60 protein-coding genes, 1 other RNA gene and 1 pseudogene (2 of these 62 cut by a window edge) are annotated in these 57,671 nt (G+C 41.3%); 37 read left to right on the forward strand and 25 right to left on the reverse strand.

The genetic code is table 11. From position 1 onward, the window contains the following. The 18 genes from ACVBDY_RS13070 to ACVBDY_RS13155 all read left to right on the forward strand — a co-directional run. A protein-coding gene (locus ACVBDY_RS13070; RefSeq protein WP_447175914.1) for a lysophospholipid acyltransferase family protein crosses the window boundary here: on the forward strand, positions 1–318 show its final stretch. 1,494 nt of this gene lie to the left of the window's left edge; the window shows 318 of its 1,812 coding nt (coding positions 1,495–1,812); its start codon lies off the left edge, out of view; its stop codon occupies positions 316–318. A 317-nt stretch (positions 319–635) separates the two neighbouring features. After that, positions 636–1,856: an OprO/OprP family phosphate-selective porin gene (locus ACVBDY_RS13075; protein WP_447175915.1), complete on the forward strand. Its 1,221-nt coding sequence runs from the start codon at positions 636–638 to the stop codon at positions 1,854–1,856. A gap of 215 nt (positions 1,857–2,071) precedes the next feature. Next, positions 2,072–3,244 (forward strand): alpha/beta hydrolase-fold protein, encoded by a 1,173-nt coding sequence (locus ACVBDY_RS13080; protein WP_447175916.1) that lies wholly within the window; start codon positions 2,072–2,074, stop codon positions 3,242–3,244. 687 nt (positions 3,245–3,931) lie between these two features. Further along, entirely contained in the window at positions 3,932–4,741 is an 810-nt protein-coding gene (locus ACVBDY_RS13085) for an SDR family oxidoreductase (RefSeq protein ID WP_447175917.1), read from the forward strand. Beyond that, positions 4,741–5,547 (forward strand): SDR family oxidoreductase, encoded by an 807-nt coding sequence (locus ACVBDY_RS13090; protein WP_447175918.1) that lies wholly within the window; start codon positions 4,741–4,743, stop codon positions 5,545–5,547. Before ACVBDY_RS13085 ends, ACVBDY_RS13090 begins: the two co-directional genes overlap by 1 nt. Positions 5,548–5,615: 68 nt before the next feature. Continuing rightward, the gene (locus tag ACVBDY_RS13095) at positions 5,616–6,518 is read left to right on the forward strand and encodes a helix-turn-helix domain-containing protein (RefSeq protein ID WP_447175919.1); all 903 of its coding nucleotides are present in this window, start codon (positions 5,616–5,618) and stop codon (positions 6,516–6,518) included. 31 nt (positions 6,519–6,549) lie between these two features. Further along, complete coding sequence (locus ACVBDY_RS13100; RefSeq protein WP_447175920.1) at positions 6,550–7,095, forward strand: DNA-3-methyladenine glycosylase I; 546 nt, start codon at positions 6,550–6,552, stop codon at positions 7,093–7,095. Between the two features lie 13 nt (positions 7,096–7,108). Then, positions 7,109–7,441, forward strand: a complete 333-nt coding sequence (locus ACVBDY_RS13105; RefSeq protein WP_447175921.1) for a nuclear transport factor 2 family protein — start codon at positions 7,109–7,111, stop codon at positions 7,439–7,441. A 214-nt stretch (positions 7,442–7,655) separates the two neighbouring features. Further along, entirely contained in the window at positions 7,656–7,832 is a 177-nt protein-coding gene (locus ACVBDY_RS13110) for a nucleoside triphosphate pyrophosphohydrolase family protein (protein WP_447175922.1), read from the forward strand. A 36-nt stretch (positions 7,833–7,868) separates the two neighbouring features. Beyond that, entirely contained in the window at positions 7,869–8,447 is a 579-nt protein-coding gene (locus tag ACVBDY_RS13115) for a TetR/AcrR family transcriptional regulator (protein ID WP_447175923.1), read from the forward strand. 39 nt (positions 8,448–8,486) lie between these two features. Beyond that, complete coding sequence (locus ACVBDY_RS13120; protein ID WP_447175924.1) at positions 8,487–9,113, forward strand: hypothetical protein; 627 nt, start codon at positions 8,487–8,489, stop codon at positions 9,111–9,113. Between the two features lie 159 nt (positions 9,114–9,272). Continuing rightward, a complete protein-coding gene (locus ACVBDY_RS13125) occupies positions 9,273–9,437 on the forward strand; it encodes a hypothetical protein (RefSeq protein ID WP_447175925.1) in 165 nt (54 codons plus the stop codon). Between the two features lie 268 nt (positions 9,438–9,705). Further along, positions 9,706–10,146, forward strand: a complete 441-nt coding sequence (locus tag ACVBDY_RS13130) for an Hsp20/alpha crystallin family protein (RefSeq protein ID WP_447175926.1) — start codon at positions 9,706–9,708, stop codon at positions 10,144–10,146. A 66-nt stretch (positions 10,147–10,212) separates the two neighbouring features. Next, on the forward strand, positions 10,213–10,668 hold the full coding sequence (locus ACVBDY_RS13135; RefSeq protein WP_447175927.1) for a hypothetical protein: 456 nt from the start codon (positions 10,213–10,215) through the stop codon (positions 10,666–10,668). 241 nt (positions 10,669–10,909) lie between these two features. After that, positions 10,910–11,104 carry a hypothetical protein gene (locus tag ACVBDY_RS13140; protein ID WP_447175928.1) on the forward strand — a complete coding sequence of 65 codons (195 nt, stop codon included), beginning with the start codon at positions 10,910–10,912 and terminating at the stop codon, positions 11,102–11,104. Next, positions 11,073–11,168, forward strand: a complete 96-nt coding sequence (locus tag ACVBDY_RS13145; protein ID WP_447175987.1) for a hypothetical protein — start codon at positions 11,073–11,075, stop codon at positions 11,166–11,168. The genes ACVBDY_RS13140 and ACVBDY_RS13145 overlap by 32 nt, the downstream gene beginning before the upstream one ends. 263 nt (positions 11,169–11,431) lie before the next feature. Then, positions 11,432–12,166 carry a sulfite exporter TauE/SafE family protein gene (locus tag ACVBDY_RS13150; protein WP_447175929.1) on the forward strand — a complete coding sequence of 245 codons (735 nt, stop codon included), beginning with the start codon at positions 11,432–11,434 and terminating at the stop codon, positions 12,164–12,166. A gap of 107 nt (positions 12,167–12,273) precedes the next feature. Continuing rightward, a complete protein-coding gene (locus ACVBDY_RS13155; RefSeq protein WP_447175930.1) occupies positions 12,274–12,813 on the forward strand; it encodes a hypothetical protein in 540 nt (179 codons plus the stop codon). 104 nt (positions 12,814–12,917) lie between these two features. On the opposite strand, the gene ACVBDY_RS13160 is transcribed toward ACVBDY_RS13155, so the two are convergent. Genes ACVBDY_RS13160 through ACVBDY_RS13170 form a run of 3 tightly spaced genes read right to left on the reverse strand, consistent with a single transcriptional unit; the run spans position 12,918 to position 15,074 of the window. Beyond that, positions 12,918–13,874 carry a L,D-transpeptidase gene (locus ACVBDY_RS13160; protein WP_447175931.1) on the reverse strand — a complete coding sequence of 319 codons (957 nt, stop codon included), beginning with the start codon at positions 13,872–13,874 and terminating at the stop codon, positions 12,918–12,920. A gap of 25 nt (positions 13,875–13,899) precedes the next feature. After that, the gene (locus tag ACVBDY_RS13165) at positions 13,900–14,676 is read right to left on the reverse strand and encodes an LOG family protein (protein ID WP_447175932.1); all 777 of its coding nucleotides are present in this window, start codon (positions 14,674–14,676) and stop codon (positions 13,900–13,902) included. Between the two features lie 14 nt (positions 14,677–14,690). Then, complete coding sequence (locus ACVBDY_RS13170; RefSeq protein ID WP_447175933.1) at positions 14,691–15,074, reverse strand: hypothetical protein; 384 nt, start codon at positions 15,072–15,074, stop codon at positions 14,691–14,693. Positions 15,075–15,213: 139 nt separating this feature from the next. On the opposite strand from ACVBDY_RS13170, the gene ACVBDY_RS13175 reads away from it, so the two are divergent. From ACVBDY_RS13175 to ACVBDY_RS13185, 3 genes are read left to right on the forward strand one after another with little or no spacing between them, the layout of a single operon-like run. Next, on the forward strand, positions 15,214–15,984 hold the full coding sequence (locus tag ACVBDY_RS13175; protein ID WP_447175934.1) for an MlaE family ABC transporter permease: 771 nt from the start codon (positions 15,214–15,216) through the stop codon (positions 15,982–15,984). Then, positions 15,981–16,763, forward strand: coding sequence for an ABC transporter ATP-binding protein (locus tag ACVBDY_RS13180; protein WP_447175935.1), 783 nt, complete (start codon positions 15,981–15,983; stop codon positions 16,761–16,763). Before ACVBDY_RS13175 ends, ACVBDY_RS13180 begins: the two co-directional genes overlap by 4 nt. 7 nt (positions 16,764–16,770) lie before the next feature. Further along, a complete protein-coding gene (locus ACVBDY_RS13185) occupies positions 16,771–17,754 on the forward strand; it encodes an MlaD family protein (protein WP_447175936.1) in 984 nt (327 codons plus the stop codon). A 389-nt stretch (positions 17,755–18,143) separates the two neighbouring features. Here ACVBDY_RS13185 and ACVBDY_RS13190 read toward each other — a convergent pair whose 3' ends face one another. Beyond that, positions 18,144–18,866 carry a peroxiredoxin gene (locus ACVBDY_RS13190; protein WP_447175937.1) on the reverse strand — a complete coding sequence of 241 codons (723 nt, stop codon included), beginning with the start codon at positions 18,864–18,866 and terminating at the stop codon, positions 18,144–18,146. 215 nt (positions 18,867–19,081) lie between these two features. On the opposite strand from ACVBDY_RS13190, the gene ACVBDY_RS13195 reads away from it, so the two are divergent. Next, positions 19,082–19,918 carry a universal stress protein gene (locus tag ACVBDY_RS13195; RefSeq protein WP_447175938.1) on the forward strand — a complete coding sequence of 279 codons (837 nt, stop codon included), beginning with the start codon at positions 19,082–19,084 and terminating at the stop codon, positions 19,916–19,918. Positions 19,919–20,090: 172 nt separating this feature from the next. On the opposite strand, the gene trxA is transcribed toward ACVBDY_RS13195, so the two are convergent. Then, a complete protein-coding gene (trxA, locus tag ACVBDY_RS13200) occupies positions 20,091–20,387 on the reverse strand; it encodes a thioredoxin (protein WP_447175939.1) in 297 nt (98 codons plus the stop codon). A 313-nt stretch (positions 20,388–20,700) separates the two neighbouring features. Between trxA and ACVBDY_RS13205 the strand changes: the two genes are divergently transcribed. The 4 genes from ACVBDY_RS13205 to ACVBDY_RS13220 all read left to right on the forward strand — a co-directional run bounded on the left by ACVBDY_RS13205 (position 20,701) and on the right by ACVBDY_RS13220 (position 26,228). Further along, complete coding sequence (locus ACVBDY_RS13205) at positions 20,701–21,945, forward strand: PAS domain-containing sensor histidine kinase (RefSeq protein ID WP_447175940.1); 1,245 nt, start codon at positions 20,701–20,703, stop codon at positions 21,943–21,945. Further along, the gene (locus ACVBDY_RS13210) at positions 21,917–22,966 is read left to right on the forward strand and encodes a response regulator (protein WP_447175941.1); all 1,050 of its coding nucleotides are present in this window, start codon (positions 21,917–21,919) and stop codon (positions 22,964–22,966) included. Before ACVBDY_RS13205 ends, ACVBDY_RS13210 begins: the two co-directional genes overlap by 29 nt. 91 nt (positions 22,967–23,057) lie before the next feature. Continuing rightward, entirely contained in the window at positions 23,058–23,900 is an 843-nt protein-coding gene (locus tag ACVBDY_RS13215; protein WP_447175942.1) for a universal stress protein, read from the forward strand. A gap of 603 nt (positions 23,901–24,503) precedes the next feature. Then, the gene (locus ACVBDY_RS13220) at positions 24,504–26,228 is read left to right on the forward strand and encodes an adenosylcobalamin-dependent ribonucleoside-diphosphate reductase (protein ID WP_447175943.1); all 1,725 of its coding nucleotides are present in this window, start codon (positions 24,504–24,506) and stop codon (positions 26,226–26,228) included. Here ACVBDY_RS13220 and ACVBDY_RS13225 read toward each other — a convergent pair. After that, the gene (locus ACVBDY_RS13225) at positions 26,225–26,674 is read right to left on the reverse strand and encodes a DUF2267 domain-containing protein (RefSeq protein ID WP_447175944.1); all 450 of its coding nucleotides are present in this window, start codon (positions 26,672–26,674) and stop codon (positions 26,225–26,227) included. The two genes, ACVBDY_RS13220 and ACVBDY_RS13225, sit on opposite strands and share 4 nt — an antisense overlap. Before the next feature lie 4 nt (positions 26,675–26,678). Then, entirely contained in the window at positions 26,679–27,263 is a 585-nt protein-coding gene (locus ACVBDY_RS13230) for a WG repeat-containing protein (RefSeq protein ID WP_447175945.1), read from the reverse strand. Positions 27,264–27,416: 153 nt separating this feature from the next. On the opposite strand from ACVBDY_RS13230, the gene ACVBDY_RS13235 reads away from it, so the two are divergent. The 7 genes from ACVBDY_RS13235 (at position 27,417) to ACVBDY_RS13265 (ending at position 33,272) form a co-directional block, all read left to right on the forward strand. Next, entirely contained in the window at positions 27,417–28,232 is an 816-nt protein-coding gene (locus ACVBDY_RS13235; protein ID WP_447175946.1) for a universal stress protein, read from the forward strand. 24 nt (positions 28,233–28,256) lie between these two features. Further along, positions 28,257–29,072 carry a universal stress protein gene (locus ACVBDY_RS13240; RefSeq protein ID WP_447175947.1) on the forward strand — a complete coding sequence of 272 codons (816 nt, stop codon included), beginning with the start codon at positions 28,257–28,259 and terminating at the stop codon, positions 29,070–29,072. Between the two features lie 122 nt (positions 29,073–29,194). Next, on the forward strand, positions 29,195–30,034 hold the full coding sequence (locus tag ACVBDY_RS13245) for a universal stress protein (protein ID WP_447175948.1): 840 nt from the start codon (positions 29,195–29,197) through the stop codon (positions 30,032–30,034). A 103-nt stretch (positions 30,035–30,137) separates the two neighbouring features. Beyond that, on the forward strand, positions 30,138–30,533 hold the full coding sequence (locus tag ACVBDY_RS13250; protein WP_447175949.1) for a hypothetical protein: 396 nt from the start codon (positions 30,138–30,140) through the stop codon (positions 30,531–30,533). A 43-nt stretch (positions 30,534–30,576) separates the two neighbouring features. Beyond that, the gene (locus ACVBDY_RS13255; RefSeq protein ID WP_447175988.1) at positions 30,577–31,431 is read left to right on the forward strand and encodes a PDDEXK family nuclease; all 855 of its coding nucleotides are present in this window, start codon (positions 30,577–30,579) and stop codon (positions 31,429–31,431) included. Next, positions 31,428–32,801: an MBL fold metallo-hydrolase RNA specificity domain-containing protein gene (locus ACVBDY_RS13260; RefSeq protein WP_447175950.1), complete on the forward strand. Its 1,374-nt coding sequence runs from the start codon at positions 31,428–31,430 to the stop codon at positions 32,799–32,801. Before ACVBDY_RS13255 ends, ACVBDY_RS13260 begins: the two co-directional genes overlap by 4 nt. An 81-nt stretch (positions 32,802–32,882) precedes the next feature. Further along, positions 32,883–33,272, forward strand: coding sequence for a DUF302 domain-containing protein (locus tag ACVBDY_RS13265; RefSeq protein WP_447175951.1), 390 nt, complete (start codon positions 32,883–32,885; stop codon positions 33,270–33,272). Between the two features lie 38 nt (positions 33,273–33,310). Here the strand turns inward: ACVBDY_RS13265 and pfkA are convergent, their stop codons facing one another. The 7 genes from pfkA to ACVBDY_RS13300 all read right to left on the reverse strand — a co-directional run bounded on the left by pfkA (position 33,311) and on the right by ACVBDY_RS13300 (position 37,957). Continuing rightward, positions 33,311–34,285, reverse strand: coding sequence for a 6-phosphofructokinase (gene pfkA / locus ACVBDY_RS13270; RefSeq protein ID WP_447175952.1), 975 nt, complete (start codon positions 34,283–34,285; stop codon positions 33,311–33,313). Next, positions 34,282–34,500 (reverse strand): hypothetical protein, encoded by a 219-nt coding sequence (locus ACVBDY_RS13275; protein ID WP_447175953.1) that lies wholly within the window; start codon positions 34,498–34,500, stop codon positions 34,282–34,284. The genes pfkA and ACVBDY_RS13275 overlap by 4 nt, the downstream gene beginning before the upstream one ends. Before the next feature lie 118 nt (positions 34,501–34,618). Then, complete coding sequence (locus ACVBDY_RS13280; RefSeq protein ID WP_447175954.1) at positions 34,619–35,041, reverse strand: hypothetical protein; 423 nt, start codon at positions 35,039–35,041, stop codon at positions 34,619–34,621. 12 nt (positions 35,042–35,053) lie between these two features. Next, complete coding sequence (locus ACVBDY_RS13285) at positions 35,054–35,560, reverse strand: DUF2231 domain-containing protein (RefSeq protein ID WP_447175955.1); 507 nt, start codon at positions 35,558–35,560, stop codon at positions 35,054–35,056. 99 nt (positions 35,561–35,659) lie between these two features. Continuing rightward, on the reverse strand, positions 35,660–36,517 hold the full coding sequence (locus ACVBDY_RS13290) for a universal stress protein (protein WP_447175956.1): 858 nt from the start codon (positions 36,515–36,517) through the stop codon (positions 35,660–35,662). A 32-nt stretch (positions 36,518–36,549) separates the two neighbouring features. Next, a complete protein-coding gene (locus tag ACVBDY_RS13295) occupies positions 36,550–36,693 on the reverse strand; it encodes an HPF/RaiA family ribosome-associated protein (RefSeq protein WP_447175989.1) in 144 nt (47 codons plus the stop codon). 565 nt (positions 36,694–37,258) lie between these two features. Next, positions 37,259–37,957, reverse strand: a complete 699-nt coding sequence (locus ACVBDY_RS13300) for a Crp/Fnr family transcriptional regulator (RefSeq protein ID WP_447175957.1) — start codon at positions 37,955–37,957, stop codon at positions 37,259–37,261. A 369-nt stretch (positions 37,958–38,326) separates the two neighbouring features. Here ACVBDY_RS13300 and ACVBDY_RS13305 point away from each other — a divergent pair. From ACVBDY_RS13305 to ACVBDY_RS13315, 3 genes and pseudogenes are all read left to right on the forward strand, one after another. Continuing rightward, positions 38,327–39,193 (forward strand): annotated as a pseudogene (locus ACVBDY_RS13305) (isocitrate/isopropylmalate family dehydrogenase). Positions 39,194–39,357: 164 nt separating this feature from the next. Continuing rightward, positions 39,358–39,675 carry a DUF983 domain-containing protein gene (locus ACVBDY_RS13310; protein WP_447175958.1) on the forward strand — a complete coding sequence of 106 codons (318 nt, stop codon included), beginning with the start codon at positions 39,358–39,360 and terminating at the stop codon, positions 39,673–39,675. A gap of 56 nt (positions 39,676–39,731) precedes the next feature. Beyond that, positions 39,732–41,381, forward strand: coding sequence for a SulP family inorganic anion transporter (locus ACVBDY_RS13315; RefSeq protein ID WP_447175959.1), 1,650 nt, complete (start codon positions 39,732–39,734; stop codon positions 41,379–41,381). A 224-nt stretch (positions 41,382–41,605) separates the two neighbouring features. Here the strand turns inward: ACVBDY_RS13315 and ssrA are convergent. Beyond that, positions 41,606–42,003, reverse strand: a transfer-messenger RNA (tmRNA) gene (gene ssrA, locus ACVBDY_RS13320). A gap of 143 nt (positions 42,004–42,146) precedes the next feature. Here ssrA and ACVBDY_RS13325 point away from each other — a divergent pair. Continuing rightward, entirely contained in the window at positions 42,147–43,352 is a 1,206-nt protein-coding gene (locus ACVBDY_RS13325; protein ID WP_447175960.1) for an NAD(P)-dependent oxidoreductase, read from the forward strand. 17 nt (positions 43,353–43,369) lie between these two features. On the opposite strand, the gene ACVBDY_RS13330 is transcribed toward ACVBDY_RS13325, so the two are convergent. The 10 genes from ACVBDY_RS13330 to ACVBDY_RS13375 all read right to left on the reverse strand — a co-directional run. Next, a complete protein-coding gene (locus tag ACVBDY_RS13330) occupies positions 43,370–44,476 on the reverse strand; it encodes an endonuclease/exonuclease/phosphatase family protein (protein ID WP_447175961.1) in 1,107 nt (368 codons plus the stop codon). Beyond that, on the reverse strand, positions 44,476–44,640 hold the full coding sequence (locus ACVBDY_RS13335; protein WP_447175962.1) for a YqaE/Pmp3 family membrane protein: 165 nt from the start codon (positions 44,638–44,640) through the stop codon (positions 44,476–44,478). The genes ACVBDY_RS13330 and ACVBDY_RS13335 overlap by 1 nt, the downstream gene beginning before the upstream one ends. Positions 44,641–44,740: 100 nt before the next feature. Continuing rightward, positions 44,741–45,559 (reverse strand): 3-deoxy-8-phosphooctulonate synthase, encoded by an 819-nt coding sequence (kdsA, locus tag ACVBDY_RS13340; RefSeq protein ID WP_447175963.1) that lies wholly within the window; start codon positions 45,557–45,559, stop codon positions 44,741–44,743. Between the two features lie 65 nt (positions 45,560–45,624). Then, complete coding sequence (rlmB, locus tag ACVBDY_RS13345) at positions 45,625–46,368, reverse strand: 23S rRNA (guanosine(2251)-2'-O)-methyltransferase RlmB (protein ID WP_447175964.1); 744 nt, start codon at positions 46,366–46,368, stop codon at positions 45,625–45,627. Positions 46,369–46,493: 125 nt separating this feature from the next. Next, positions 46,494–47,237 (reverse strand): hypothetical protein, encoded by a 744-nt coding sequence (locus ACVBDY_RS13350; protein WP_447175965.1) that lies wholly within the window; start codon positions 47,235–47,237, stop codon positions 46,494–46,496. 54 nt (positions 47,238–47,291) lie between these two features. Further along, positions 47,292–48,302 carry a hypothetical protein gene (locus ACVBDY_RS13355; RefSeq protein WP_447175966.1) on the reverse strand — a complete coding sequence of 337 codons (1,011 nt, stop codon included), beginning with the start codon at positions 48,300–48,302 and terminating at the stop codon, positions 47,292–47,294. 12 nt (positions 48,303–48,314) lie between these two features. Continuing rightward, positions 48,315–50,015 (reverse strand): SusD/RagB family nutrient-binding outer membrane lipoprotein, encoded by a 1,701-nt coding sequence (locus ACVBDY_RS13360; RefSeq protein WP_447175967.1) that lies wholly within the window; start codon positions 50,013–50,015, stop codon positions 48,315–48,317. An 11-nt stretch (positions 50,016–50,026) separates the two neighbouring features. Beyond that, entirely contained in the window at positions 50,027–53,254 is a 3,228-nt protein-coding gene (locus ACVBDY_RS13365; protein WP_447175968.1) for a SusC/RagA family TonB-linked outer membrane protein, read from the reverse strand. A gap of 257 nt (positions 53,255–53,511) precedes the next feature. After that, positions 53,512–54,864, reverse strand: coding sequence for a RagB/SusD family nutrient uptake outer membrane protein (locus ACVBDY_RS13370; protein WP_447175969.1), 1,353 nt, complete (start codon positions 54,862–54,864; stop codon positions 53,512–53,514). A gap of 11 nt (positions 54,865–54,875) precedes the next feature. Then, positions 54,876–57,671 carry the 3' portion of a SusC/RagA family TonB-linked outer membrane protein gene (locus ACVBDY_RS13375; protein ID WP_447175970.1) on the reverse strand. 222 nt of this gene lie beyond the right edge of the window, so 2,796 of the gene's 3,018 nt are visible here — the last part of the coding sequence; its start codon lies beyond the right edge, outside the window; it ends in the stop codon at positions 54,876–54,878.

Here is a 57,671-nt window from a genome sequence, read left to right on the forward strand (position 1 = left end):
AAGGAGTTTAAGGTTAAACTTAAGGATGCGGATAAGGATTTTGTTTTTGATGAAACGGAGGCAGACCTGAATAAATTTGACAGAATTATCGATGAAGTTGAACCGGGTAATCTGCGTTTGCCCGTGCTTATCAAAAAGTATATAAAACAAAATGCGAAGGTGGTTGCTTTTAACGTAGATCCTTTGTTTAATAATTCTGTGGATGGCCTGATGTATATACGTATAGCAGACCTTCCGGAAAGTACGGTAAAACCTGTTATGGAAGAATTACAGGAAGAATTGGAACGCAAGTTTATGAATAACGACAACGATAAGTAAAATCATATTTGCCGGTTTACACAGGAGTAAGACCAAGTCTGACGGTATGATGTCCTTTGGTATATTAATACAAAGGCACTAAACTGCTTTCAATTTCATCCTTTGCTTAACTAAAAATTAACTTTTTGGTAAAACAGGTCTCGTTTTATAAAGAATTCTGTATTTTTGGCTTTTTGTTTTTGGAGTGTTTATCATCATTTAATCCATTGTATTTGTGAAGATTAAACACTTTTTTGTTGTCCGATTTTATATCAGAGTATGCATAGTACAGCTCCCTATGAGAATGGAGAATCTTAGCTTAAAATTATATTTTAGGAATGACTGACCATACCTTTTTTCGTTCACATACCTTTTTGGTTATTTGTCTGTTTTTTGCTCTTCATACATCTGCACAACAGGTGGAAAAGGATACTGTCCCCCCTTCTTGGAAAATAGATTACGGTAACAGGGGATTTGAACTGAAATCTTCTGATGATAAGTACTTGCTTCAGATACAGGGTCGTGTGCAATTTCGCTTTGCAACACCCGATGATCAGGATCCTGTTACTTTTGACGATTATAATTCAGGAAATAACAGCCTGTTTGAAGTGAACCGTGCACGTTTGAAGGTAGGAGGAAATGTGTACCAGCCCTGGCTTAAATATTATTGGGAGTACGAAATGCAAAGATCCAATCTTTTGGATTTTAGGGTAATGATAGAGAAATGGGAATGGTTAAAACTTAAGGTAGGGCAATGGAAAGTGGAATATTCGAGGGAGCGCCGTATCAGCAGCGGTGAACAGGGCATGATGGACCGGTCCATTATAAACAGACCTTTTACGGTAGACAGGCAACAGGGGGTAGAGCTTTACGGAAGACTCAAAAATGGTAGAATACTCGATTTTAGTTATTGGGCGGGGATATTTACCGGCACCGGAAGAGGAATCGATAACAATGACGACAGGCATCTTATGTATTTCGGAAGAATACAATGGAACGTATTCGGAGAAGATTTGGGTTTTAAAAGCAGTGATTTTGAATTTCACGATAAGCCCCAGGCTGTTATTGCACTTGCCGGAATTACCAACCGGAGTCCATATACCAGGTTTTCCCAGTCCGGAGGAGGATATTTAAACGGATTTGAAGATGGTGTTGCCAGCCAGTACAGGGTTAATCAATATAACCTGGAGACGGCATTTGTTTATAACGGTTTTAGCTGGCAGTCCGAATGGCACCATAAGGATATTATAGACCGGTTGACCGAAACCAACGATTTGACAACTATGGAAGGGTTTTATCTGCAGGCAGGGTATCTGGCTAATTCAACATTCGAATGGTGGCCGAAACAACTGGAAATTGCAGGCAGATATGCCCGGTTTACACCGGATACGGATTTAGAAGATGATTTTCAGGAAGAAGCGACGCTGGCGTTTAACTGGTTTTTTAAGGAACATAAAAACAAGCTTACCCTGGAGATTAGTCATTTTGATTATGAGGTGGCCAATAATGGTATAGACGATAAAGTCAGGTTCCGGGTGCAATGGGATATTTCTTTTTAATGAAGCACATATATGCTTGATTTCTTTTTCTTATATTAGTCTTTGGATAGAATCTGTCATTTAGAACTCGTTTAAACTTTTTCCATCCTGATAATCATCGGGATCAAAAAAACTGTGACCGGACCAAAAACCTCTATTTTGGCTTCAATCTAAAAAGTTAAAATGAGTTCTTATTGTTAAACCAATATACTGACCCCGATTTGTGATTTGATTTCATGGCCCTATCAGGAAAGATTTATATTACTATCTTATTTCTTATACTTTGGAGCAAAGTTTTACACGCTCAATTAAACCGTATTCCTGTTAATAATGATGAAGCGTTTCTCATAAATTCACAAGAACTTGAGGAAGACCGTAGTATCTGGGTACATTTGCCATCCGGTTACAATTCAACTAATCAAATTTATCCGGTATTATATCTGCTGGATGGGGAGGGCCATTTTAAGAGTGTTTCCGATCTTGTGGATTATCTCTCGGGTTATGATAGAAACAGAATTCCTGAAATAATAGTGGTAGCCATTCCCAATGTTGAGCGCGGAAGAGACCTTACGCCTGTTCATTTGATAAAAGGAAGAGAAAACAACCTGCGGTCCGATGATAATGGCGCACATAAATTTTTACAATTTATACAAAATGAGCTCGTGTCTTACATAGAGGCCAATTACAGGACGGCTCCATATCGTATTTTAGCCGGCCACTCTTTAGCCGGGTTTTTTGGTTTGTATACAAAATTAGCGAGTCCTGATCTGTTCAATTCAACAATTCTTATGAGTCCGGCAATTGATATTGACGGAGGAAACACAAAAATTATTGATGATTTCCGATTGTTTCTGAAAACTTATAAAAATCTCTCTGATAATTTTTTTATTTCCATTGGAAATGAAAATACTCAGGCTGTAGATGCTATGGTTTCGCAACTGGCAATGTTTGCGCCTGAAAGTGTAGATTGGGACTTCAAAAAATATGAAGAAGAAAATCATTTTTCAGTTACTTATAAAAGCATGTATGATGCACTTAAATTTATCTATAAAGATTGGTTCATAGATAATTATGGCACAATCACTATGAGCTATGAGGAGATCCAACAACACTTTGACAAATTATCGAAAGAGTTTGGTTACACCATGATACCCGAAGAGGATTTTATGAATAACTTTGGTTATAGGCAACTCAGATCAAATAACATCGACGAAGCCATTAAAATATTTAAGCAGAACGTAGAAAACTATCCTGATTCATGGAATGTATATGATAGTATGGGAGAGGCATATATGAAAAAGGGAGAAAGACAATTGGCCATAGAAAACTACGAGAAGTCTGTGGATTTGAATGCCGATAATCAAGCCGGTAGAAAAGCACTGAATAAATTGAAAAATGGGGGGAAATAAATAAATCCGAAAATTGTAAAAGGAAAGAATTATTGACTTCTTTTATGCTGGTGGGTCTAAAGGGAAAAAACGGTTCTTCTATTTCAGATTAAAACTTATCATTAACCTTATCTGTTATGAAAGAGCCTCCCCAAAAAAGGGTATGGGGATGTTGCAATATCTGATAGATTCATATAGATAAGGAGTAGTAATGTCAAGTTTGTGAGATAGTCCTTATAAAAGCACTCTTTCCTAAATGAAACCATGCTTTTTTAGAATTTTTACTTCAGGTAAAGATAATTGCAGTTGATATTATAAGCAATTTTAAAACACAAAGTGTATCAAAGCCGCACGAAGGTATGCTAGTCAAATTCAATGTGCAGGTTTTATGCGTTTGGCATGATTATTATGTGCTATTAATCCTATACAATGGCCAAACGTTGTCTGCCTTTTTATCAACCGGATCATGATCGGAAACTACATCAAAAACATCGGGACGTAACTAATTAAGCAATAAGATCTTCTCGTCCATCAATATTAGTATGCCCGTAGGGTTACTGGTGTTTACTTTCTTCGCGGTTTTATACCTCTTTTTAACGAGAAAAATGATATCTTATGTAAATCCGGAAACAATACTTACCAGTTCGGAAACATTTTGGCAGGGGTTTACCCTGACCTTTGTGATATAGAAATTTAAAACTTATCACAATGAAAACTATTTTTATTACAGGGGCATCTTCCGGATTGGGAAAAGCAACGGCACAACTATTTCAGGAAAAGGGTTGGCAGGTCATTGCCACGATGCGAAATCCCCAGAAGGAAACGGAATTGAATACACTCCCTGATGTGTATTTGTATCCGTTAGATGTTACCAATGGGGCACAGGTAACCACTACAATCGGGAAGATACTCAATCAATTTGAAATTGATGTTGTTTTCAACAATGCCGGTTACGGATTAGTGGGCGGATTTGAAGCCTATACACAAGAAGATATCCAACGTCAAATTGAGACCAATCTTATAGGTGTATTAAATGTTGCACAGCCATTTATTACTTACTTCAGAGAAAAGGGAAAGAAAGGACTCCTTTTAACCACGACCTCTGCTGCCGGAATTGCCGCAAATCCCCTTGCCTCCGTTTACAGTGCAACAAAATTTGCGCTGGAGGGCTGGAGCGAAGCCATAAACTATGAATTACAATCCTTTGGTATCCGTTCAAAAACCATTGCCCCCGGTGGAATGGCCACAGATTATGCAGGACGTTCTTTAGCGTATATAGAAAGTGAGGCCTATACGCCGTTATGGAATAAAATGATTGCCGGGTTTGAAAACGGAAGTACCGATGTGCATTTTTCTTCCGCAGAAGATGTAGCCAAAGTAGTATTTGAAGCCGCTACCGATAATAAACCGCAATTGAGATATGTGGCGGCCGGACCGGATGCGCAAAAAATTGCAGAGGATCGTCAAAAATTAGGACAACAAAGCCAGTTTGAACAAATCAGTAAATTGTATCAATAATGAAAACGATCTTCATTACCGGAGCATCGTCAGGATTAGGAAAAACCACGGCAAAATTATTTCAAAAAAAAGGCTGGCAGGTTATCGCTGCGATGCGAAATCCCGAAAAAGAACAGGAACTTACACAGTTGGAGAATGTTTCCGTTTTTAAAATGGACGTGACCGATCTGCGGGAAATTAAATCTGTGGTAGCTAATGTGACCAACGATTACGAAATCGACCTTGTAATGAACAATGCCGGGTACGGCCTTATAGGGCCGTTGGAAGCACTGACTGACGAACAGATATCAAAACAAGTACAAACTAATCTTTTGGGCGTGATAGGCGTAACAAAGGCATTTATTCCTTACTTTAGAACCAGAAGATCAGGTGCCTTTATCAATATAAGCTCCAGTTTTGGTCTTGTTGGTTTTCCTACCTGTTCGGTGTATTCTGCCACCAAATTTGCTGTCGACGGATTTTCGGAAAGTCTGGCCTATGAGCTGGCAGATTTCGGAATAAATGTCAAGATCATAGCTCCCGGGGGAATAAAAACGGATTTTGCTACCCGTTCTATGGATACGGGAGTTCACCCGGCTTACGGGACATTAACGGCAAAAGTAAGTGCCGGGTATAGTCCGGAGCAGTTAGATCGTTATACCCCGGCTATTGATATAGCCCGGGTGGTTTATAAAGCCGCTACGGATGATAAAGATCAATTGCGGTATATAGCCGGAAAGGATTGTATCGCATTATATAATGATCGTTTAAGCCTGGGGACTGAAAAACAGTATCAAAACATTAAAGCAATGTTTGTAAGTGAATGATTTTAGAGCTCAGCGATTTTGATACGATTAAAGTTCAATAGATAAAGGCAACAGAAAAACCAATGATAATGAAACCAATTCTATTTAATTCCATTTCAGCACTACATAAAGCCCTGGAATTACCCAAGCCTATGCACCCCTTGATCAGTCTTGTAGATTACGGGAACATACAGGCAGATGTCACCGAACTCTCCAAAGGAATGGTACTCAATTTTTATAAAGTTTCCTTTAAAAGGAATTTTAAAGGAAAAATCAAATACGGACAGGGATATTATGATTTTGACGAAGGGAACCTCTCTTTTCACGCTCCGGGACAACTGGTAAAAGTCCTGGAAGAAGAAGCGGATTACGCCGGGATAACCCTGTTGTTTCACCCGGATTTTATTCGGGGGTATGCTTTGGCAAATTCGATCAAAGATTATGGTTTTTTCTCTTATGGGTTAACCGAAGCCCTTTATTTATCAGATAAAGAAAGAGAAATGATGGTGCGTATTTTCAATACCATTGAAAATGAATTGCAATCCTCCATCGACAATTTCAGCCAGGATATTATGGTTTCCCAAATAGAACAGTTACTGCATTACAGCAATCGTTTTTATAACCGACAGTTTATTACCCGTAAAACCTTGAATAATGATTTGGTGGTACAAATGGAAAATTACCTGGATGCGTATTTTAATACGGATAAAACACTGGAAAACGGCATCCCGACGGTTAATGATCTGGCAGCACACTTAAAAGTTTCGCCTCGTTACCTGGGGGATATGCTCCGCGCACATACCGGGCAAAGCACACAATCCCATATTCAGCAGAAATTGATGCAAAGGGCGAAATACCTGTTAACGGCCACCGATCTTTCCGTGGCAGAAATTGCCTATCAACTGGGTTTTGAACGTCCGCAGTCTTTTAATAAACTGTTTAAGCAGCAAACGCAGCAAACACCATTGCAGTATAAGAATTCCCTGAATTAGAAATATAAAGTAGACTAAAAAACATAGAATAATGAGTTACTGTTATGTCATAGAAACAATACCGGAGCCCAGAAAAAGCCTTCATAAAAAGTACCATGACAACCATTATGGTTTCCCGATACACGATGATAATGAGCTGTTCGGAAGATTGCTTATGGAAATCAACCAGGCCGGATTGAGTTGGGAAACTATCTTAAAAAAGGAGGAGAATTTTCGAGAGGCATACGACAATTTCGATATCCGAAAGGTGGCCAATTACACCGAAAAAGACCGGGAGCGATTGCTGGGTGATGCCGGGATCATCCGGAATAAACTAAAAGTAAATGCGGCAATTGTCAATGCACAGGCGATTATTGAATTGCAGAAGGAATATGGCTCATTTCAAAAATGGCTGGAACATCATCACCCGAAAACTTTACAGGAATGGATGAAACTCTTCAAGAAAACCTTCAAGTTTACAGGAGGCGAAATCGTCAATGAATTTCTGATGAGTATCGGATACCTGCCGGGAGCACATTCCGAAAATTGTGAAATATATAAACAGGTTCTAAAAGAAAAGCCGATGTGGAACCGATAAAACAATTAATCAAATGGATATAGAAAAATTTATTGCAGATTGGCTGAAGGCCAGTAATGATTTTGATACAGAAAAATATCTTGAAATGTATCATAAAGATGCGGTATTGGATGATCCTTCCGTAGGAAGAAAATTTAAAGGTCACCCGGGAATTGGAAATTACTTTGAAAGCTATTTTATAGGTTATAATACGCAAACCCGATTGATACACCTGGATGTCAAAGATGATAAAGCACACCTGGAAGTGGAGTTTGCCGGGGATTTCCCCGAAGGAAAAATAGGGGGTATTTTTGACTTTACTTTTAAAGACGATAAAATAGCCGCGGTACAGGCAGATTTAATATAATATTGCTTTTAAGATACTTTTTTGAAACATTCGTTTTAAAAAAGTATCTTTGCAATGTCATTACAATAGAAAAGATGAAAAATTTGGATTTTGCTGAATTGAAAGAACGTTTACGATCGTCAGGGAAGCGTATCATAAGCTTGAAAGGAAAAACCATCAAACCGAATGGACGGTAGAAGAAGACACCCTGGCATTCTTAACCGATGCCGGGTTGGTGGGGAGGAATATAATGTCGCAACAGGAACGCTGGCCTAAGGATAATACTGCGGAGGACCTGGAACACAAGTTAGGGGAATGCATCTGGTGGCTCACCATACTGGCCGATCGTGCCGGTATGGATATCGAAGAGGTTACGGAAAGATTTTTAAATAAGACGGAAAAATTATTTTAAAAGTACTTTTTCAGGAATTTATATGAACTAACAGCTATGGCACGAAATGTAGAATTTGACGAAGAATTAGCGATTTCCAGGGCGATGGATGTGTTCTGGAAAAAGGGATACAATGGTACCACAATGCGTGATTTGACCGAAGCTATGGGCATCAACAGCAGTAGCCTGTATAACACTATTGGTGACAAGCACCAACTTTTTATTCGCAGCATTAAACATTATACCGAGTCCAGGATGAAAGCTGCGACTAAAGAGTTGCAGCGTATCAAATCCCCGCTGAAAGCCATAGAAAAATTTATTCACTCTTCTGTGTATACAATTACCAACGAACCCAACAGTTGCCTGGCCATCAAAACGACGTTTGAAGTTGCCACAAGCGATGAGAAAGTGCAGAAGATCATCAAAAGCGATAACGAATTTACTTATAATTTATTGATCGATCTGGTAAATAAAGCGATGGAGAAAAAGGAAATCACGGTAACTCAGGATGCAAAAATGCTGACCGATTATATTATGAACCATTTTACAGGCTGGCACGAATCTTTTATCATCCATCACGATAAAACACGGATTAAGAAAATGGCAAATTTTTTAATCCATGAAATAAGTCAATAATTTTTTTGGTTATTATTTTGAAACAAACATTTTATAATTATGAATGCTTTAAACCTACAAGAGATATACAGGAGCTATTATACGGCGAGTGAACAACCGGAATTGGTCGATATACCCATAGCTACTTATATTTCTATCCTTGGAGAAGGTAGTCCGGGAACCACTGCTTTCTACGAAAAGAAAAAGGCAATCACACATTTTGCAGAAGAACTGCAAAAGAAATATGAAGGAACTGATAAAGCATTTAAAAGTACCACAGTAGAAATTTTCTATTGGTATGATGAAGAGCAAACAGGTTTCGTGGATATCGGGAATTTCTATACAACAGTAGATTTGAACCTACTCCATTACCGAATTGTTATCCGCATTCCGGAATACATTACTGCACAAGTCATTCAAACGGTAGTGCAAGGTTTGCCTGCACATTCATTTGCCGGCAACTTTGAACGTTTTACCTATACCGCGGGAAAATGTGTTCAACTCTTACATTTGGGGCCTTTTGCTGGAGAATTGGAAACACTTCCCGTATTACAACAATTTGCAACGAAGAACGGACTTAGAAAATCCGGGATGCACCACGAGATCCATTTAACCAATTTTGAAAGCGGGCAAAGTCAGGCGCACCTCAAAACAATTTTGCGTGATCCTGTTGTGAAGCATATATAGAATATTTGTTTCAAATTAAGGCAAATCGTTTTTATCCCTCAAAGACGACCATAAAATAAAGGAAAGGATAGAGAAGCTGGCCAAAAGCAAGTTTTATAAACTACGTCCGGATTCGGATAAACTTTTTTATAAAACGGACTTTATGGTGTAGCCGGAATTATGAAGGTGTGTATCATTGCTTTGGAATATGCCGACGGAAAATTCTCTGATCTTATTCCCCAATCGCATATCAATATACAGACGGCGTTGGAACATGCTCTGCAACTATTACCTTTTGAAGAAATAGAATGTTTGGAAGAACATATAAGGTTTCCCGATGATTAGTTATGCGTAATAGTTTTAGTCATAAGAACTCTGATACAAACACCGATGGCCTTAAGGCAACGGATTGGCTCTGATTACCTTCCACTTGCTTTTTGCTTGGTATGATAGCCGGTGCTTTGGGGATGATCCTAATTTGCCGATTTCTCCCTGAAGAGAAATTATATGTAATAGCCTTATTTTTTTACTGTACTGATTTTTATCATTTCAATTCACTTTTTCTAAAACTAATTTAGTGTCATAAATTGTTTAACATCAAAAATTTACAGTTATGTCACTTATCAAGTTTAACAACAGGTTACCATGGTCCGGTTCCGGGTTATCCAGGTTTTTCGACATGGACGATTTTTTCAGGGATGGTTTTTTGGACAAGACTGTCTTAGAACAGCCGGCCTTAAACGTCAGAGAAAAGGAAGGCGAATTCGAAATTGAACTGGCAGCCCCGGGCCTTTCCAAAAAGGATTTCCGGATTACCGTAGAAAACGGCTACCTGAACATCAGTGCCGAAAGGGAAGAATCAAAGGAAGAAAATAAAGACAACTATACCCGAAAGGAGTTTAACTACAATTCTTTTCACCGGTCTTTATTACTGCCCGATAGCGTAAAGGAAGAAGAGGTTAAAGCTACCTACGAAAATGGGATACTCCGGCTTAACCTGGCTAAAAAAGAAGAAACCAAGGTGTCCTCTTCCAGGGCAATAGAGGTTCATTAAAGAAATTTTTGAGAACGGGGAGTTACAAAACTCCCTGTTTTCTTCTAACTTTTAATTAAAGATAAAATGGTCCTGTACACAAACATTAAATACGTGGAATGGAAAAGTGCGGAGGAGATGCACGAAGATGCCAGGCAATGGCTTTCCGAACTTGAGTTTGCGCATACCGAATCGCATTTTCTCGACGAACTGCTCGGTACTTATTTCATAAAATTAAGCACCGAGCAAAACTATGCACAAACCAAAAAACTTGTGGAAAGATTGTCGGAATACAAAAAACAGATTCCCCGTCTTATAAAACAGGTCAGAGATCATCAAAATGAACTGATTGTGCTGTTGGACGGTATAGATCAACCTTATGAAGAAAGGGAAGTAAAGATTGCTCATAGAAAAATACAACAAAAGGCAGAGCAGTTTACCCTTGGTTTCAAGGAACTGAAAAAAGAGATATTTCAAACGGTTTACGATATTATGAGGAAAACCGACGGGAAAAACCTTATCGGCGGAAAGTATAAAAAATAAAGATCCCGAGCTTATTTCCTTTTATTAATAATAGAAAAGTCTGCTCAATGAAAATCCTGTTTTACAGCATCAAGGCTTTTTAAAAGCCTTGATGCTGTAAAATAGATTATTATAATCTTCAGATGGTTTTCACGGAAGAATACCTCACCCCTGATACCGCTGTCCTGGCATTGAATTTCAATACGGTTTCTCTTATACCGGGGACGATGCTTCCCTAATTGTACTGGAAATACAGAAGGAAATGGGCGTTAAGTATATAGCCCTGAGGTCTGCCGGGCATGATCGTGGCAATTGCAAGGCTGCGAGACGTATCGGGTTAGAAGTGGCCGATGTTATCTTCCTTCACACTCCCTTGAATAACACGAAACGAAGCAATAATAATCAACACGGCAAGAGGGACTATAATAAAGACGGAAGACCGGCTGGAGGTTCTTGAAAACAAAACAATCGGCGCATTAGGGATCGATATGAACGAGTGGGAAAAAGAATTCTTTTTTTAAAGACTTCTCGGAAACAGGAATTGAGGATATGATCTTAAAGAAACTGATCGGTATGCCTAATGTCCTGATCACTTCCCATCACGCTTTTCTTACTGCAGAAACATTGACCAATATCGCAGATATGTTTTTTCAAAATTTACATGACTGGCAACACGGGAAAAGTCCGGCAAGCAAAATACCATGATATTTACAGACCAGATGAGCGATATCATTTTATTTGTGTATTCCCGGCATTAGTTTAGCGGTGTATAAAAATAATCATCGTGTTAAGATACCTGCCTTTGTTTATTGTACTTTCCCTGATTGCAGAAATCCTGGGTACCGTAGGGGGATTCGGGTCCTCTGTGTTTTTTGTCCCCATAGCCAATTATTTTCTGGATTTTCAATCCGTACTCGGTATCACCGCTTTGTTTCACCTCGCCAGCAATGTTACCAAAATAGCTTTCTTCAGGAAAGGGATTGATAAGAAACTGGTCATAAACCTGGGGATCCCTGCCGTTATTTTTGTTACCGTCGGAGCCTATGGAAGTAAATTTGTCAATACCGGATTGCTTTCCCTGATCTTAGGAGGTTTTCTCATCGTGTTCAGTGCCCTGTTTTTGCTCATTAAGAAATTACATATAAACCCGACAACTAAAAATGCAATTGCCGGAGGGACACTTTCCGGGCTTAGTGCGGGGCTTTTGGGCACCGGAGGGGCTATAAGAGGAATGACCATGGCCGCATTTAACCTGAACAAGGACCGCTTTATAGCCACTTCGGCAATCATCGATCTGGCCATAGACATGAGCAGGAGCGTGGTCTATTCTCTCAACGGATATGTACGCTGGGAACACCTTTACCTGATCTTCATATTGCTTGTAGTAAGCATTGTGGGAACATATATCGGCAAAAAAATATTAAACCGGTTTTCCCACGATCAGTTCAAGCGTTTAGTCCTCTTTCTGATATTGATAATAGGGATAGTTACGATAGTATCGAATGTCTTGGTGGTATAATTCGTACTATTCTTTCTCGATTCAACCGTGGTTTTGCCGGTCCGCAAGTGCATCGTGCAGGTGGATGGAGGTTACAAATACGCAGGAAGGGTTTCCTGATACGCGGGATGCAGACCCAGGCACGGGGGTTCAATTTCGAACCCCCGTGCTTTTTTATTGTCGTGCAGCAGAACAAAATCATTGTACAGGAACACAAGGTTGTTATGCGGGAGAAGGGTTTACAAGTGCCGCACTTTGAAACGGTCTTGATAAGAAACAGACTTGTTATGCGGCGAAACAAAACCATTGTGAGGGAGAACAAGGTTGTTGTGCGGAAGAAGGGTTTACAGATACCGCACTTTAAAACGGTTTCGATAAGGAACAAACTTGTTATGTGGCGAAACAAGACCATTGTGCGGGGGAACAAGGTCGTTGTGCGGGAGAAGGGTTTACAGGTGCCGCGCTTTAAAACGGTTCTGATAAGGAACAAACTTGTTATGCGGCAAGGCAAGACCACTGTGCGGGAGAACAAAGCCGTTATGCAGGAGAAGGGTTTACAAGTACCGCACTTTGAAACGGTTTTGGTAAGGAATAAACTTGTTATACGGCAAAACAAGGTCGTTACAAAGCGGAAGAAACCCATATCTGTGTATCATAGATATCTGTAAGGACCGGGCAGCGGTTAATAATGGAATCTTTAGTCCGGTGGTTTCGTTATATCGAAACTCACCTTAGTTAAAATGAATAGGGTTTATATAATCCTTTCCTGTCATTATTTTTGGGTTTGCCTTGTTTTTTCATTCCCTGTTTCCGGATTTTGCCCTTTCCCGTAAATATTTTTTAATGTTATTCTTTCCCCGTTTTCATCTACAATATTTAAATCGTACCGAATGGTAATACGGGTACCGATGGGGGCATGGTAATAGATATACCACATATCGTCCTCCCTGGTACCTATACAGCCGTTGGAATAAGCTTTTCCCAGGGTTTCCGGATTGGTTGTGGGGTGGATCATCTGCCCGTTACGCACTCCGTTTATTTCGGTCTCTATCCATGGTATTCGGGGCATTACCGTAGTTTTGCCATCATCCCTTTTGGTCAGGTAGAATCGCTTTCCGTTAACCGGGTTATAAAATACGGGATCTCTCGCATGCCTTACTATGGTTCCTTTACCACTTGCGGTCTGCAGGTTGGTGATGCGATTTCCCATGGCGAGGTATCTTTTGGTGTTTTGCCCCACCCGTACCGGAAATGTGTACAGCAATGCCGAGTCTTGATAAATCCGAAGTTTGTATTCGGGAATATTGATGTCGATACGTGTATTCTCAAAGCTGTTTAACAGCCGGGTTACAGCCGTGGAATCCGGGATCATAAGGGAATCACCGGCTCGTAAAACGACCATCTTTTTTTGATCATACACAAAAGAATTCTTGGCTATTTGACGATAATAGTCCGTATTGGCCAGGGTATCTATGACCCATGGATTTGTGCGTACCAGCAAGTGCTCGGTAAGTGGATAGCTGATTCCCAGATTTTGCCCAGATACCAGCGAATCCATAAAATCAAAATAATCTGCTACGGGAATATCACGGGAAATATATATCCATTTTTCCGCCGGGGTCCTTTTAACGGAATCGTTTGTAACGTCCGTTGTTCCCTGTGGAAAATACGAGGCCCCGCCAGGAAAGGTAGAAATAATCAATGTCCAAAATAACCATATCGCAATCATAGCTGTATTTTTTGATATTATTTTTTTATCCTTTTGGCTGAACAACAGGTGTGTGATATCGTCTTCTTCCGCCGGTTTCTCCAAACCACCATTTGGTGTCGTAGGTTTTTCTGACCAAGCCGAACTTCTGAATGGCTTGTGTGTTCAGGTGATTAACCATATCTTCCACGGAATCCGTAATAAAAAGCAATTTGAGGTCTTCCGGATCGATGCTTTCGTTCATGGCCATCAATTGAATATGTTCGTAGAGTTCCTTGTGATATGCTTTCCCGAACAAAACCACCGGGAAATGGTTTATCATTTTGGTTTGGATCAGGGTAAGGGCCTCGAACAGTTCGTCCAGCGTTCCTATGCCGCCTGGCATGACAATAAAGGCGTAGGAATATTTAATCAGCAAAAATTTCCGGACAAAGAAATACGGGATATCGATCCATTTGTGCAAATAAGGATTTGCACCCTGTTCGTGGGGCAGGATAATATTACATCCCACAGAATATCCCCCGTTTTCATAAGCGCCCTTATTCGCAGCTTCCATAATACCTGGGCCACCGCCTGTCATTACCGTAAACCCCATTTTTGCAAGGGCCTTTCCAATTTCTTCGGCCTGTTTATAGTAAGGATTGTCCGGTTCAAAACGGGCGGAACCGAAAACAGTGACACAGGGGCCTATAAAGTGCATTTTCCGGAAGGCGCGTATAAAATTATACTGTACCTTAATGGTAAAAAACAACTCCTTTATACGATCTCTCGGGCCCTGCAGGAATGCTTTTTCTTCGTGGGTAAGAAATGAATTCTGTGTCATAGTATCATTATAGGTTACATGTATTTGGACAGAAAGGAGAAAAAGCGTTTTTTCAGATCAGTGTATATGGACCGCTGGATATCCATTTTTCCCCTCATGTCCTGGTGATATCTCAGCGCTACCCGGTCTATGGCGTCTTCATTGGTCATAAACTGACCGGCAATACGTATCTCATGGGCCTCTATTTCGTTTTTCAGGTTTTCTATTTTGCCCTTGTGCAGTATAAACTGGTTTTGAAATTGTCCCATTTCCACTAACACCCTGTCATTGGTCCATTTTTGCTGTATTTCTTCAAGCCTGTTTTCGAAGGATGCTATTTCGTCTTTCCAGAACAGGATCTCTTTCTCCCAGAGTTTATGTTCAAAATGCAGATCTGAGTTATCGATGATTGGTTCCATAGTTTATGATATTTAGTAAATGCTGCTAAGATATTGTTATGTGGTGTGTTACGAAATGACAAATATCAGTGGAGGGCATGATATTAATCATTTCCGAAGTGCTGCCCGAAACATACTTTTGGAGGAACAATTGTAAAATATGTCGGGCATAAAGTTAATATCAGACTTTTTCCTGTTAACAGGGGAGCTTGCCGGTTTTGCAAGGAGGTTTTTAGCAGAGGCATGGAAGCCCCCTTTTGAATTCGGGGAATTACTACGTCAATGTTATAACGTAGGCAACCGGTCTTTGCCCCTGGTAGGAGTAACCGGTTTTATCATCGGGCTGGTACTGACCCTGCAAACACGGCCTACCTTACAGGAATTCGGTGCCGTGTCCTGGATGCCTGCCATGGTAAGCATTTCCATTATACGCGAAATAGGCCCGGTGGTCATAGCTCTCATCTGTGCCGGACGCATAGCTTCCGGTTTCGGAGCGGAACTGGGGTCTATGCGGGTCACCGAACAGATTGACGCGATGGAAGTTTCCGGGACCAATCCCTTTAAATTCCTGATTGTTACCCGGATTATGGCTACGACACTCATGATCCCCTTACTAGTCATTTTCGGAGATATTCTGGCTATATACGGTTCTTACCTGATAGAACATATAAAAGGAGATGTCTCCTTTATGCTGTACTTCAACCAGGTTTTCGAATCGCTGGAGTTTAGTGACCTGGTCCCTGCCACAGTGAAGACCTTTTTCTTTGGTTTTGCCATAGGCCTAGTGGGGTGTTTTAAAGGATACTATTGTGCCCGGGGAACCGTGGGAGTAGGTGTCGCTGCCAATACGGCGGTAGTTATGGCTTCCATGCTCATTTTTATACTGGACTTCGTAGCAGTTCTGATCTCGGATATATTTTACGAATTATGAAAGAAGAAGAAAATATAACAACCGTAATATCCCATACCGGAGAAGACCGAGAAGTAGTCATTGATATCAAAGGACTCCGGAAGGCTTTTGATAAAAATCATGTACTGAACGGTTTTGAGATGAAACTTTTCAGAGGGGAAAACCTGGTGATTATGGGGAAATCCGGATCGGGAAAGACCGTGATGGTGAAATGCCTGGTAGGACTTATGCGGCCAGACAGCGGCAGTATTGAGATCATGGGGAAGGATATTACAACGCTGGACAGGGAAGCACTGGATGTGCTCCGGGCCGATATCGGTTTCCTGTTCCAGGGAAGTGCTCTTTACGATTCTATGACCGTAAGGGAAAACCTGGAATTTCCATTGCGAAGGCATAAAGAGAGGTTTGGAGATAAAACCGGCATGGAAGATATGACTGTCGAAGCCCTGGAAAATGTAGGACTTGCCCATACCCTGGACTTAATGCCCGAAGAACTTTCCGGGGGCATGAAACGGCGGGTGGCCCTGGCCAGAACATTAATTATGAAACCGCAGATTATTTTATACGACGAACCTACCAGCGGACTGGACCCCATAACTGCCAAGGAGATCATAGAGCTGATTCAGAACGTCCGGAAAAAATACCACACCTCATCCCTTATCATTACCCACGATGTGGATTGTGCCAGGGTTATTGCCGACCGGATGATACTGCTGGTAGACGGAATCAATTATGCCGAAGGGAGCTATGAAGAATTATACAGGGCTACCGACCCGAAGATCAGAGCCTTTTTTAAATAATAACATTATGACAAAGACAGCTTCAGAAAAAATACGGTTAGGGGTTTTTGTAATAGCAGGAAGTCTTTTTCTTCTGGCTGCAGCCTATCTTATCGGAAACAACCAGAACCTGTTTCGTAAAAGCTTTACCATAAACACGGTTTTCACCAATGTTAATGGGCTGCAGAAAGGGAACAATGTACGTTTTGCCGGAATTAATGTGGGAACAGTCAAGGCTATGGAAATGGAAAGTGATACCGCTATCCGGATTTATATGCTCATCGAGAAAAAAATGCTGGGATTCATACGGAAAGATGCTATTGCCACGATCGGTTCTGACGGATTGGTAGGAAATATGATTGTGAATATCATCCCCGGGGCGGGTTCTACGGAGACGATACGAGACGGAGACCAGATCGTTTCTTACACCAGGATAGGTACCGAAGACATGCTGAACACCCTGAGCACCACAAATGAGAATGCAGCGATGCTTACAGTCGACCTGTTAAAGATCACACGGTCGCTCACTCAAGGAAAAGGAACCTTAGGGCGGTTATTGAACGATACGGTAATGGCTACAGATCTTCAGCAGACCCTAGCTAATTTAAAACACGTCAGTTACCGTACAAATCAGGTTGTCCGTCAGTTGGACGGAATGATTAAGGATATCCGCCAAAAGGAAAACGTCGCAGGAGTACTCTTGCAGGATACTCTTGCAGGAAAGAAAGTAAAGAATATTATTGCCAACCTGGAGGAATCGAGTACCGGAATGAACGATATGATCAAAAACCTCAACGGCATGGTAATAGAACTCAGGGAGGGCAAAGGTGCCCTAAACTATATCACAACGGATACGCTTCTTGTAAATCAACTGGAGACAATCATGCAAAACATAGAGGAAGGGACCGGTCATTTTAATAAGAATATGGAAGCCTTGAAGCATAATTTTTTATTCCGGGGATATTTCCGGAAACAGGAGAAACAACAAAACAGGAATGATAAATCCGATTAAATGGGCCTTATTCCCCGATGCTCTGCATCGAAATGAGCTAAGGTTTGTTCATTTGAATACCTCGTGGGCTTGCCCCGAGGTAGTTGATTAGATTCTTCTGACTTTGCGGAATGATCCTGTAGGGAGCATGTATAAGTAAGAATATCTCCTTTTTACCCGGATTATCTTAAACAGTTTAAGTTTACTAGACAATGTTTAAAGGACCGTTGAGCCTGCAATAATCCATAGTAGGAATTACTGTTTTCTAACGGTCCTTTCAAACATGTAAGCGGTATCTCGGTGCTAGTGTATAGTAGGCGTCAGAGTCCTGTCATATTCGTCTTTTCCCGGAGAATTCCATGTTTGATAACTAAAAGACATTGTGGTGACTTGTAAAGATTTATGGTGCTCTAGAGCTGACTTTTTACGATGGCAGCGAGTATCTCTTCTTTGTCCAGTTTTTTGGTACAGAAGAACCAGTCTTTACATTCCAGATCTTGGTCTTTTCCTTCCATTCTGTCCTGTGCAACACCACAGGATCCTGCAGGAGAAATAATGACATCATCACCCGGATTCCAGTCTGCCGGGGTGGCTATCGAAAACGCGTCGGCAGTCTGCAAGGCAATTAAAACCCTGTACAACTCGTCAAAATTCCGGCCCAGGCTCAGCGGATAGTATATTATAGCACGTATGATACCGTTAGGGTCGATAAAAAACACGGCTCTTACCGCCTGAGTCTCACTCTCCCCGGGCTGTATCATGCCATATTTTTTGGCTACTTCCATCGTAATATCTTCAATCAATGGAAATTTAACCTCTATATTCTTCATACCCTTAAATTCTATTTTGTCTTTAATAGTCCGCAACCATGCTATATGAGAATACAGTCCGTCAATAGAAAGGCCGATTAACCGGCAATTGGCCTTGTTGAATTTTTCTTCCAGCGAAGCAAAAGTCATGAACTCCGAAGTACAAACGGGGGTAAAATCTGCCGGGTGACTGAACAGGATTGCCCATTGGCCCGTATAATCCCCGGGAAAGCGAATTTCGCCCTGGGTGGTCATTGCCGTAAAAGCAGGTGCTTCGTCACCTATCCTCGGCATCATTGGCTGTTCTTCTTGAATTGTTTCCATTTTTATACGATTTATGTTTTGTGCCAAAGTATTATATATCAATTCTATATGAAATGATTTAAGTCATGGGCAAAGGATGTTTTACAAGTGCAGAAGAAAGAAATACACTGACATTTGTCATGGCGGGGAAATATGCTCCGGTTTATCTTGCGGGTATTAATACTAAGGAGGATAGAGTTCAGAAGGGGCTAATCCTCCGTCTAAAAGATATACTGATGAAAAAAATAATTGTTCCCACGGATTTCTCGGAGTATGCCGAATATGCTCTGGAAGTAGCTGCAAGCATAGCAAAAGCGGAAAAGGCCAAGGTCATTTTGTTTCATATGATCGGTGTTTTTGATGCCGTTTTTACAAAAGATGAATCCCAGGAATATGCAGAAGCCATGTATTATATGAAGCTGGCACGAAAAAAGTTCGATGAATTGCTGGCCAAAAGCTATATGAAAGGAGTAGAAACGGAATGTGTAGTGCAGAATTACAAGGCCTTCTCAGAATTAAATGATGTGGCAAAAGAGAAAAAAGCAGATCTTATCGTCATGGGATCGCACGGTGCCGGAAAGATGTTGGGTATGTTCGTGGGCTCCAATACGGAGAAAGTAGTACGTCATTCTGATCTTCCCGTACTGGTAATAAAAGATCGGATAAAAAGTTTTAAGATGAACAAAGTGGTCCTGGCCTGTGATTTTGAACCGGAAAGTATTCACGCATTCCGTAGGGCCATGAAATTTTTTGCTTCATTCGCGAGTAAAGTGTATCTGTTGTATGTCAATTTACCCGGAGAATCGTTCAGAGACTCATTGCAGACCGAAAATAAGATAAGGGAATTTCTTTACAATGCCGAAGGAAGTGATAAAAGGTTGGGAGAAGTAAATTATTGGAACGACTATACTAGGGAGCAGGGCATTTATGCTTTTAGCGAAAAAGTAAATACCGATGTCATTGCAGTGCTGACTCACGGCAGAAAAGGTCTGGCCCATTTCTTTATGGGAAGCTTGGCAGAAGATATGGCAAACCGGGCGAAATGGCCTCTTGTCACCTTTAAAATGGATTAGAATAATCTCCACCTGTTATACTTTTATAATTTTATGTAACTCTTTGTACACCATTTATTCTTCTTTTGGTTTAATACTTAGACCCTTGAGTCGATTCTTATTTTTGGATTCCGGAATTACTTAGGGGTTTAATGCTTTTTACTTTGCAAAGGAAAATCCGGTTGAAATCAGGTTATGAATTAACAATACGGGATATAAGATCTCCTTTTGATAAAACCCCGGAATGTTTCCATAAAAGCTTGCCTTGTCTAAATAAGACAATAGTAGGAATCCCTCTTATATTGTACCTGGTGGAGAGTGATGGGTTTTTATCCACATTTACCTTTATAATTTTGATGGAATCTTCCAACTCGGCCTTTACCTCTTGTAAGATGGGAATAAATGCCTTACAGGGGCCACACCAATCGGCATAAAAATCCACCAGAACATACTTTTCCGAATTTATTAGTGTATTAAAATGCGCTTTCATAATTTTAGAAAAATCCTTATATTTGATAGATATGCTCAACAAAAATAGATCAAGATATTCATAATTCTTATGATATTTATCATGGGCAACTACACTTAGAAACTGTTTAAATTTTGTTTTAGGTGTATTTTTTCGTCAGATGAAGGTATTTTGAGATGCATATAGATACAGCCCGAAAAATACCTGAAATATGGAGGGAAAAGACACCTGAAAGAACCAAAAGATATAATGTAAACAGTTTTTTATACTTACGTTGCTCAGTAAATTCTTTGATAATATTTAAATTATCCCGGAAAATTGAAATTACCCCATTATGAAATTTTTCCAGCAGGAAGAGAATATATTTAGCGTTCTTTTGGAAACCATTTCCGAGGGGATACTGGTGGTGGACGGGAATAAAAAAATAGTGGCCACCAATTCCCCGCTGGAAAGTATGTTTGGTTATAAAAAGGACGAATTACTGGGGAAAAACATGGATATCCTCATACCTGCCCAGTATCACCAAAATCATGAAGGACATTTTAAAAATTACTACGCCAAATCCAGTAAGCGCAAAATGGCTGCCGGAAGGAACCTTTGGGGCATTAAAAAGGATGAAACCGAACTCCCCGTGGAAATCGGGCTCAACCCTTTTACCGTCTATGGCAAAAAATTTGTGGTGGCCCTGGTCATGGACGTTACCTTGAGCCGTACGGTAGAAAACAAGATCAGGGAGCTCAACGAAGAACTGGAGGAAAAAGTAGAGGTAAGGACACAGGAGCTGAAAGAGTCCGTAAACCAGTTAAAAAAAGAAGTCCAACGAAGGGTAAAAGCTGAAAACAGGATAAAGGAAGCCTTGCAGAAAGAAAAAGAACTGAACGAGTTAAAGACACAGTTCCTCTCCCTGGTTTCCCACGAATTTAAAACGCCGCTGAGTAATATCATGATTTCGGCTACACTTACAGAAAAATATACGGAAGGCAACCAGCAGGAAAAACGGGAAAAGCACCTGGAAACCATAAAGAACAAGGTACACTATCTTAACAATATCCTGAACGATTTTCTTTCGGTGGAACGCATTGATTCTGGGAAGGTCCAGTACAACTTCACTTTATTTAATATTAGTAAAGTGTTTAATGAGGTAATTTACGATGCCAATATGCTCCTCAAAACGGGACAACGGATCAATTTTCCCGAAGACCTGGACAATTATGTCATGTACCAGGACGAAAAAGTAATGGAACTCATCCTTTCCAATCTCGTCCGGAATGCAGTGAAATACTCACCCGAACACACAGCAATCAACATAGAGTTAGAACTGGAAGGAGAAATGTTTGTTTTCAAGGTAAAAGATTCCGGAATAGGTATCCCTGAAGAGGATCAGAAACATATTTTCAGCAGGTATTTCCGTGCCCGGAATGCCATTAATGACCAGGGTACGGGTATTGGGCTCAATATCGTGAAGAGTCACCTTGAAAACCTGGGCGGGGAGATTGATTTTGTGAGCAAAGAAGGAAGAGGAACAACATTTATGGTAAAACTACCCAATCATGAAAAAAATTTTACTCATAGAGGATGATCCCGTATTGCGGGAAAGTACGGCAGAATTGCTGGAATTATCCGATTATAAGGTCGTAACCGCGTCTAATGGAAAAAAGGGGGTGTCTCTGACCAGCGAAGAAAAACCAGATATTATTATTTGTGATATCATGATGCCCGAACTCGACGGGTATGGCGTGTTGGAAGCACTTTCCGGTAATAAAGAGACAAGGAATATTCCGTTTATCTTTCTTTCGGCAAAGACCGAACGCAGGGAAGTGCGTAAAGGGATGGACCTGGGAGCGGACGACTATCTCACCAAACCTTTTGAAGAAACAGAACTCATAAGTGCCATAGAAAGTAGGCTGGCCAAGATATCCCTTCTGCAGGAAGGTACAACCGAACGAAAACTTGCCGAACCCCGGGAAGAAGACATTCTGAGTATTAATGAACTGAAGAATTTTTTCCTGGACGAGGGAGAATGCTTCGGTTTTGAGGAAGGAGACGTCATTTATTCCGAAGGAAACCATTCCAACCATATTTTCCTGGTGGAAAGCGGTATGGTAAAGACGCACCGCATAGAGGAATATGGCAAGGAATTGATAACCAGCATAAGCAGGGATGACGATTTTTTCGGGTATTACTCCTTTACACAGAATATTCCATATAAGGAATCAGCCACTGCTATAAAGCGAACAACTCTTTATGGATTACGGAGGGACGTTTTTGTGAAAATACTGAAAAGCAACCACAAACTCACGATAGAACTGGTGGAATTTCTGGCAGAAGATCTTTCGGGGGTAAAAGAACAATTGCTGCAAATGGCCTATGGCTCCGTACAGAAAAAAACAGCGAATACTATCCTGCGTTTTGTAGAGAAACTACAACGACGGGCCGAAGACGGGATCAGAATTTCCCGTAGCGATTTAGCCGGGGTGGCGGGAATTGCTCCGGAGAGTTTTATCCGCACACTGTCCGAACTTAGAAAGGAAGGGCTTATAGGCATTGAAGGACGAAATATAAAAGTACTGGACATTAAAGGATTGCAAAAAATTAGCTAAAGATCCCTGAATAATTCTTCGGATTTGATATTTATCATGTTGTGTTCCCGGGTACCGACCTATTTTTGTCAGCACAATTAAGGAGACAAAAATGAAAAGTATCCTCATACCCACGGATTTTTCAGAAAATTCGTGGAACGCCGTTAAGTATGCCCTGTTCTTGTTCAAAGAGAACAGGTACAATTTTTACTTGCTTCATGTTACGCAACCCCATGTTTACGCCACAGGGGATGTACCTTTGGTAACTTTTTCCCAGGATATCGACCAGATACTTCAAACAGAAACCCGGAAAGAACTGGAAAAAACACTGGCCAGGATCGAAAAGGAATATGGGTATCCCAATCACAGTTTCGAGCTTTTGTCCGAGTATGGTTTTTTTATTGATGTCATGCGGAAAGTGATAAAAGAAAAGGATATAGACCTGATAGTCATGGGAACCAAAGGGGCGTCCGGACTAAAAGAGGTGACAGTGGGAAGTAATACGGGCGATGTTATTACTAAGGTCAAATGCCCTGTGCTAGCCGTTCCCGAAGATGTTGTTTTCTGCCCTCCCCGGGAGATTGTTTTTCCCACAGATTACACCTCACAATATTCTGTAAAGGTTCTGGATACCCTGGCCTTTCTGGCTGGAATATTTCAATCGACAATCCACGTTCTTCAAGTGGTTAAGGATGAAAAAGAAACTTTGAATGACGAACAGAAAAAAAACAGGGAGTTACTCAAAGACTATTTGCTCGATAAAAAACACAGCTTTCACCAGTTGACCAACAAGAATCTGAGTGAAGCCATACAATGCTTTACGGAAAGCAGGAACATTGATTGGATAGCCATGATGGCCAAAAAACTTCATTTTTTTCAACAGATATTGTTCCGCCCTACGGTAGTAAAAATAAGTTATCATACCAGAATACCGTTTTTGGTTTTGCACGAATAAAAGAATAGAAAAAAACGGAAACTGATAAATATCATTTATTAAGGAAGTAAAGGGTTGTACTTTAGTAGTGTTAAAATGAAGTTCTTTACATGCTGAAAAAATATAGAAAGCTATTCATGGCTTTTAAGAGAAATGAGGTTTCAAGAGCTTTGATTTCCTGGAACGGGAATTCATAATAAAATGGTTTTCCAAAGGTTTACCGGGTAAAAGCCATTCAGAGTTTTTCCGGTACATTGAGATGACAAACCAATGGAAAAAAGTTTTTGAAACCTCAGCCAAAGGGGATTTTCAATTTTATATAAATGAGATAGAGTCATTATGAGATGTAATGATTTTATGATGCTTTACCCGTATGATAAATTGAAGATTTCTCTGAAACAGGCTTGCAGGGAGCAGGCCTGTTTCTTACTTCTTTTATACTTTTCATTATATAGATTGTCGTTGTTTATCAGCGACAATTACCAGGGGAGGTCAATCGTATTCCAAGGCATATAAGTGTTCCGGAATCCGGGCATTTAAGGCTTAGGGAATAGATGTCTCCTTAAAGGGAACAGGGACGCAAGTCCCTGTTCTTGTTTTAAATATATAGAAATAGCAATAGATATGGTGCGTTTATCATTGACACCTAATGCGCTCCAGGTACTCGAAGAGCGCTATCTGCTCCGGGATTCGGACGGAAAGGTTATGGAGACCCCGGAAGAAATGTTCCGGAGGGTCTCTAAATGGATTGCCGGGACAGAAGAGAGTAACAGGGAGCACTGGGAAGCAACGTTCTTCCGGATGATGAACAGCCTGGAGTTCCTGCCCAATTCCCCCACCCTGATGAATGCGGGTTTGCCCGGGGGCCAGTTAAGCGCCTGTTTTGTGCTGCCGGTAGAAGACAGCCTCGACGCTATTTTTACTTCACTTAAAAATGCGGCACTGATCCACCAGAGCGGGGGAGGAACCGGGTATAATTTTTCCAGGCTCCGTCCAAAGGGGGCCCTGGTAAGTACTTCCAAGGGGTTTTCTTCCGGTCCCGTAGCCTTTATGAAGATTTACGATGCTGCAACCGAACACGTAAAGCAGGGGGGAAAGCGCAGAGGGGCCAATATGGGTATTCTGAATGTGGATCATCCCGATATCGAAGAATTTATTTCCGTTAAAACAGACCGGATCAGCCTTCAAAACTTTAACATCTCCGTGGGAATTACAGACCGCTTTATGGACGCTGTGGAAAAGAACCTTTCCTGGGCTTTGAAAGACCCCGGAACCGGACGTGCGGTGCGGAATATCCCTGCAAAAAAGCTATGGGATCAGATTATCGAAACGGCCTGGACTACGGGAGACCCGGGGCTGATCTTCCTCGATAGCATCAATCGGAATAACCCTAATCCGAGATTGGGCGATATACAGAGTACCAATCCGTGTGGGGAAGTCCCCCTGCTGGATTACGAAAGCTGTAACCTGGGATCAATCAATCTCTCTAAAATGGTAACAGCACATGAAGGAAATTATGAGATTGATTTTAACAGGCTCGCCGAAACAGTGCATTCGGGCATACGTTTCCTGGACAATGTAATAAGTGTCAATCACTATTTGCTTCCCCAGGTCAAATCCATAACTCTGAAAAACAGGAAAATCGGTCTCGGGCTTATGGGATGGGCAGAATTGCTTATGCTCATGGAAATACCATATGCATCTATGGAGGCGGTAAAGCTGGCAGAAAAACTCATGGCATTTGTCCGGGAGGAAAGTTATAAGGCCTCGGCAAACCTGGCCGAAGAAAGGGGGTGTTTCCCTTCCTGGGCGGAAAGCAGGTTTTATCCGGATCAAAAAATGCGGAATGCCACTTGTAACAGTATCGCCCCCACCGGGACAATCTCTGTCATAGCCGACACCTCGTATTCCATAGAACCTTTGTATGCCCTGGCATACAGGCGTGTGGGCATATTGGGAGGAAAGTCACAACAGGAGATCGGCCGGGTTTTTGAAAAGAAGATGAAACAAATGGGATATTGGAATGCGGAGTTGGAAGCTGAGGTATTGCAGACCGGTACCATTAAAAAAGTGCCGGGTATTCCCGACGGGGTAAAAAAAGTGTTTGAAACCAGCCTGGAGATCCCTTGGGAATTTCACCTGCAGCACCAAAGGGCTTTCCAGAAATTCACGGACAATTCGGTTTCCAAGACCATTAACCTTCCGGCAGCAACCGGTACCGGGGATATTTCCGATGTGTATATGACGGCATGGAAGTACGGCTTGAAAGGAATAACCATATACAGGGACGGGAGCAAAGAAAAACAGGTGCTGCAAAGATGTAATGTCAGTGCTCCCGGAGCCTGTTAAAACATGACACTGTGATATATCAGAGGTTTCAAATCCTTGGGCAGGCCGGTACGTATATCTTCCAGCTCTCCCAGGGAAATGTACTTTCTGAGGGAAATAAATGTGGTCTGAATATAATTTTCGGCCAGTTCATCCGATTCGAAATCATAGATGGAAGCAGGGCCGTCGAAACTGCGAACCAGATCGATGAACTCCGTAATGTTCTTTATCTTTTCCCGTTTGGATTTTAATGTCCATCCGTTGACATAGACAGCTTTCAGGAACATCGGAAATTGTGCTATAAGCTGCAGAGATTCTTCCGGGGGTATGATCTCGCGAAGGGTGTGTAGTACGGCAGTGAGTATCCTGCCGGCTTTTTCCTTATCATTTCCCAGGTTCAGGTCTTTGGCATATCCTTTTAAAAAGGTATTGGCCTCCGTGGCGTATTGGTTAAAATTGAGTGCCATTGTATTAAAATTTATAAATGTTCCACATTCCGTTTTTGTTCTTTGTCCCCACGAGATGAGGAGATAATAGCTCAGCTTCTATGTCGGGCTGTCTGTATCGCTTTTCAGATAACAGAATTCCCTTGAGCTGTCTTAAATACTGAACGATTTCTCCTTTTGGGTTTATGACCACTTCATCAAATTCGTTAGCGATGATATCCATGTCCAGGTATTCGTTTTTTCCGCGGACCGTTTTACTCCGCACAATGGCAAAGGCCAGACCATTGTTGAAGGAAGTAGCATTGAGAAAAGCGGGGGATATCACTGTTTTTCCGGTTTTGTCCATATACCCGTAATAGGTAATTCCTTCTTTTATTTCCTTGATCAGGCACAGTCCCTCATTAAATGTGGGAGCGTTCTCACGGACTGCGATGTCCTGTCTGAAATTGATAACCAGGTCACCCTTTAGGTTGATAAACCCCCATTCCCCGTTTTTTTCGACAGCGATAAGACCATCAGAAAGTTCTCCGATTCTGGATATATCGGAAATATGTTGTGCAGAAAGGGAAATACCCGATAACAGCAACGTCCAAATAACAAGCTTTTTCATTTTTTCTTCATTTTAAAGTTTGTATTGAAATTATATGAAATTTATCAGGTGTAAAATGATAATTATCAGTTCGTAAGGAGGACGTATTATGATATATATCATGTTTTTTGCTCTCGTGGCTGTTTACTTTTGATAGTGTATAAAACTCACAAAATGAAAAAAATACTTTTACCTACAGATTTTTCGGACAATGCCTGGGATGCCATTGCATACGCCTTAAAAATGTTCGAGGATGAACAGTGCGATTTTTATGTACTTCATACTTATTTTCCGGCTTTTTATGAAGCAGATTATCACGGAATGATAGAAGATACCTTCTCCGATCTGGATATCACATTGGAAAGGATTTATCGGGAGTTTCCCAATAAAAAACACAAGTTTCATCCGCATTCGGATTTTGATTTGCTTACGGATGAGGTTAAGGACATTACAAAAGACAAGGGAATTGACCTGATAATTATGGGAACCAAGGGAGCCACCGGGGCCCGACGAATTTTGTTCGGAAGCAATACCGTTTTTGTGATGCGAAAAGCTACCGTTCCGGTATTGGCCATTCCCGGTAGGTATATATATTCGAAAATAGAAAAGATATTGTTCCCTACGGATTATCTGAGGTATTTCAAAAAAGAAGAATTACAACCCCTTATTGATATAGCAAAAAGGCATGGCGCCGGTATTACGGTACTTCATGTCGAAGAAGATCTGAAATGGACCGAAAATGAACAACAAAACAAGGAAAAATTACAGAAGCTTTTAACAGGCATTGATTTTGAATTTATTGTTGTTCAGGATACGGACATATCAGCAGCCATACAAGATCATATACGTGATAATCATTACGACATGTTAGCCATGATGCACAGAAAACATTCTTTTTTAGGAAGACTGTTATTAAGGCAAAACATCGCTAATATAGGGTTTAACCTGGAAATCCCATTCCTGGTTCTACAGGGGGCTTCTGCAAAATGAGTAAAAAAGAATAAAAATAGACACATGAAAAAGATATTGATTCCCACAGACTTTTCTGCCAATGCTCATAAAGCCATGGAATATGCCATATATCTTTTTGAAAGGGAGACATGTACTTTTTACCTGTTAAACGCACAAGAAACAAATATAAGGAGTGATAATACGGAGCGAACGGCAGGCTCAAGTGTAAAAGTGATGGAAGATTTGTTTAAAGAGGTTAATATAAAAAACACGAATCCCGAACATTTTTACGAAAAAGAAATAATATACGATTCTTTGGTAAATGCGATAGGAAAAATGGTGATCTCCAAAAATATAGATTATGTTTTCATGGGAACGAAAGGTTCTACGGAAGCAAAGGAGATCTTTATGGGAAGCAATGCACTGAAGGTGATTAAAAATATTGATTTCTGTCCAATTGTTGCAATTCCGAAAGCGTATGATTATGACCTTCCCGATGACATATTGTTCCCCACGGATTTTAAAAACACTTATAATGAATTCGGATTGAAGCCTCTGAAAGAAATTGCCAGGTTATGGGGAGCAAAAATAAGAATTCTGCATATCCGGAAAGAAGAACAATTAGATGAGCTGCAGATAAAGAGCAGCAAAAAACTAGGGAGATTATTGAAGAATCTCCCCCATACCTGGGAAGAGACGACCAAATACAACAATATATCCAAAGTTATTACCAAATATTCTGAAAACAATTCCATTGGGATGGTAGCTATGATAAACAATAAACACAGCTTTTTAGAGAAGCTATTCCGGGAACCGGTAATCAGGAATACCGTCTTTAAGATAAAGGTCCCTTTTTTGGTAATGCCCGATATTACATGATCTTATTTAATAATGTGCAGGGATCAGAAGTGGGGTAAAGCGACGGTGCCGTGTCCTGTCGTCTGTGTGTAATCACAAGCTGGATAAAATATATTTATGACTAATTAACTCAGACAAATCCGATGAAACGAATACTTGTACCTACCGATTTTTCCGTCAATGCAAAAAATGCTATTGATTATGCCATTCACCTGTTCAAGGATGAGGTGTGCGAATTTATTCTGCTCAACACCTTTGGTGCCGGAAATACAACCAATATGATGGTTTTGCAGGCCTCCAACCCTGCTTATGAAACAGCGCTTATAAGGTCACAAAAAGAGTTGAAAGGACTTTTTGATATACTGAATTCTTCGGGAAGAAACAAGAATCATTCTTTTGATATGGTTGCCCGGTATGGCCACCTGGCCGAAACGGTCAAAGATCTGGTTAAAGAAAAGAATGTCGAGATAATTGTTATGGGCACCCGGGGAGCGACCGGCGCGAAAGAACGATGGTTTGGCAGCAATACCGTTGCGGTCGTGGAAAGTGTACTTAACTGCCCCATATTGGCGGTACCGGAGTCTACCGAGATTGAGATTCCGAAAGGGATTGTATTCCCGTCTTCTTTTAAAAATGCCTATAAAAGAAAGGATCTAAGTCCGTTACTGGAATTGGCAGGAAAACACAAATGTACCGTAAGAATATTGCATATCGGAGACAAAGAAGAGCTGGATGAAGAACAGCGTGATAACAAGGCGTGCCTTATGGTTAGGTTGGAAGGGATAAAAACCTTTTATCATGCCCTGACCAATATAGATACGGAAACAGCGATCCATTGTTTTACGGAAAGCCGTGAAGATATAGACATGATTGCCTTTATGAATCAAAAGTACAGTTTATTTAATACAATGCTAAGGAAACCCGTCCTTAAAGGGCTGGGACATCATACTAAAGTCCCCCTGCTTGTTATGCATCGCGCATAAATTTATTAACCGGGTATTTATTCTTAAATTTATATATTCTGTTGAAACCGGGGGTGAAATGTAATCTTAAAATCAGAGTCTTATGAGGAATATCGGTATTTGGATGGACAGAAGAAAGGCCCATCTCGTCACCATGGAAAAGGGGGATGAAAAAATGGAAACGGTGATTTCAAAAATAGAATCCTACCGGCCAGTGGGCGGATCGCGTTCCAAAACGCGCTGGGGACCACAAGATGTGGTTCAGGACAGCAAGTATACGGAAAGGAGGAAGCACCAGATGAAAAGATATTTTGAGCACCTGGCAGCGAAGATTAACGATGCGGAGGCCATTGCTATTTACGGCCCCGGGGCTGTAGGGCATAAATTTGCCGAATACCTGGAAAGCGATCACAAGCCGTTAAGGGAAAAAGTAAAATGTATAGAGAAGGCCGATAGTATGACAGAAAATCAGGTGAGAGCACTGGTCCGGAATTTTTTTGTCTCCGCAAACTGTGGCTGATACTATAGCTAAAAAGATAAGATCACAATACCTCGCCGGAAATATGGACCATACCCAATCGTTTACAATTACAAAAGCCTCGGGAGAGCAAGCCGATTTTTCTTATGAGAAACTCCGCGCTTCCCTGAAGCATACCGGGGCGGGAGGTCAGCTTATAGAACATATTATCCGAACGGTTCACAATGAACTTTACCTTGGTATTTCCACCAGGGAAATTTATAACCGGGCTTTTGCCATGCTTCGAAAAGACACGCCGGTATTTGCGTCTAAATACAAACTTAAGAAGGCGATTTTCGAACTGGGGCCTACGGGTTTTCCGTTTGAAAAGTTCATTGGAGCGGTGTTACGTTATTCGGGTTATGAAAATGAAATAGGAAAGATAGTTCCGGGAACCTGCGTGAACCATGAGATTGATGTATTCGCAGGCAAGAACGGAACAGTTACCCTTGTCGAGTGCAAATTTCATAGCGAACAGGGCCGGAAATGCAATGTTAAAATTCCCTTGTATATCCATTCTAGGTTTGTGGACATACACAGTGCCTGGAAGAAAAATGGAGAAAATGACTTGACCGAACCCTGGGTGGTAACCAATACCCGTTTTACTTCCGATGCCCTGCAATATGGTCAATGTGCCGGACTATATTTGTTGAGCTGGGACCATCCGAAAGAAAATAGTCTGAAGGACAGAATAGACCGTCTTGGGTTGCATCCTGTCACATCTTCTACATTAATGACGAAACGGGAAAAACAGTTTTTACTGGACAAAGGGATCGTGCTATGCAGGGATCTGCACAAAGAATCCTTTATGCTTGATCATATAGGCGTTTCCGAAAAGCGGAAGAAGAATATACTCCGGGAAATATGCGAGTTGTGTAATGTAAATCACGTAGCAGAATGAAAAAAGAGGTTAAAATACATTTCCTGGGAGCTGCCGGTACTGTTACGGGCTCCAAATTCCTGGTAGAGACTTCAGATCTGAAAGTTCTGATTGACTGCGGATTGTTCCAGGGAGCCAAGGCATGGCGGGAACTGAACTGGCAGGAACTGAATTTTGACGTGGCGGAGCTGGATTTTGTACTCCTGACTCACGGTCATCTGGATCATGTGGGATATTTGCCCAGGTTGATAAAACAGGGATTTGAAGGTAAGATATACGGTACTGTACCTACACTGGCCATAACCCGGATTATATTAAAAGACAGTGCTAAAATACAGGAAGAAGATGCCGAGCGGGCCAATAAAGAGGGATTCTCCAGGCATCATCCGGCCCTGCCGTTATATACGGAGGAGGATGTGGAAAAGACACTGCAATACATGGAAGCACAACCCCGTGACCACTGGATACATTTATCCGGGGATATTGCTGTGCGGTTCCGGTATAACGGTCACATTTTGGGAGCGACGTTTATAGAAATGGACATATATGGCAAACGCTTTGTGTTTTCCGGAGATATCGGCAGGCCGGACGACCTGCTTTTGTTTGATCCCAATAAACCGGATAAGGCCGATTATCTCTTTTTGGAAACCACCTATGGTGACCGGCACCATTCCGGGGAAGACGCCCGGGAGATACTCGCTTCCATGATCCATGAAACTATACACAAAAGAGGGAACCTTATTATTCCAAGTTTCGCCGTGGAACGAACACAGCTACTGATCGTTCTGTTGTGGAAAATGTATGAAAAAAATAAAATACCCCGTATCCCGGTAGTAATAGATAGTCCAATGGGCAAGGAAGTCCTGCAGGTTTTTCTGCAGTATCCGGACTGGCATAAGGTAAGTGAAGAAGAATTCAGATCTGTGTTAAACTATGTGGAAATTGTGGATTCTTACCGGGAAACCTGGAATGTCATAGACAATACCCAGCCCAAAATAGTGATTGCCGGGAGCGGTATGGTCACCGGGGGAAGGGTGCTGACCTATTTAAAACAGCTAATAGATGAGGAAAGCACAACCGTACTTTTGGTAGGATTCCAGGCCGAAGGGACCAGGGGAAGGGAGCTTCAGGAAGGGGCGAAGGAAATTAAATTTTTTGGTAAATATTATCCTGTACGGGCAAAAATAGAGTGTTTGGATTCCCTTTCTGCTCATGCAGACCAAAAGGAATTATTGGATTGGCTATCTGAAATCAAAGGAAATCCGGAAAGAGTTTTTCTCATCCACGGAGAACCGGAAAGCGCACGGGTTTTTGAGGAGAAAATAAAAGAAGTATACTCCTGGAATACCTGTATCCCGAAACACAACGAGGTTGTGACCCTGTTGTTTTAATACCATTTTTCCTGTTGGTCCTAAAGACCCGAAGAATCACTGAATAGTGCAGAAAATAAATAACAAAATAAAAATGCTGTCATGAAATATTATTATGGAAGAATACTGAAGGATATCTCTTTTGATGAAGCCGTTGAAAAGGTTACCGGAAAACTATCAGAAGAAGGGTTTGGCGTACTCACCACAATTGATATCAAGGAAACGCTTAGAAAAAAGTTGGGTGTAGATTTTAAGAATTATAAAATATTAGGCGCCTGTAACCCGACCTTTGCGTACAAAGCCTTGCAGGAAGAAGATAAGATCGGCATAATGCTGCCATGTAATGTGGTGGTACAGCAAAAAGCACCCGGATTAGTGGAAGTAGCAGCTGTTGATCCTGTTATTTCCATGCAGGGGGTCGGAAATACTGTACTTGCCGGTATAGCGGAAGAGGTGAAAAATAAGTTGCAAAGAGTTATAGATATGTTGTAATCATAACGGACCATTGGTTTATCCGAAGGCAAAATCGCTTATGTTGTTAATATTTCCAGGAATTTCAGCGCATCTTTGTCTATATTCATATTCCTGTTTTTTATATCCGCAAGCGGCGTTGTGAAAAGATCATTTTTTATAATGCCTACCATGCTGTTCTTTGCTCCCTTTAACAAGGTTTCAACGGCTGCAACCCCTAGCCTGGCCGCAAGTATCCTGTCAAAAGCGGTAGGGGAACCTCCCCGTTGAATATGCCCCAGAACAGATATCCGGATATCCCTTCCCGCCGCATGTTTTTTAACCTTTTCTGCTATGGTGATGGCACCCCCGCTTTCATCGCCTTCCGCTACAACGATGATAAGGGATGTTTTTTTGATGTTCCTGTCTTTAGCAAAACTGCGTTGTAAATATTCCAGGTCGGCCGTGGTTTCGGGAATCAGGATGCCATCTGCTCCGGAAGCCACTCCTGTGCCATAAGCAATATAGCCGGCATCCCTTCCCATCACTTCTACAATGAAGATACGATCATGAGATTCGGCGGTATCCCTTATTTTGTCTATGGCCTGCATGGCAGTGTTAAGGGCGGTGTCATAACCTATGCAATAGTCTGTTCCGGAAATATCGTTATCTATGGTTTTCGGGATACCCATGATCGGAATGTCTTTATACTCTTCGCAAAATATGAGACCTCCCTTTAGTGAACCGTCACCGCCAATGAGTATAAGGGCATCTATTCCCTCTTTCCTGAGCTGGTGGTAAGCTATTTTGCGTCCTTCTTCGGTTTTGAACCGGGCACTTCTGGAAGATTTTAAAATAGTACCCCCAAGATGTATAATATGATTTATTTCGAGAGGATCCAGTGGAATAAAGTCTCCGGTGATCATACCTTCAAATCCTCCTTTTATTCCCAAAATACTTATGTTATGATAAGAAGCGGCTTTTACTATGGCTCTGATGCACGCATTCAAGCCAGGAACGTCCCCTCCCGAAGTTAATATGGCAATTTTCTTCATGCTCTGATCTTTTGATGACCATGTTCGTAATGATACAGTAAATGTTTTAGGTCATCTAAATATCGGGAAAAAATTTCATTGTCCAGTTGCGGGTGCTCCATATACGGAATAGTTATGGGGTTTTCGTCTAGGAACTGGTACAGTTCGGGATACTCTTCTTCGATTTTTGTTAAAAGAGCGTAAATGTCATTTTGAATTTTTCCTGGTTGTTGCATGACAATTATATTAATGATCCTCGTTTTTCTTTCTCGCCCCCAGCATTTTTTCTATATCCGACCTATGAAGTGTATTTTTCCCGATTCTGTACCGGAACGGTTTGTTTTGTAATACCCATCAATGAGTGTTTTTATGATCCTCATCACTATCCGTAGAACAATCGCACATATTACAGATTACGGTGCGCATGTGTTCATCGTTCATCATCATAAAACTCATATTTTCACAAAATACACTATCTTTACGCATTATATCAATAAGATGTTGCATGGTCCCTTTTGCTACCTCCTGATTGTTTTCCAGCATATTGCGGATCATTCTGTTGTCGTTTTCCAAGAGGTGTATGGCAAACTTATTCTTGCTGATAAGTTCCGTCATTTCAATGGTCATTTCGGAATTATTGTTGATAATGGCCATAATTTCCTTGCGTAATTGCTCATTACTGAGGATTTCCTCCGGGGATAATGATTCCTGCCGAAAACATCCGGTAATCATGAAAAAAAGAAACATAATAAACGTCGGTATAACTAGTGGTTTCATAATTCCTTAGTGTTATTGGAAGTTGACTGAAGAGTGTTGTTGGGTTGTCTCCATTTCATTTGTTTCATTAACAGGGGATTGGTCCCGGATCTCGGAATGTCGTATCTGTCCACCCAGATAACCGGTCCTGACAATTATTCCAAAATCTATGAGAGAAATAAACAGAACAATCAGGGCAGTAGTTCTTTTGAAGGATTGTACTTTTAAAGTGACAAATATGCCCGCAACGGATACAATACCCAGTACGATCAGTGCAATTAATGCAATTGAAGCAAAGTCTTCGTGTCGGTCAATCAGGTTTAGATCAATCCCCGGGATATTTTCGACAGTTTCTTCTGCAGATTCACCGGTCACGTATGCTATGGCTGCTCCTACTGAGGATATAATAAACAGGATATATGCAGCTATTTTGGTATGATCGCTTTTTGACCACAGGGCGTATAACAAGACTATGGCCCCCAGTACACACCCATAGATGGCTAAGTGTGTAATCAATAAATGTATATGAGTCGGATTCATTTTTTATTTACTAAGCTAAAGTGTTAAAGTATACTGTTCTATGAGATATATCATATTTGGAAAATATTTGTCCCGGACAAGCAGGGAGCACATATTTTGCTATGGTTGCTCAGGGCGATTTTGAACATGTGTCACAAGAATAGGAGTCCTGGAATAGAAACTTACGCCTTTTACCACTGATTTTTCCTTTATCCTGTACCAAAAACCGTGCTTACGGTTTATCAGGGCAATGAGATCAGCATTGCGGCTTTCGGCGAAACAACTTATTCCTACGGCAGGCTCTATATTGGTAAGGGAATGAAAGGTATATTTTGTATCGGTCAGGTCTTCTTCCAGTAATCTCCTGTTCTCTACCTGGTTTTCGGTCAATTCCTCGTTTTCCTTAATGTGCAGTATACATATGTTGGAATTAAACTCTCTGGCCAGGGTTAATAGCAGTCTTGTTTCACTTTTCTTATATGCAATTTCGTATGAAGCGGGAAATATAATCTCCCTGTACCCCATAAATTCAGCCTGCAGAGGTATGGCTATGACCGGACAGGCCGTAACTTTTTCCATAACGGTTACGGCATTGCTCCCGTAATGTATTCCCCTGGCATTTTTAACACCTTTGGTTCCCATAACTATCATATCGATACCTTTTTCTTCTACCAGGTGATTTATGGCATCGAGAAGAAAATTATTTTTGGAAAGACCTTCGAAAGAATGTTTTGGATTTTTGGCAAAGACCAACCGGCGTATGGTATCATTTATATTTTTCCGGCTTTCGTTGAAGGCGGCATCATAAGCGGGGTTTCCAGGTTCGGGATACATTATGTTGATAGTGGAATAACCGTAAACCCTAAACACGTTCAACACATAAAACATGCATTCTTCGTGTTTATAAAGCTCCGTAGCATAGGCCATGGCGTTCTGCGCATGGTCTGAGAAATCTGTGGGAAGGAGGATTCGTTTCATTATATTTATTTTTAGCAGTTTTAAAAGTCTTATCAACAGGGACTCATTTGGTGTTTTCTTTTATTCAATTGTTTTCTTATGTTATCTAATGTTTCTGCCAATGAAACCTCAAAGGATGCGTCATTAGAAGATGCAAATATCTCAGGCCCTGGTGCGCTGATCCGGATATCACAGATCTTGCCCTTGCCGTCGGAAGACGGGTCTTGTTTAAAAAAACATTGGCTTTAATCACCCAGTCATATTTTTTGGTGATGAAGTGCAGTTTTTTCACGGTGAGTGCTTCAATGCTTTTGTCGGTTTTCATTTTTACGTGTTGTTTTATTGAATGTTGTTCAATTTTCGCCTGATTTCCGGTTAAAACCGGAGAGTTTTTTTTTCTTCTGTAAAGAAAAGGATCGGGAACGGGTTAAGAAATGATGAATGTCATGTCGCTGGAAGTCGGGGAGTGATAAATTTGATGTACTTGAGTTGTAATTAGGAAAATGTAGAATGGTTAGTTCCACAAAACATTATAATGTGATATAGTATCCGGGAGTAAATATTGCCGTGGTAGAAGTATCACTGGAAGATTTGCTACCCCTCTGGGGACACAGAAAGAGTCTAACCTTTTGAAGAAATGGCAAGAATTGCTGTAAAAAGGGGGATTGAAATAGTAAAGGGATATGTAAAACCCCTTCCTTATAGGATTTTGCAGCTGGCAGAAATACTTATAAAAAAAGGTTAGACTTTAAAAAAAATTCTTCACAAGCTCAGATTAATATTTAACAGCTGAAATATTAAATTTTTATTTTTTATATAAATAACTCTTTTATCTACTACAATAATACCCTCGTCTTTAAACTGTTTTAAGCTTCTTCCCAAGCTTTCGGGTGAGGTGCCAACAATATTGGCTAAATCTTCCCGTGTTAAATCAATACCCTTATGTTCCTTATATTGCTTTTGGAACCGATTTTCTAAAATAAGTAAATTAATAGCCAATCTGGCATTTTGGTTTTTTTGGGCTAGCATAGTTATTATATTGGCAAGAACTCCAAACTCGTGGCCAATGTTTTTTGTAAAAGTTTGTTGCAAAGCAGGAATATCCTGCAATAACCCGAAAAAAACATCTTTAGTTATAAAATTCACTTCCAGATCTTCCAGTGCTTCACAGGAATCCTGATAACGTTCTTCTCCAAATAAGGCGTGATACCCTAATACATCGCCATTTGTGTAGATATAAAAAATTTGTTCTGTGCCGGAAAAACTACGCTTAAATTTTTTTGCTTTTCCTTTCTTGATTTGAAAGATACCCGTGGGCACCCCCCCTTCATAAAACAAGAGACTTCCTTTCTTTATGATTAAGGGCTCCATAGCGTCATAAATTAATTTTTTTTCAGCAGAGTTTAATGCTTCAAACAGCAGATCACTTTGAAAATCAAATTGCGAATAAAAATTTTTCATAGGACAAATATATAATAAAACCAAAATTATTATATAACAAATATTGTTTATTAAAATAACATTTATTATATATTTGTGTTCAGTTTAATTTGGTGTGAATAAAAGCAAAATTAATCTTGTTAACGGAAAATTATATGTTCCAAATAAACCTATTATCCCATTTATTGAAGGTGATGGCACTGGCCGGATATTTGGAAAGCTACAAAATTAGTCATTGATACTGCTGTTAACAGGGCATATGGTGATTATAGGAAAATCAAATGGAAAGAAGTATATGCAGTTAAAAAGGCCTTTGAAAAAACTGGAGAGTAGCTGCCCGAAGACGCTGTCAAAAATATTGAGAAATACCTTGTGGCCATTAAAGGACCATTGACAACACTAATAGGTGACGGTATGCGCTCCCTCAATGTGGCTTTACGGCAACAACTCGATCTGTATGCTTGTGTAAGACCCGTAAAATGGTATGAAGGCGTGCCTTCCCCTGTAAAGAATCCCGGAAAAGTGGATATGGTTATTTTCAGGGAAAATACAGAAGATATTTATGCAGGAATAGAATGGATGAATGGTACCCCTGAACTTGAAAAGGTAAAAACTTCCTGATAAATGAGATGGATGTCACTGCAATCCGCTTTCCTGACACAGTATCCATTGGAATTAAACCCGTTTCAAAACAAGGTACGGAACGTTAGGTAATATGCCATTGACAATAAAAAAGAGTCTGTCACCATCGTCCATAAAGGCAATATCATGAAATTTACCGAGGGCAAGTTCAAAGAATGGGGCTATCAATTGGCCAAAGATGTATTTGGCGCAAAGGATTATGAAGGAGGCCCTTGGCAGGTTATTGACAAGAATGGACACCAGGTAATCATAAAGGATGTTATTGCTGATGCATTTTTGCAACAGATCATTTTGAGGCCCGATCAATATGACGCCATTGCGACCTTAAATTTAAACGGGGACTATATTTCTGATGCTTTGGCTGCCATTGTAGGAGGAATCGGCATAGCACCCGGGGCAAATATAAATTATAGTACCGGTGTTTCGATATTCGAAGCCACACATGGTATAGTACCCAAGTACAAAGATCAAGATAAGATAGACCCTTCCTCTGAAATCCTTTCCGGGGTAATGATGCTGGAATACTTAGATTGGCAAGAAGCCGCAGACCTTATGGTAAAAGGACTGAATGGAGCTATCCATAAAAAACGGTTATCTATGATTTTGAACGTTTGATGGAAGATGCCATATTACTTAGATGTTCTGAATTTGGAAAAGCGATTGTTAACAATATCTAAATCCATCCGGGGAAAGGTTGTTCAGTACAAATTACAGGATAGTCAATGAAAAAGGGAACCAAGCTGTACAGTATTTTAAGATCGAAATGCCCACGTTGCCAAATGGGAAATTTATTCAGTAATCCGGGACTATTTGTGTTTTCAAGAATTTTGGAAATGCCCGATAAATGCCCACACTGTAAGCAGGATTTTAAGTTGGAACCAGGATTTTATACAGCTGCCTTATGGATCAGTTATCCTATAGTGCTTATCATTTTTATCCCATTGATACTCTTGGGATTTTTATTGGATAGCATTGACAGCTTTTTCAAATTTCTTTCCCCATTCATTATACTCTTTAGTTTTATGTTACAGATTCCATTAATGCCCATTGCAAGAGCTATTTTACTCAATATGATTATAAATTATACAACAAAGTGATAAATTATAATAAACGTTTAAATAGAACAATTATAAAATAATTAATCCGTAAACCAATGCACAAAGAATTTGTACCGAAATTATTTTCTCTATTAAAACAGGGGATATCAAAAGGGACTTTAACAAAAGATATTCTTTCGGGGTTAATAGTGGGGATAGTTGCTTTACCATTGGCTATTGCTTTTGCCATTGCTTCTGGTGTTTCTCCTGAAAAAGGAATCTTAACAGCAATTATCGCAGGAATAGTTATTTCGACTTTTGGAGGAAGCCGGGTTCAAATTGGAGGGCCAACAGGAGCCTTTATTGTTATTATTTATGGTATTGTTCAACAAAACGGGATAAGTGGGTTAACGATCGCTACTTTTATGGCCGGTTTTATCATGATTGGATTTGGATTGGCGCGGTTAGGAAATTTACTAAAATTCATCCCGTATTCTCTCATTGTAGGTTTCACAAGTGGGATTGCACTCATTATTTTTTCTTCTCAGATTAATGATTTTTTTGGATTGCACATCGCTAAAGTTCCCGTAGATTTTATAGATAAATGGGTGGTGTATTTTAATAATTTCCACAAAATCAATTGGTATGCTATTTGTATTGCAGTTATAACCATATTTATTACGTTTTATTCCCAAAAAATAATAAAAAAAATTCCAGGGTCTATTATGGCCATATTAATATCTACTATAGTAGTAGAACTATTTGAAATTCCGGTAGATACTATTGAAAGCAATTTTGGGAATATTCCAAACCAGTTAGGGTTACCACATATTCCGAAGGTTAATTTTGATACTATTCAGGCTCTTATTCAGCCAGCATTTGCCATTGCTATATTAGGAAGTATAGAATCACTGCTTTCTGCTGTGGTTTCAGATTCCATGATTGGAGGAAAACACCGTTCAAATATGGAATTAGTGGCACAAGGAGCAGCAAACATTATATCTTCTCTCTTTGGTGGCATCCCTGCCACAGGCGCCATTGCAAGAACTGCAACCAATGTAAAAAACGGAGGTAGGACGCCTATTGCCGGTATTGTTCATGCTTTGGTCTTATTGTCAATCATGCTGTTATTTGCACCCTATGCCAAGCTAATACCCATGTCTTGTCTTGCTGGTATTTTAATTGTTGTGGCGTACCATATGAGTGAGTGGAAACAATTCAGGGCTATGCTAAAAGGTAATAGAATGGATATTATTATTTTACTTACTACTTTTTTTCTTACTATCATCTTTGATTTGGTAATAGCCATAGAAATTGGAATAGTGCTCTCCAGTTTTATGTTTATGAAGCGAATGAGCCAATCTGTACATATTCAGGATTTTTCCTCTGTTAATGAAAATAGAGAACATCTTTTTGATGAAGAACTATTGGATATACCCAAAGGAGTTGTTTTATATGAAATTAACGGCCCTCTGTTTTTTGGGGCGGCCAGACAATTCCAGGAAACCATTACGAATACTCATATACAGCCCAAAGTGGTCATTATTAGAATGCGCTACGTACCATTAATAGATGCTACGGGATACCAGAGCATCAAAGAAATAATAAAAATCTATAAAGCTCGAAAAATAAAAGTAATAATTTCTGGTATTAGGAAAACCCTGAGGAAAGATTTTGAAAAAAACGGAATATTCTCATTTATAGAAACTGATCTTGTTGTTGAAGACATTCGTACGGCCATTAATAGAGCCAAAGAAAATTTGTAGTATTATACCTAAACCCTTCAGAAAACTAAAAGGACGGGAAGTCTACAAAAATCAATTTTAAAGTTTCCCTACCCTTTTTATCGATTGTGTTTTTTGAATAATATGGGTATCGATGACCTCTAAACCAAAAATTGTTACTTAATGCAATAATTGGGTTCCGTCAGAAAAATTATTAGTATAAAAAACAAAACCCCCTTGCAAACCTAGTGTTTACAGGGGATTTTTTGTGGAGTCGGAGAGAATCGAACTCTCGTCCAAACAGGCAATTAAAAAGCTTTCTACATGCTTAGTTTTCGTTTGTTTTTCGACACAAGGCTGACCGAAAACCGCCTACCATGTGCTTAGCTTCTTAAATTTTAAAATATTGCCGAAGCTACAATATCTCTATGTTGACTTTTATGGTGCCTCCTTGCGGACCGCCGTCAACAAGGGCTATCCGGAGACATCCTGCTTTTCCGCCTTGCGGAAACGTGGCTAATCTTACTATGAATTCAGATTATGCAGCAAGAGCGTAGTTATTCTCGCCATTTAAAAGGTGTGAAATATGAGATTTAAGAGCTATATCCCAGCGCTCTGCATGCTTACATTTCAATTCGACCCGCTGTCAAAACCAGTCGACCCCAGTATGTAAAGAACATCGTAAAATAATATACGAAACCGCAAAGATACTGCAAAAAATTATTCGCAGAAAATCTTGCGGGAAATAATCACAACAGTTACATTTGAAACAAATAGTATGCCAAAGAGTTATAAAAATATAATTATATGAAGTTTGGAATAATCAGGGAAAGAAAAAATCCTCCGGATAAAAGGGTGGTATTGTCTCCGACTGCCTGTATACGAATGAGAGAACAGTTTCCGCAGGTAGAATTATATATAGAAAGCTCGGACATCCGGGTTTTTTCGGATAAAGATTATGAAGAAGCCGGGTTTCCTGTTACGGATGATGTTACGGATTGTGATATACTTTTGGGTGTGAAAGAGGTCCCGGTGGATGCTTTGATCCGTGATAAAAAATATTTTTTCTTTTCACATACTATTAAAAAACAACCGTATAACCGCAAATTATTACAGGCTATCCTGGATAAAAACATAGAATTATACGACCACGAGGTAATAACAGGGCGTAATGGACGGCGATTGGTGGCATTCGGACGTTATGCGGGAATTGTAGGGGCATATAATGGAATAAGGGCTTATGGATTAAAATCGGGTCTTTACGATATCCCTAAAGCCGAGACACTTCCGGATCAGTTGGCTTTGATTGAAGTTTTGAAAAAGATCGAGTTGCCCGATATAAAAATACTGCTTACCGGGAAGGGAAGAGTAGGCGGCGGTGTCAAAGAAATGCTGGATGGTATGGGGCTTAAAGAGGTAGGTTATGAGACGTATCTGAACCAGCAGGACTTTTCACATCCGGTATATTGCCGGATAGATGTACTGGAGTATAATAAAAGGAAAAACGGAGAACCCGCTTCTATTCAGAATTTTTATAAGCATCCGCAGGAATATGAATCGGATTTCATGAGGTTTGCCCGCGTAACGGACCTATACATAGCAGGACATTTTCACGGGCAGGGGGCTCCCGATATATTCACCCGTAAAGATGCGATGTCCCCGGAATTTAATATTCGGGTTGTAGCGGATATAAGTTGTGATATAGACGGCCCGGTGGCTTCTACCGTTCGTGCGTCTACCATTGAAGATCCTGTTTACGGCTATGATCCTCAAACCGGATCGGAGACAGATTTCAGGCAGGAAACTGCCATAGCGGTAATGGCGGTAGATAATCTGCCTTGTGAATTACCCAAAGATGCCAGTGAAGGGTTCGGGGATATGTTTATGGAATATGTCATACCTGCTTTTTTTAATGATGATAAAGACGGTGTACTGGAGCGTGCGCGAATGACTAGAGAAGGACGTTTGACCGATCGTTATGCCTATTTGCAGGATTATGTGAACGGAAAATAGGGGAGCACTTTCCGGGTTCAGCCAGAGGTTGCCCTGTATTGTGTTTTTTCTGTCTTGACGATAGGGTCTGCCTTGGCTATTTTTTCACGGGCCAACTCTTTGTCTTCACTGTCGGCTTCCGGTTCTTCCTGTACTTTCTCTGCAAGTGAGCGAAATTGGAAATCGGCATATATGGGAAAATGATCTGATCCTACCCCCGGCAATCTACGGATTTCATTGAGCATAAAATCCTTCGAATGGAATACATGATCTAACGGCCATCGGAGGAAAAAATAACCGGCATGGAATGTGCTGAACATTCCCCTGCCTATTCTGGGGTCCAGCAAACCACTTATTTTGCGGAAAAGTATGGTTGTATAGGACCAGGCCACATCATTCAGATCTCCGAAAACAAGAGTGGTCCTTTCGGCTTTTTTTACTTTTTCACCAACAAGCAATAATTCTCCATCTCTGTCTGTAGATGTGTCGCTTTCTGTGGGACTGGGCGGCATGGGATGAAGACAGTATATCTTAACCTTCTTTCCGGAAGGGAGTTTTACATAGGATTCTATGGAAGGAATATCATCTTTTATCAGGTACATGGTTTTGGCATCTTCCAGTTCCAGGTTGGAATACAGATGCATACCGTATAAATTATCCAATGGGATTTTAACAGTGTAAGGATAATCTTTTTCAAGTATATCTAGTTGTTGTTCCCACCAGGAGTCAGTTTCCAGGGTAAGTACCATGTTAGGTTTTTTCCGACGTATGAGTCTGATGAGTTTGTCGGAATTCCTGTTAGGCGTTAATACATTGCTAACCAGCAGCGAAATACGGTTGTCATCATCTTTTTTACCTTTATACCGAATTACTTCCTTTTTGAAAAAAGGTGTATACGGCAAAATCTTTGTCATCTGGTAAATAATTCCAAGTATTACGGCTCCCGTGAGAATGAAGGGAAACGGCGCGGTGTAATGACAGAAATAAAGAGATAGAACAAGTGCCGTCATTCCCAGTAGCCATAGTTGAAGCCTTGGGAAATCAAATATACGTATCCACCAGTCATCCCACTTTAGGAGTGGGGCGAGAGTAAAAATGGTAAAAGCGGAAGAAAGCACAATGGCCGTTATTTCTGGTATCTGCACTATCTATCGTGTTTTGCAATGACCCAAATGGCATGAATGATACCCGGAAGGAATCCTAAGAGGGTTAAAAGAATATTCAACCAGAAAGCACCTTTGAGGCCTACGGTAAGGAATACACCCAAAGGAGGGAGGATAATTGCAAATATTATTCTCAGAATACTCATATCTTTTTAAAATTTATAAGATTTGTTTAAACTAAGATAGCTTTTTTTGTCTGATAAGACAACTAATATATGTGCATACTTTCATCAATAGCAATACCTGTTAAAGGGAGTTTATTGTTTTTCGGATGGCAACCAGGTTAGTCAATAATTTTTCCAGGTGATCGAGATGAAGCATGTTTGCTCCGTCACTTTTGGCATTGGCCGGATCGAAGTGGGTTTCAAGGAACAATCCGTCGACACCGTTAACCACACCTGCACGGGCTATGGTTTCGATCATATCCGGTCTTCCCCCGGTCACCCCACTAGTTTGATTAGGCTGCTGGAGCGAATGGGTAATATCCAGCACAACCGGGGCATATTGCCGCATGGTTGGAATCCCCCGGAAATCTACGACCAGGTCCTGGTACCCGAACATCGTACCCCTGTCGGTAATTACCGCTTGTTCATTACCACTGTCCAGGACCTTCTGTACGGCATGTTTCATGCTTTCCGGGCTCATAAACTGTCCTTTTTTCAGGTTTATGGTCTTTCCCGTTTTTGCAGCGGCAACCACCAGGTCGGTCTGGCGAACAAGAAATGCAGGGATCTGGAGGATATCTACATATTCTGCGGCTTTAGTGGCATCATCTATTTCATGAATATCCGTAATGGTAGGAATGTGGAAGGTATCAGATACTTTCCGGAGTATTTTAAGGGCCTTTTCGTCGCCGATACCGGTAAAGCTGTCTATGCGGCTGCGGTTAGCTTTTTTGAAACTTCCTTTAAATACGTAGGGTATCTGTAGTTTGTCGGTAATACTTACTACTTTTTCCGCAATGCGCATGGCCATTTCTTCTCCTTCTATGGCACATGGACCGGCAAGGAGAAAAAAGTTGTTGGCATCGGTATATTTTATTTGTGGGATCGCTTCTATTTTCATGGGAGTACTTTTTTATTTCTGAATCCGGGATACCCTGGAAGGGATATCATTCTACTATCACTAATTTAGAGGTTATTTTTTCGTTGCCGTATTACTTCATATAAAAAAACGCCACAGGCAACGGAAACATTCAACGAACCGATGGTACCGTACATAGGGAGTTTGGCCCGATGATCTGCCGATTTCAGAACGGAAGGTGAAATTCCCTTGTCTTCAGCCCCCATAACAATAGCCAGGGGAGTGTTCAGTTGCAGGTCGTAAAGTGTATCTTCGGTTTTTTCGGTAGCGGCAATGATCTGTATACCGGAAGCCTGGAGATAAAATACGGCATCTTTTATATGATCTACCCGGCAAACAGGTACATTAAATACCGCTCCGGCGGAGGTCTTTACCGTATCGGCCGTTATGGGAGCTCCGCCTTTGTTCTGAACAATGATACCATGCACCCCGGTGCATTCGGCAGTGCGTATGATAGCACCGAAGTTGCGCACATCCGAAAGCTGGTCCAAAAGGAGAAAGAAAGGTGTTTCTCCGGATTCGAGGGTATTCATAACCAGGTTTTCCAGGGAATGAAATTCCACCGGCGATATGTTGGCAATAACACCCTGATGATTTTTTTTGCTAAGCCGGTTTAGTTTCTCCAGGGGAACATATGATGCGTTTATCTGTTCTTTGCGGAGCAGGGTTTCCAACTCCGAGAATAGCGCGCCTTTCAGCCCTTTTTGGATGAAGACCTTGTCAATGGCTTTTCCGGCATTAATGGCCTCTATTACTGCCCTGATACCGAATATCTGATCGTCTTTTTGCATGGGGCAAAGGTATGAAAAAGAAGCTGTTCTTTCTACAGGGTATAAAGCAATTCGATGATTGTATCAAGGAGCCTCCTTTACTGACAATTTTAAGAGGCAGGGGGAAAGGGTGGTCATGGCTGGGTTTAGTCCTTCCGGAATAATGTTTCTACATGACCAATCACCCGGGTAAGATCTGAAATCCTTTTTATATTCAGGTTATTTTCCCTGAGATATGGTTTCAGGTTTATACCTTTTGTCCGGAATAATTTTATGATAGCGCTGTTCTTGGGTTTGATCTCTAAAATCTCCTTGTTATTCAATAAAATGAAGAAATCTTCCATATTTACAAACCGGGCGGAGACATCCACATCAAAACTGGTTATCGCTGGTCTGGATTCGGTGAGTATTTTTCTGTGTTTTTTCAGAAGTACACAGCTGTCGTTAGGTACTATGATTTCAAAATAACCGAATTCCCTTATATTTTTATTCAGGTAGAATCTGTACAGGAAAATGCGGCCGTTGCAGATAATCTTTACATCACTCGATTTTGAAACCGAATAGGTGTCGTTGTCGTGAAGTAATTCGAATTCTTCGGCGTAAACATTGTAACGCAGAGGATATTTGCCAATAATGGTGTCGCGATAATAAATAGTTCCCAAGGCAAAATTTTCATCCATGTAGGCTGTCCCTACAATATCGGTAGTCTTATTTTTATTATTTTCTGACGGATGCACCCGCCGAAGGATCTCCTGCGTTTGATTGATCACCCGAAGATCTTCCGTAAAACGGTTTGCCGGTTGAGCACGGTTAAAGACATCTTGCGCCTGAACGTGTAGAAACGGGAGAAAGGATAGGATAGCGATTATTCGTGTTTTTGAGAAATACATGATAAGGGATAAAAACAAAGAAGGGGCTGTAAGGCCCCTTCCGTATTATAAGGATCAGTTATTTTCCAGGAATATATCGGGCCAGTCTTCGCCATTTTCACGGGTCACTATCGTGGTTCCTCCTTCGCCGAGGGAATTAGACCATTCTATAGTCATTTCCGGTCCTGAAACATTGGTTATCATATAAGAGTACGCGGGTTTTTCATCATCTCCTTCTTCTACTTCGCCTCGTACTATTTCGAGTCCCTCGCATACCCAATTGATGCTTGCTCCACTCTCTGTGTCCGGATTCGTGCCGTAGCAGGGATACAAACCGAAGCTTAAGTCGGAGGTGGAATAGGAACCCGGGGTGTCTGAATCTCCCCAGTTCACGGTGCCACTAATGGTTGTTTCGGTACATTCTCCGGGGAAATCCGATACCGTACCGATAAAGGTCCCGGTAGTTTCAAAAGAATGAGATCCGGCCAGGCTCTCTGTGATCACACATGGTATGTTTATGGTATAGGTAAAAGGTGAAGCAAAATATGCACCACCCGAAACCGTAGCGCCTACGGTAGACTTGTTGAATATACGTCCGTCCGTGAGTTCAAGTTCAAAGCTAGCGATCCAGTTATCACCTCCTTTTACTTCGGTAATATCAATGCCTGTGGTGGCTATCATTTCATCTACCGTAATGGAGAATGTATACCTTGGTAATCCGTCATCACCGGTGGCAAATTCGGAAGCAGGGATAGTTGTAAATAAGACCTCATCGGTGGATATGCCTTCATCCAGAGTGCTTTCCAGATCTGTATTGTCCTGAAACCTTATATATGCCCTTACTTCCTGAAGAAGTGTTCCGTCTTCGTAGTCCATTTCTTCCAGAACAATAGTAAAGGAAGAGTTTTCAAATTGAGAGGTATCATAATTATAAGGGGTTTCATCGGATTCAATGTCTATGGTCCGGAGAATGGCCCCCCTGGTCATTTCGTTGTATACCATGTCTACGGTCTTATCCCCGTCACAGGAGAAGATAAAGACCGATAACAAGCACAGAAACTGTAATGTATTCGGATATTTTTTCATGATTCGTTTTTTTTAGTTAGCAACGGGAAAATTTTCTTCAGGGTTGATGTCCCAGAATATTCTGGTCGTTACATTGGATTTCTGGCTTATATTGGCATTGTTATTAGCATAAGCGGCAGGATAAAGGAACGACCGGATAAATCCTCCCGGATTTGGCTCCAGATTGGGTTGCAGGTCATAAGGAGCACCTGTCCTCCTGTAAAAGTTATAGGCGTCGATACCGTTGCCAAAAAGCGTAACCCAAAGCTCTTTAGCTATAATATTGAATTTATCGTCTCCGGTTGCAGCGTCATACAGTTCTTCTACTTCGTCCATATAATCCTGATCGTCGGTTAAGGGAGCGGCGAGAGACAGGTCTGCGGAAGTGTCCAGTTCGCCAAAGCTTCTTACTTTGGAGAAGGATTTTTGAATACCGGAAAGCATGTAATCTTTTGCTCCTGCGACATCACCAGTTTCATAACTTATTTCCGCGAGTAAAAAATCGAGGGTTGAACTCAGGAATATGGGAGTTATACCGGCACCACCAGCTCCCTGGCTTATATCTACGGCTTCGAAGGCATTGTCGTCAAATCGTCCTCCTGCGGGATATACGCCCCAGGTAGTTCTTTTGTTTCCGTCGGGTGGGATACCGTCATTATCCCCGTGGTCCCTTCCCCAGTAACCATTTGGCAGATTACAGAACGAGAAGCCTCCATTCAAGTAGTGTTGTGGAGTGGGCTCAACGCTACAGGTAAGGTCCTGCTGATTGGGTGGCGCTCCGTTACCGGGAGTAGTGGGGCTTTGACGATAAAAATAATATCGCATTCTCGGATCGGGTTTTTCGAAAGTGGATGTAGCGTTTCCTACTTTGTCAGACTGCATATAGTTCATCAACCAGTTGGACATGTAGCTTTCGGCCCCGGTTGATTTGTAGTTGCCTATATAGCGTGGATGCCTGCTGTCCGGATTAACAATATTCCGTCCCCATTGAAACTGGAAATCCTCGGAAATATCGGAGATGTAATTTCCGGTATTAACTATACCATTAATATTGTCAATAGCGGTGTCGTCTACCAGGCGTTGTTGTACATAAATACGTATTTTAAGGGAATTGGCGAGTTTTTCCCATTTATCCCAGTCGTTGTCATAATACATATCAAATTCCGGGTCGGCCAGGTAATCATCATCCTGGAAGAGTACAATGGCCTCGTCCAGCAGACTGAGCGCTGCCTGGTATATGGAAGCCCCGGAATCGGGAGCAGGATTGAAATTTTCGGCTCCCTTAATAGCTTCGCTATAAGGTATTTCTCCGAAAAAATCTACCATGGTTACAATGGCGTAAGATTCGAAAACCTTAGACATGGCGATGTGCTTTTTAAGTTCATTTTCCTCTGCCATCGGGTATAAGGCATAAATATCGGTCAGCATGGAAGAATATACTGTCCTCCATTCCTGATCAAAATCAGAGGGGCTGTAGGCTTGCAGGTATTGCCGGGTTCCCATCCATCCGAGGCGGGTTACTCCGGCGGCTACACTTCCCAGGCCGTCATCTACTTCCTCATCCGTGATTTTTGCAAAGTCTACCTGTATTCTGTTAAGATAAAAATCTGCAGAAGCTTCACCCGGCGGGAGCTGGTTGGGATCTTCGGTAAGGTCCAGTTCCGTTGTTTCACAGGAAAATAATACTCCTAGTGAAAGGATTGCTGTTATTATTTTGTGATTCCACATTTTCATGGTCGTATATTTTAGAAGGTTACTTTTATAGACATTCCGTATCTTTTGGAACTGGGGCCGTTAAGAAATTCCAGTCCGAAGCTGTTTCCTACGCCCGTTCCCATGGATTCCGTGTCGAAATTGGTGCTTTTCGGAACTCCGAATGCCCTGAACCACAGGTTTTGTCCGCTAAAGGTGATACTTACCGTGCCGAAAGGTGTTTTTTCGAGCATTCTTTCCGGGAGGGAATACCCGAGAGAAACTTCACGAAGGCGTAATATACTCCCGTCGTATATCTGCAATTCACTGGGACCGAAAGCGATGTTGGAGAAATAAAAGTCGGAGTTGTTTACCTGGATATCATTTGGTGTCCCATCTTCTTTTACCCCGGGAAGTATAAAAGTATTTTCACGATCTTCCGTATCGGTTACCAATCCGCGACCTACCAATGCGGAAACGGTATTGGTATAGATATCTCCTCCGTGACGATAAGCCCAGCTCATTCCTAGAGAGAAATTCTTGTACCGGAAATTATTGTTGACATTAAGTCTCCAGTCGGCATTGGGGTCTCCTATTTCAAAGAGCCCGGCTTCTGCTATATACATACCGCCACTGTCCACCGTGAGGTTGCCGTTTTCATCACGTAGTACCCTGTTTCCCATAATAACACCGAATGGCCTTCCTTCTACGGCAAAGTTTCCCAGGTCAGAAGTCCCTACGGTAATATTACTTTCCGGTGTGATACGAATATTATCCGTATCATTTCCCAAGCTGGTGACCGTAGTTTCGTCGGTCGTAAAGTTTCCGGAGATAGTCCAGTTAAAACCTTCTCCTTCATTGCGGAATATGGCATAGGATAAATCAGCTTCGATACCTTTTACCTGTATTTCTCCGATGTTGGTGAATGTAGATGTGTATCCGGTTGCGGGATCCAGAGGGCGACTGGTGATAAGGTCGGTAGTGGTCTTCCGGTAAACGGAAACATCGAGACTTATCCGGTTTTGTATAAATCTGGATTCTACCCCTAGTTCCAGTTCGGAGACCCTTTCCGGTTTCAGGCTGGTATTTCCAAGTCCGTTTGCAACAGTATTGGAAGTGACCAGGGTACCATCGATAATAAATTCGCGCGTGTTGAGGTCAAGACCGGAAAAGATGGGGTAGGCCCCGGCAAAACCCGCAGAGGTCCCGTATCCGGCACGTATCTTTAAGAAGTTGAGCCCGTCAAAATTGCTCCACCCTTCAAAAACGCTTGTAGGTATAAAGGAGATACTTGCACTGGGATAAAATATACTCCGGTTGTCAGCGGCAAAGTTGGATACCCAGTCATTTCGCCCGACGAGGGTCAGGTACGCATAATTTTTATAGCCCAATTCCGCTTGTGCGTAGAGCCCTACGATGTTTTGTTCGGAATCCGATTGGATCGGAGTTTGGGATTCGAAGTTGTAATGTCTGAAGATATTAAATACCTTTTGTTGGTCACTTTGTACTCCCTGACGGGAAAATTCAATTCTTCTGGCATTTCCTCCCACATTAAACGATATGTCGATATCTTCGGTAATCAGATAGTTACCGTTCAGTTGAAATGTGTGGTCCCAGGTTGTATTTTTGTTGTCATACGTTGTATACCGACCCAATAAAGGTCCTTCGGCGCCACCTTTATTTTGACCACTTTCATTACGTTCGGTAAAGAAATCGATAGTTGTTCGCCAAAATGCGTTGAGGTTATCGCTTATTTTATAGGTTACGGTCCCATTACCATACATCCGGTTGGTATACTGGTTACCAAATGCATTGGCGGCGGTCCACCTGGGGTTTTGTATGTCATTTCCTCCCCGGTAGTACACACTTCGTCCGTCTACAGGGCTTTGATAGGGCAGGTTCATCAGGTCAATACTTCGTGGTGTAAAGAAGAGATGGCCGAATACGGACGAACTTTCCCCGAAAGCGCCATTGCCCGCACTTGCCGCCACAGGAGGAGAGATAAAATCGGTTCGGGAATAGTTTAGGGTACCATTTATGGTGAAGTTGTTCGACAGTTCTACTTTTCCGCCAATACCGAAAGTATTTCTTTTGAGAGAGTTACCCGGGGTAAATCCCTGGTCGTCCAGATGACCGAAATTGGCGTTATAGGCTATTTTACCGTCTTCGGACTGCCCGCCGACGTTTACAGAAGTATTCAGTACGGTTCCTGTACGGAAAAAATCTTTGACACCATCATAAGATTGATAGCGGTAGGGCACTCCTGCATATTCGGGAAAATGGGATGCAAGAACACTATTATTTTGAGTAGGGTTGTTTATTAGTGGAGTACCATCATTGTCAAAACCCATAAAAGCACTACCAAAATCGTTCGGATTGGTACTGGAAAAAGAAGGTCCCCAGTTGCTGAAGAACCATCCGAAAGCCTGGTCAAATCCTCCTCCGTACTTGTCAGTATAATCGGGGAGGGAAGCTATTTCGTTGAAAAATACGGATTGGTTTACGGTGATTTCAAATTTTTCGTTTCCTCCTCCCGCTGCCCCGTTTTTGGTGGTAATAAGTACAACGCCATTTCTCCCGGCCGTACCGTAGAGAGCGGATGCTGCTAAACCTTTTAAAACAGAAATACTTTCAATGCTATTCGGATCGAGGTCTATAAACCGGCTGGAACCGTTGTTACCATCCACAAAATCCCCTTGGGCATTAGTGCCGGAATTGAAAGGTATTCCGTCTACGATAAAAAGTGGCTGGTTACCTCCGGTTACTGAAGTGTATCCGCGGATAATCATATTGGTACCCGAACCGGACATGCCGTTGGTAGCATTGATCTGAACGCCGGAAGCCTGCCCGTTAAGCACGCGCCCCAGATCTCCCTCTGCTTTTTGTTCGAGATTTTCGGAGCCGACAGTAGAAACTGCATAACCCAGAGCTTTCTTCTCCCTTTTAATTCCCTGGGAGGTAACAATCACTTCATCCAAAGCCTGAGCGCTTTCCGTCATTTGGACATTTATGATGTTTTCTGCGCCGATCACACGTTCTGTATCCTGCTGACCTATATAAGTAAACAAGAGGGCTTGCCCGACACTTGCATTGATAGTGTAGTTACCGTCAAAATCAGTTTGGGTGCCACTTGTAGTGCCTTTAACTACAATGTTAACCCCGGGGAGGGGCAAACCATCCTGACCGGTAACCGTCCCTGAAATCGTTTTTTCCTGCGCATGAGATAGGTGCACAGTAAACGCCAGTAACAGCGTTAAAATGATGCTGAACTTTGTTTTCATGTTTTATTATTATTTGAATTAGTTGTGAATAAAATTCCAAAAACAGAATTATATATGCAAATAATTTGTTAAATTAACTTAAAATAATATGTTATTTATACACATGTTAATATGTTGCAGGAAAAATTATTAATGAAGTGAAATAAGTGTTGTTAAGCTGATGATTTGATATTTTATGTGTGGGGGAATACCTCTGATTAGGAGTAAAAAAAACTGCCCTTTATGTAGGGCAGTTTAGAAGTGGAAAACTGATTATTTTAATTCATGTATCCTGCATTTTGTTCCAGGAGAGGGTTTACGTCCATTTCCCTTTGAGGAATTGGGTATACCAGTCTATTATCATCATAAGGGATTTCCCCTATAGATCTTTCTGTTCTTTTGAGGTCATGGATAAGAAAACCTTCAAATTCCAGTTCCAGTTCTCTTTCCAGTAATATATCTTCCAGGTCTACGGATACTTTTAAGGAAGCATTTGCCCTTTCGCGAAGGGCATTTATATCGTCAAGTGGAGAATCCCCTGTTTCGGACCCGAGTCTTTGGTTACATTCGGCACGGATAAGATGCATTTCTGCCAGACGAATTACGGGGATATTTCCGAATTGGTTAGTGTATTTTGAAGTTAAGTTGGCCCCACTGGTTCCTCCGTAAAAAAAGTTTGCTCTTTCGTCATTCTCATCATTAAACATGGCTATGTATTCGTCATTTATTTCAATATCTCCTCCGCGACCTCCGAAAACTTCCTCGGCATAATGAACAATAAGTTGATTGGTCCCATCCTGGGACGTTACCTGTATGGAAAAAATATCTTCTACGGAATTTGCATCATTATTAAAAGCGGCCGCGTAAGCGGGAGCAAGAATACGGTTGCTGTCTGTAATCACTTCATTGGCAGCATCTAAGGCATCTTCAAAATTCCCTTGTTGCAGGTATACCCTGGCAAGTAGCGCTTTGGCAGCATATTTATCTACAAAATAAGAGTTCTCAGGAGGTAAGGCTTCATAAGCATCGTTAAGGTCGGCTAATATCTCAGAATAGACTTCTTCTACCGTATTTCTTGCAATGGCAAGATTGGCATCGTAGTCAATTATTCCTTCTAAAGTAAGGGGTACGCCTGGTTGTGAATTAGTTTGTCCCGACTCATAATGCGTGGCAAAAAGCCTTACGAGATCAAAATAGGAAAGAGCTCTGAGGAACTTGGCTTCTCCTTCGACGGATACCCGGAGATCTTCATCAACAATGTCGATATTATCAATGATAAGGTTTGTCATATTAATAACCCTGTATGCATTACCCCAAAAATCCCTTACAAAACTGTTATCAACAAGTACGTTCTTAATATAGACTTGCCTTGGTTGTTGAAACGTCCCCGTCCAGGTAGCCTGATCGGTAAAACCATAAAGGTCGGACAGTATCTGTAAGCGCCCTCCGTAAGAATCCCCCCGTCCTGTTCTTTCATATGCCCCGGTAAGAAGGTTCAGGATATTTTCCGAACTGGACAAAGCTGTTTCGTTGGGAATGCTTTGTTCGGGGTCAAAATCTAACTCTTTTTCGCAGGAAACCATTATTCCTAGTAAAAAGGTGGTAAGGAAATATATTTTATATCTTTTCATCATCATTGTTTTTAGAAGTTGATATTTACGCCAATAGAATAAGTGGAAGCGGCGGGAGCGGAATAAAAGTCAATTCCCTGGCCTGCGGCGGTATCTCCGGCATCGCTTCTTGCTTCAGGATCATATCCTTCATAATTGGTGAAGGTCAGTAAGTTGAAGCCGGAAAAATATACCCTTAATTTACTCAACCCCATTTTATCCACAGCGCTTTGAGGTATGGTATAGCCTAAAGTGAGGTTTCTCAATCGTATGAAATCTGCTTCTTGCAGATAACGTGTTGAATGTGTTACCCCGTTAGATCCGAAAAAACGGGCCTGGGGAACATCGGTAATATCTCCTGGCTGTTGCCATCTTTTCAATTGATCTCTGCTCTGATTGTCCCAATAGTCCCCGTTGGATGATTGGTATAATCCCCCGGCATTATATATGCTTGCCCCCCATTCTCCCTGGAAAGTGAAGCTGAAGTCAAATCCATTAAAGAGAATAGTGTTGGTAAGCCCTCCTATCCATGTGGCAAAGGGTTGTCCTGTTACAATCCTTCTTGCGTTATTCGGGTTATTAGTGGTTTCTTTGCTGAGGTTGCCATCTTCATTTATGGTGTTGGTGAAGAATAAGGCATCTCCGTTTTCCGGGTCAACTCCGGCGTATTCTAAAAGATAAAAGGCATTCAGAGCTTCTCCTTCTCGTATAATGTTTTGCCCCGAAATGATATCTGCGCCATCATCCGGTAATTCCTTGACCTCGTTTTTGTTTCTGGCCAGGTTAAAGCTTGTATTCCAGGTGAAGTTATCTTTCACAATATTCTTTGTGTTCAGCACGAATTCCACTCCGGAATTTTCCATTAATCCCGTGTTTCTCTGTATTTCCGTCAAGCCGGAAGTCAATGGAAGAGGATTGGCCAAAAGAAGTCCGTCTGATTTTTTCTTGTAATAATCTATTTCACCAGAAATACGATTATTGAGAAAGCCGTATTCTATACCTATATCATACTGATCAACTTTTTCCCAAGTCAGGAACGGATTCTCTGCCTGTGTAGGGGCTATTCCCGGACGTTGATTATAGGAGATAGGTCCGAAAAGTCCTCTCGAAGCGAAATTATCTATATTGGCATTCCCTGTTTGCCCCCAACTTGCCCTTAGCTTCAGGAAAGACAATACGTCAGACCCTGCCAGGAAATCTTCTTCAGAAATTATCCATCCTGCGGACAATGCAGAGAAGGTGCCAAATTGCTTGTCTTTACCAAATCGTGAAGAACCATCTCTTCGTATACTGGCTTTCAGTAAATATTTGTCATATAAGGAATAGGTTGCTCTGGCAAAATAAGATAGGAATGTATGTCTGGTGTTACTGCCTTCGCCTGCAGTAATTTCTGCAGCTCCGTCTATGGTTTGAAAATCGTCACCTGGAAACTGGATTCCGGTTACACTTTGATAACGCCTGTTGGTGTTGTTGTATTCCATACCTGCAACGACTTCTAAGTCATGTATGCTTCCGAAATTTTTGGAAAAAGTAAAATAGTTACTGAATACGTAAGATTCTGTTCCCAAGCTGGCAGCAAAAGCTTCTCCGTTAGTGGATTGGAAAGGTGCCTGACTTCCGGTGAAGCTATCCTCGGTTTGATAATATAGGTCATATCCGAAATCTGAATTGAATTTAAGGGAAGGTAAAAATTGATATTCTCCAAAAGCTCTTCCCGTCAATCTCCGGATCACGGTGTTGTAAAACGCGTGTCTGTCCTGAAGCAGGAAATTGGCATACAAGGTATTAGGATTTGGTTCCCCGTCTTCGAGATAGGCCGGAGACAGAGGAGATTGAGCGATAGCCTGTAATGGGGTAACGAAGGCATTGTCGTTAGCTATCCTGTCTATTTTTGTTCTCGAAAAGCTCATATTGGCCCCTGTTCGAAATTTATCCGATAATTGATGCGTGAGGTTGATTCTGGCTGTAATTCGTTCCAGTTCATTTCCTCGTACTATACCTTTGGTGTCGTTGTACGCACCGGAAAAGAAATAGATTGTTTTTTCATTACCTCCGGAAAGAGATAAATCTGTATTTGTAGTATATCCGTTTTGGAAAGCCAGGTCCTGCCAATCCGTATCTATTTCCCCATTTCGCCAGTCGGCCCCTGCAGCCAGATAATCGAACACTCCTTCGGCATTAGTACGACCGTCTTCTTCTCCGTAAGTGTTTATATTGGCTTCTGTGAATAGTTCAATATATTCACTTGAGTTAAGCCATTCCCGTTTATTGGTTGGTCTGCTGACTCCGTGAGACATATTAAGGGAAAGCGTGCTTTTTCCTGCTTTTCCTTTTTTTGTGGTAATAAGGACTACCCCGTTAGCGCCTCTCGATCCGTAAATAGCGGATGCAGATGCATCCTTTAAAATGTCTATGGATTCTATTTCATTGGGACTAAGTGTAATTAACGGGTTAGTGGGGGCGTCTGTACTCGATTCGTTATCATTTATAAGTGGTATCCCATCCAGTACATAAAGTGGCTCTGCGCCAGCGCCTATACTGGCTACCCCGCGAATACGAATATTAATTCCGCCTTCTACCTTACCGTTAGTTTGTGTAACTTGTACTCCGGCAGCTTTTCCTGAAAGGGAATTTTGTAAACTGGGAGTTGGAATTTCCGAAATATCATCTGCGGTTAGTTTGGCAATATTGTCTGTAAGTTTTCGTTTGCTTTGCGTACCATATCCAACTATAATGACTTCATCCAGTGTTTGTGCACTTTCCGTCATTTTTATATTGATAGCACTGCTTTCACCGATTTGTCTTTCTACAGTTTCCATTCCGATGTA

Source organism: Sinomicrobium halophytocola (assembly GCF_052983395.1).

Excerpts from the sequence above, each read along its gene's own strand:
- ACVBDY_RS13205 (WP_447175940.1), top strand. The coding sequence starts at position 20,701 with ATGAAATTTTTCCAGCAGGAAGAGAATATATTTAGCGTTCTTTTGGAA.
- pfkA (WP_447175952.1), bottom strand. The coding sequence starts at position 34,285 with ATGAAGAAAATTGCCATATTAACTTCGGGAGGGGACGTTCCTGGCTTG.
- ACVBDY_RS13265 (WP_447175951.1), top strand. The coding sequence starts at position 32,883 with ATGAAATATTATTATGGAAGAATACTGAAGGATATCTCTTTTGATGAA.
- trxA (WP_447175939.1), bottom strand. The coding sequence starts at position 20,387 with ATGAAAGCGCATTTTAATACACTAATAAATTCGGAAAAGTATGTTCTG.
- ACVBDY_RS13075 (WP_447175915.1), top strand. The coding sequence starts at position 636 with ATGACTGACCATACCTTTTTTCGTTCACATACCTTTTTGGTTATTTGT.
- ACVBDY_RS13240 (WP_447175947.1), top strand. The coding sequence starts at position 28,257 with ATGAAAAAGATATTGATTCCCACAGACTTTTCTGCCAATGCTCATAAA.
- ACVBDY_RS13140 (WP_447175928.1), top strand. The coding sequence starts at position 10,910 with ATGGGCGTTAAGTATATAGCCCTGAGGTCTGCCGGGCATGATCGTGGC.
- ACVBDY_RS13175 (WP_447175934.1), top strand. The coding sequence starts at position 15,214 with ATGTCGGGCATAAAGTTAATATCAGACTTTTTCCTGTTAACAGGGGAG.
- ACVBDY_RS13355 (WP_447175966.1), bottom strand. The coding sequence starts at position 48,302 with ATGAAAAAATATCCGAATACATTACAGTTTCTGTGCTTGTTATCGGTC.
- ACVBDY_RS13100 (WP_447175920.1), top strand. The coding sequence starts at position 6,550 with ATGAGTTACTGTTATGTCATAGAAACAATACCGGAGCCCAGAAAAAGC.
- ACVBDY_RS13160 (WP_447175931.1), bottom strand. The coding sequence starts at position 13,874 with ATGATTGCGATATGGTTATTTTGGACATTGATTATTTCTACCTTTCCT.
- ACVBDY_RS13260 (WP_447175950.1), top strand. The coding sequence starts at position 31,428 with ATGAAAAAAGAGGTTAAAATACATTTCCTGGGAGCTGCCGGTACTGTT.
- ACVBDY_RS13225 (WP_447175944.1), bottom strand. The coding sequence starts at position 26,674 with ATGGCACTCAATTTTAACCAATACGCCACGGAGGCCAATACCTTTTTA.
- ACVBDY_RS13300 (WP_447175957.1), bottom strand. The coding sequence starts at position 37,957 with ATGAAAAATTTTTATTCGCAATTTGATTTTCAAAGTGATCTGCTGTTT.
- rlmB (WP_447175964.1), bottom strand. The coding sequence starts at position 46,368 with ATGCAAAAAGACGATCAGATATTCGGTATCAGGGCAGTAATAGAGGCC.
- ACVBDY_RS13180 (WP_447175935.1), top strand. The coding sequence starts at position 15,981 with ATGAAAGAAGAAGAAAATATAACAACCGTAATATCCCATACCGGAGAA.
- ACVBDY_RS13080 (WP_447175916.1), top strand. The coding sequence starts at position 2,072 with ATGGCCCTATCAGGAAAGATTTATATTACTATCTTATTTCTTATACTT.
- ACVBDY_RS13310 (WP_447175958.1), top strand. The coding sequence starts at position 39,358 with ATGGGAAATTTATTCAGTAATCCGGGACTATTTGTGTTTTCAAGAATT.
- ACVBDY_RS13195 (WP_447175938.1), top strand. The coding sequence starts at position 19,082 with ATGAAAAAAATAATTGTTCCCACGGATTTCTCGGAGTATGCCGAATAT.
- ACVBDY_RS13105 (WP_447175921.1), top strand. The coding sequence starts at position 7,109 with ATGGATATAGAAAAATTTATTGCAGATTGGCTGAAGGCCAGTAATGAT.
- ACVBDY_RS13360 (WP_447175967.1), bottom strand. The coding sequence starts at position 50,015 with ATGAAAATGTGGAATCACAAAATAATAACAGCAATCCTTTCACTAGGA.
- ACVBDY_RS13245 (WP_447175948.1), top strand. The coding sequence starts at position 29,195 with ATGAAACGAATACTTGTACCTACCGATTTTTCCGTCAATGCAAAAAAT.
- ACVBDY_RS13125 (WP_447175925.1), top strand. The coding sequence starts at position 9,273 with ATGAAGGTGTGTATCATTGCTTTGGAATATGCCGACGGAAAATTCTCT.
- ACVBDY_RS13370 (WP_447175969.1), bottom strand. The coding sequence starts at position 54,864 with ATGAAAAGATATAAAATATATTTCCTTACCACCTTTTTACTAGGAATA.
- ACVBDY_RS13350 (WP_447175965.1), bottom strand. The coding sequence starts at position 47,237 with ATGTATTTCTCAAAAACACGAATAATCGCTATCCTATCCTTTCTCCCG.
- ACVBDY_RS13120 (WP_447175924.1), top strand. The coding sequence starts at position 8,487 with ATGAATGCTTTAAACCTACAAGAGATATACAGGAGCTATTATACGGCG.
- ACVBDY_RS13255 (WP_447175988.1), top strand. The coding sequence starts at position 30,577 with ATGGACCATACCCAATCGTTTACAATTACAAAAGCCTCGGGAGAGCAA.
- ACVBDY_RS13115 (WP_447175923.1), top strand. The coding sequence starts at position 7,869 with ATGGCACGAAATGTAGAATTTGACGAAGAATTAGCGATTTCCAGGGCG.
- ACVBDY_RS13130 (WP_447175926.1), top strand. The coding sequence starts at position 9,706 with ATGTCACTTATCAAGTTTAACAACAGGTTACCATGGTCCGGTTCCGGG.
- ACVBDY_RS13235 (WP_447175946.1), top strand. The coding sequence starts at position 27,417 with ATGAAAAAAATACTTTTACCTACAGATTTTTCGGACAATGCCTGGGAT.
- ACVBDY_RS13220 (WP_447175943.1), top strand. The coding sequence starts at position 24,504 with ATGGTGCGTTTATCATTGACACCTAATGCGCTCCAGGTACTCGAAGAG.
- ACVBDY_RS13365 (WP_447175968.1), bottom strand. The coding sequence starts at position 53,254 with ATGAAAACAAAGTTCAGCATCATTTTAACGCTGTTACTGGCGTTTACT.
- ACVBDY_RS13250 (WP_447175949.1), top strand. The coding sequence starts at position 30,138 with ATGGACAGAAGAAAGGCCCATCTCGTCACCATGGAAAAGGGGGATGAA.
- ACVBDY_RS13275 (WP_447175953.1), bottom strand. The coding sequence starts at position 34,500 with ATGCAACAACCAGGAAAAATTCAAAATGACATTTACGCTCTTTTAACA.
- ACVBDY_RS13335 (WP_447175962.1), bottom strand. The coding sequence starts at position 44,640 with ATGAGTATTCTGAGAATAATATTTGCAATTATCCTCCCTCCTTTGGGT.
- ACVBDY_RS13215 (WP_447175942.1), top strand. The coding sequence starts at position 23,058 with ATGAAAAGTATCCTCATACCCACGGATTTTTCAGAAAATTCGTGGAAC.
- ACVBDY_RS13325 (WP_447175960.1), top strand. The coding sequence starts at position 42,147 with ATGAAGTTTGGAATAATCAGGGAAAGAAAAAATCCTCCGGATAAAAGG.
- ACVBDY_RS13135 (WP_447175927.1), top strand. The coding sequence starts at position 10,213 with ATGGTCCTGTACACAAACATTAAATACGTGGAATGGAAAAGTGCGGAG.
- ACVBDY_RS13170 (WP_447175933.1), bottom strand. The coding sequence starts at position 15,074 with ATGGAACCAATCATCGATAACTCAGATCTGCATTTTGAACATAAACTC.
- ACVBDY_RS13090 (WP_447175918.1), top strand. The coding sequence starts at position 4,741 with ATGAAAACGATCTTCATTACCGGAGCATCGTCAGGATTAGGAAAAACC.
- ACVBDY_RS13210 (WP_447175941.1), top strand. The coding sequence starts at position 21,917 with ATGAAAAAAATTTTACTCATAGAGGATGATCCCGTATTGCGGGAAAGT.
- ACVBDY_RS13185 (WP_447175936.1), top strand. The coding sequence starts at position 16,771 with ATGACAAAGACAGCTTCAGAAAAAATACGGTTAGGGGTTTTTGTAATA.
- ACVBDY_RS13165 (WP_447175932.1), bottom strand. The coding sequence starts at position 14,676 with ATGACACAGAATTCATTTCTTACCCACGAAGAAAAAGCATTCCTGCAG.
- ACVBDY_RS13290 (WP_447175956.1), bottom strand. The coding sequence starts at position 36,517 with ATGAAACGAATCCTCCTTCCCACAGATTTCTCAGACCATGCGCAGAAC.
- ACVBDY_RS13095 (WP_447175919.1), top strand. The coding sequence starts at position 5,616 with ATGAAACCAATTCTATTTAATTCCATTTCAGCACTACATAAAGCCCTG.
- ACVBDY_RS13315 (WP_447175959.1), top strand. The coding sequence starts at position 39,732 with ATGCACAAAGAATTTGTACCGAAATTATTTTCTCTATTAAAACAGGGG.
- ACVBDY_RS13280 (WP_447175954.1), bottom strand. The coding sequence starts at position 35,041 with ATGAAACCACTAGTTATACCGACGTTTATTATGTTTCTTTTTTTCATG.
- ACVBDY_RS13285 (WP_447175955.1), bottom strand. The coding sequence starts at position 35,560 with ATGAATCCGACTCATATACATTTATTGATTACACACTTAGCCATCTAT.
- ACVBDY_RS13085 (WP_447175917.1), top strand. The coding sequence starts at position 3,932 with ATGAAAACTATTTTTATTACAGGGGCATCTTCCGGATTGGGAAAAGCA.
- ACVBDY_RS13155 (WP_447175930.1), top strand. The coding sequence starts at position 12,274 with ATGCAGACCCAGGCACGGGGGTTCAATTTCGAACCCCCGTGCTTTTTT.
- ACVBDY_RS13190 (WP_447175937.1), bottom strand. The coding sequence starts at position 18,866 with ATGGAAACAATTCAAGAAGAACAGCCAATGATGCCGAGGATAGGTGAC.
- ACVBDY_RS13230 (WP_447175945.1), bottom strand. The coding sequence starts at position 27,263 with ATGAAAAAGCTTGTTATTTGGACGTTGCTGTTATCGGGTATTTCCCTT.
- kdsA (WP_447175963.1), bottom strand. The coding sequence starts at position 45,559 with ATGAAAATAGAAGCGATCCCACAAATAAAATATACCGATGCCAACAAC.